A 57,671-nucleotide genomic window follows, 5' to 3' on the forward strand; every position below is an offset into this window, starting at 1 on the left:
AGTCATAAGCTTGCAGCTGTCAGTTTTTGAATAGTTAAACGTGAGCGACTTGACGCGCATAAGCGCGACCTACACAGTTGGCCCAAAGCCCGAAACCCGAAGCCCAAAGCCCGAAGACAGAAGCCCGAAGCCCATGAGTATTTTTCACATCACTACACTTGCATGCTATGTGTCCTTAAGGCAATGTGGTCGCAGTTAAATTATAAATCAAAGAACAGGAGTGAGGATGTCTCAGTTTGATAATGTAAGTGTTGTTAAAGCAGCGAACGTATATTTTGACGGTAAAGTATCAAGTCGTACCGTGGTTTTTGCTGATGGCAGCACTAAAACGTTAGGTTTTATGCAACCGGGTGAGTTTGAATTTGCTACGAGCAAAAAAGAATTGATGGAATTAAACGGCGGCCAGTGGGATGTATTACTCCCTGGTGAGACGAAATGGCAAACGATGTCAGCAGGGGAGTCTTTTAACGTTGATGCTAACGTTACCTTTCAAGTAAAAGTGACTGACTTTGCTGATTACTGTTGTTCGTATACTTAATATACAAATCAAGTGACACGCTGAAAGCCCGCCATGCGCGGGCTTTTGCATATTTAATGTGACTAAATTGATCTACATCAGCTGTAATAACAAATAAATTTCATATTTATGCTTTTCTGCCTTGTGTTAATCTAAATAGCCCCCAATACTAGTTATGAGGTAACATAAAAAAGGATACCCTATGAAAATTAATCTTTCTGGTCACCATGTTGACGTTACTGACTCTATTAGAGAGCACATCAACGAAAAATTTTCAAAAATTGCGAGTCATTTTCCATCTCTGATCGCACTAGATATCATTCTTTCAAAAGAGCATCATAAGCTCCAAGCAGAAATCAGTACCATATACGAAGGCGCGCGTTTATCCGTTAAAGGTGAGAACGAAGTTCTTTATCCAGCTATTGCAAACGCGGCTAAAAAACTCGATGCAGCACTAAAGCATCGTAAAGGCCAAATTAAAGCCAATTTACATGAAAAACCGGTGAGCACTACACCTGAAATTGCTCATGAAATTATTCAAGAAATGGACCTACGTTAAATAATAAAGACGCTAGATCTTAGGCAACTAGGATCTAGCGATTTACATCTAAAGGACTAGTCCTCTAAACCTCCGCTTTACTCTTTATTTCTTAATTAAAACGCTGTAACTTGCTTATTATTAACCATAAGTAATAAGTACACAGATGCAGTCAGCAGTATCAATTTGGCAAACTCGTTTAAACGCACTAGGTCCCGGTATTTTAATGGCGACCGCTGCAATTGGTGGCTCACATTTAGTGGCATCAACGCAAGCAGGGGCTATTTTTGGCTGGCAGCTATTTTGGTTAATCCTCGTTGTTAACGTGCTTAAGTATCCATTTTTCCGCTTTGGTATCGAGTACACGCTAGCCACAAAAAAAAGCTTAGTTGAAGGCTATCAAAGTAAAGGCCCATGGTTTTTTTATAGTTTTATTGGCTTAAATATTATTGCTGCGGTGGTCAATACTGCTGGTGTGCTGCTATTAACGGCCAGTTTATTACACTACGCTTTACCTATTGCTATTTCAGTGACTTTACTGTGTTGGTTGATCCTCGCCGTTTGCTTAGTCATTTTATTACTCGGGCACTTTAAAGCACTCGATAACGTCGCAAAGGCTATTATGGGGCTACTTACACTAGCAACAGTCATTGCCCTAGCTATTGCATTTAGTAACGGCCCAATGGCACCTGCTGATTACATTGGCCCATCTCCCTATGAACTTGCTATGCTGGGTTTTATGGTGGCATTGATGGGCTGGATGCCTGCACCGATTGAAATCTCAGCATTAAGCTCATTGTGGCTTAAAGAAAAACAAAGCCAACAAACGGTAACTAGAGCGCAGGGGTTATTTGATTTTAATTTAGGTTATTGGTTAACCGCAGGGCTGGCATTAGTATTCTTTTCACTTGGTGTGCTAGTGCAATACGGGCAAAGCGCGAATATAGAGCTCGGCGGCGTGGCATTTGCTAAACAGCTTATTGATATGTATGCCCTTACCATAGGTGAATGGGCACGACCATTAGTTTCAATTATCGCGTTTTTGTGTATGTTTGGCACAACTTTAACCGTGCTTGATGGCTACGCCCGCACATTAAACGAATCACACAAGTTATTAGGTTTTAAACAAAGTAAGCACAGCTTAAATATCTGGTTGATAGTACAGTCTTTGGCGGGGATGGCGGTGATCTTATTCTTTAAATCAGCCCTTGGCCCTATGCTTACTTTTGCTATGACGCTAGCATTTTTGACCACGCCGATTTTTGCATGGCTGAACTTCAGCTTAGTTCGCTCAGTGCCAAGTATTCAGCATTCCAAAGTAATACAAAGCTTGAGCTGGTTAGGACTGATTTATTTAGTTGGCTTTGCGTTGGTGTTTTTGGTTTGGAAGCTTGGTTAACAGCAAAGTAGTTAATTGGAGTTTGCGCGGGGTAAACCCGCGCCTACGTATTGGTAGCAGCGAGTTTACCTCGCCACGGGCTGCGAGCTTCGAATACTAGAACCTAGCTACTACCTAAAACCTAGCCCCTATTTTTCAATTACTTCAGGCTTACTTGAAAAAATCATCGTCGTTTTTAGCAAGCATAGCTTCAATATCTTCAATCATATCTTGGCTTAAATCATCTGCAGAGGTTATTGGTGCAGAGATTTTATTGTTTTCAAACGACCATTCGCCTAAATCAATTAACTGACAGCGTTTTGAACAAAAAGGGCGGTGCGGACTTTTTTCTGACCATTCGACTTGGGTTTTACACGTTGGGCAGCTTACAACTGTTGGCATAACATCTTCTCATACATATTGTTTACGATTTATAACTCTAAAACCTAGAAAGCTAGGTTTTAGGATCTTAAAAACTAGTTACTCGGTTTATCTCGGCTAATGAAGTCATACCGGCGGCAGCTTTTCTGAGGCCTGATAAACGCAAGTTATTAAAGCCTGACTTTAACGATACTTCAGCAATTTCTAGTGAATTACCGCCACGCATAATGATTTGCGCTATTTCTGGAGTAATCTGCATTACTTCATAAATACCCACACGACCTTTGTAGCCATCAGTGCAGCTATCGCAGCCTTTGGGTGCAAATAAAGTGAGTTCAGTTATTTGTTCAGGGCTAAAACCTTGGCGTTGTAACTCTTCGTCCGGCAAGCTTTCAGGTGCTTTACATTTAGGGCATAAACGTCGAGCTAAGCGCTGTGCGATAATTAAGCTAATCGAGCTGGCAACGTTATAAGCAGGTACACCCATATTAAGTAAACGGGTTAGGGTTTCAGGTGCAGAGTTAGTATGTAAGGTCGATAATACCAAGTGACCAGTTTGCGCCGCTTTAATAGAAATTTCAGCGGTTTCAAGATCTCGGATCTCACCGACCATCACCACATCAGGATCTTGACGTAAAAACGCTTTTAGCGCATTAGCAAAGGTCATCTCTGCGCGCGGGTTAATTTGTACTTGGTTGATACCTTCAAGGTTAATTTCAACCGGATCTTCTGCAGTGCTAATATTACGCTCTGGTTGGTTAAGAATATTCAAACCAGTGTAAAGCGATACTGTTTTACCCGAGCCGGTAGGGCCGGTAACTAAAATCATGCCTTGCGGTTGTTGCAGCGCATCCATATAGAGCTTTTTCTGCTCAGGTTCGTAACCCAGTACATCAATGCCAAGCATGGCACTGGATGAATCAAGGATACGCATTACTATTTTTTCGCCCCACAAAGTCGGCAGCGTACTTACCCGGAAATCGATACTTTTACGTTCGGTGATTTTAAGTTTGATACGGCCATCTTGTGGTTTACGTTTTTCGGCAATATCTAAGCGTGCCATTACTTTTATCCGCGCTGATAAACGCGTAGCTAAGCTGTTCGGCGGGCTGGCCATTTCATGTAAAATGCCATCGATACGAAAACGCACGCGGTATTTATGTTCGTAAGGTTCAAAGTGTAAATCCGAGGCGCCTTTTTTAATTGCATCCATCAAAATTTTATTGATGTATACGATAATTGGGGCATCGTCTTTTTCGTCTTCGCCGTTGTTTTGTATTTCGCGAGGGCTTTCGGTATCTAAATCACTAAATTCTTTAAATTCTTCATCGCTAAGATGCAAGCTGCCCGATGCATCAAGCAGCTGTTCTATTTTTGCTTCAAGCTGGCGATAATCAACGACGACTACCTCACATGCAAGCCCTGTACTGAATTCAAAGTTTTCAAAAGCACCATAATCAGTCGGATCCGACGCGGCAATGTAGAGTTTACGGCCTTTTTTAATTAAAGGCAGAATATGATGATCTTTGATCAGTTTTTCTTTAACAAGCTCTTTGGGGATCAGCTCGACGTCAAACTCACGTATATCAAAATAAGGCACTCGGAATAAGTCGATGCATTGCTCGGCAAGTTCATGACCATCAATACCGCTGCATTTTGCGATCAACTCCGCAGTTGAGCCATACTCACGTTGTTTGAGTTTGACTGTTTCTGCGTCAATACGGCCAAGCGTAATAAACTTTCTAAGTAATGGTGAATTAATATTCATTGCGCACCTTGGTTAGATCCTTTCATAGCCAGCAATTTATCAGAAAAAAGAATGGTATAACATCAGTCTTGTCGATTTAAGGTAATTTGACAACAAAAAGCTAAAAAGTTTTTGTTTATCACAACCGTTATCATCTTTATGAGTTAACTTTAGCCGTTAGTTGTAAGTAGTTTTGATGAAGTTGCATTATATCCTGCTCAACTAAATGCAATGGGCGGTTGTTATCAATCACATCGTCAGCTCGGTGGCGTTTATCCTCGCGTGACATTTGTGCGGCGATAATACTGCGTGCTTGCTGCTCAGAGGTGTTATCGCGGGCGATAGTACGCTTGAGTTGTATTTCTACAGGAACGTCAATCACTAAAGTGCGATCACAATATTGCTCAAGACCATTTTCAAATAACAGTGGTGCGACGAGTACCACATATGCGCTGTTTGCAGAGTGTAAATCAGTAAGAGTTTTTTCACGGATCAGTGGATGCAGTAAATTATTAAGCCAAGTTTTTTGCGCTGTATCAGCAAAAATAATCTCACGTAATTGCGCCCGGTTTAAACTGCCGTCGGGGTTTAGCACTTGGGCACCAAAATGCTCACTAATGGCAGCTAAACCAGGGCTATGCGGTTTGACTACGTGGCGTGCAATAATATCAGCATCAACTACGGTAATAGCGAGTTTTTCAAACATGGCACTAACGGCGCTTTTTCCGCAACCAATACCGCCGGTTAAGCCCAGCACCCAATTTTTCATCGGTTTATGAGTGGATGCATTCATATTAATAACCTAACAAATTAAAATAAAATACTTGGATTTGTGTGCCCCATAACAAAGTAACCCAACCTGCAATGGCTAAATAAGGCCCAAATGGAATTGGCGTGGCTTTATCTTTGCCTTGAATACTCAATAACGCGATACCAATAATAGCGCCCACTACACTCGATAATAAAACAATGGTGAGTAATGATTGCCAGCCAAGCAATGCGCCAAATACCGCCAGTAATTTAAAATCACCATAGCCCATGCCTTCTTTACCGGTGAGCAGTTTAAATAGCCAAAATACGCTCCAGAGGCTTAAGTAACCACATGCTGCACCAATAATGGCATCTGTTGGGGAGATAGTGATGCCCATTACCGCAGCAATTAATGCTAACCAGACTAAAGGTAAGGTGAGTTGGTCAGGCAGTAGCATATGATCAATGTCAATAAAGGTCAGGGCGACGAGCACCCAAGTAATTAAAATATACAGTAGTGCCTGCTCAGTCGCGCCAAAGGTGTAGGCCACTATTAAGCTTAAAACCGCAGTAAGCATTTCAACAATTGGGTAACGTACTGAAATTGGGTTACTGCAACTGGCGCAGCGACCTTTTAACAATAACCAGCTAATAACAGGAATGTTTTGCCAAGGCTTAATTGCCGTTTTGCATTTTGGGCAGGTCGAGTTGGGCTTGATCAGATTAAACTCAGTTTCTGTATTATCAGCTTTTGTAGGTTTTAAATCGTCAGCCAGTAAAACACGGCATTCTGTTTGCCATTCACGTTGCATCATTATCGGCAACCGGTAAATAACTACATTCAAAAAACTGCCAATACACAGGCTCACTAAGCCAACAGTGAGTAAATAAAACCATAATTGGTTTTGCATAACAGTGATTATATCGAGAAAGAAATTTTGCATTCGCTAAAACCTAAAATCTAAAAACTACTAAAAGCCCGCACTTACGTGTATGTAGCAGCGAGTTTATCTCGTGACTGTTTATACATTTACACCGATAAACTTATTTTACCACCGAGGGCACAAAGACGCTGCGCGCTACACAGAGAAACCAAAGTAAAAAATCACTTATTTTTTCTCTGTGTTCTCGGTGGTGAATTAATCACTGACAGAACTTGAATCTATTGCGTAGGGTAAACCCGCGCCTACGCATTGTTAGCTGCGAGTTTACCTCGCGACTGTTTATACATTTACACCGATAAACCTATTTTACCACCGAGGGCACAAAGGCGCTGCGCGCTACACAGAGAAACCAAAGTAAAAAATCACTTATTTCTTCTCTGTGAACTCGGTGGTGAATTAATCACTGACAGAACTTGAATCTATTGCGCGGGGTAAACCCGCACCTACGCATTGGTAGCAGCGAGTTTACCTCGCGACTGTTTATACATTTACACCGATAAACCTATTTTACCATAGAGGGCACAAAGGCGCTGCGCGCTACACAGAGAAACCAAAGTAAAAAATCACTTATTTTTTCTCTGTGTTCTCGGTGGTGAATTAATCACTGACAGAACTTGAATCTATTGCGCGGGGTAACCCCGCGCCTACGTATTGGTAGCAGCGAATTTATCTCGCGACTGTTTATACATTTACACAAACAAACTTATTTTACCACCGAGGGCAGGAGACGCTGCGCGCTATACAGAGAAACCAAAGTAAAAAATCACTTATTTCTTCTCTGTGTTCTCAGTGGTGAATTAATCACTGAAAGAACTTGAATCTATTCGCGGGGTAAACCCGCGCCTACGCATTGGTAGCAGCGAGTTTACCTCGCGACAATGAGATTATTTTCGCGGTGGCAAGCCACTCGCCTACAAGTAATGCCCACAGTCAAAAACCTTTCTGCACAAAGAGTAGAATGAGAGCAAATGAGAAATGCGCCACGGGCTTCGAATACACCCTAGCCACTTCCTAGCACCTATTTTTACAATTACTTCTTTAAAGCGCAGCGTTTCTTAATCTCTGTGGTGAATAAATCACTTAAATAAAAAAGATGTTTCATTGCTTAATATAAATTAGGAACATTTTTGCTTACAGCTTACAGCTTACAGCTTTTATATAACCGACCCAAGTTGGAAAATAGGTAAGTACATAGCAATGATCAAACCACCAACTAACACGCCGAGTACCGCCATAATAAGCGGCTCTAACAAGCTCGATAGGCCATCTACTGCATCATCAACTTCTTGCTCATAAATAGTGGCGACCTTTGCCAGCATGCCATCCAAAGAGCCTGACTCTTCACCTATAGCGACCATTTGTATCACCATATCGGGGAATATTTTTGAGTTGCGCATCGCCCAGTTCATTTGATTACCCGAGCTTACTTCAGCTTTTATATCTAAAATAGCATAACGATAAACCGCGTTACCTGAAGCCCCAGCAGCTGAGTCCAGCGCATCAACTAGAGGTACACCCGCCGCAAAGGTGGTCGAAAGCGTACGGGCATAGCGCGCCACCGCAGCTTTATTTAAAATCATACCAATTACGGGTAATTTTAAAATAGCACGGTCGTTGGCATCGCGTAGTTTTTTGCTTTTTAGTAGCGCTTCCTTATAAGCCCAGCCAAAGCCTACTAAGGCAATGAGCATCATCCACCAATATTCTTGCATAAACTCAGAAATACCTATCACCATTAAAGTAAACGCAGGGAGTTCTGCACCAAAGCCGGCAAAAATATCTTGAAATTGCGGCACTACGAATATAAGTAAAATAGAGGTTACAATTAACGCCACTACCAATACAGCAATAGGGTAGAACATAGCTTTTTTAATTTTTGATTTCAGCGCTTCTGACTTTTCTTTATACAGGGCAACGCGGTCGAATATTTTATCCAGTGCACCAGATTGCTCACCGGAGGCGACTAAATCACAATACAAATCATCAAAATAGCGAGGGTGTTTACGCAGTGCATCAGATAAAGCACCACCTGCTTTTACTTCATCGCCGACGGTTTCCATTAGCTTTGTAACGCTTTTGTTTGTTGACCCGGTGCCTATCATTTCGATTGATTGAATAAGGGGAACACCTGCCATTAACATAGTGGCAATTTGCCGCGTAACTAAAGCAATATCTTTTGGCGTAATAGCCTGCATACGCACGCCGAACAAAGGCTTGGCTTTTCGTTTAACTTTTGAGGGTGTGATACCTTGTTTACGTAATTGGGCCTTGACTAAAGCTATACTTGCGCCTGTCATTTCGCCTTCAAGGCGCTTCCCGCGAGCACTCACGCCTACCCATTCAAAAGTATCAAATCCTTTTTTGTCCGGTTGCTTTGCCATTATTAATCCTCGAAGTAAGTAAGTTTACAATTTTCAAAAGATAATTGTCCGTTAGACCAAAAGCTAGGGCCGTATGGTTTAGGGTCTAAACAGCTGTAGCTAAGTATAACTAATGCCGCGTAAAGTAAAGATATTGTGAATGTAATAATTAGTGCTATTTTTTTATGTGTGTTATTTTTTCTTTCAAATAGATTATAACCTAAATACCCAAGTAAAATCCCAACTAAAACAAATAAAAAAGTCTGCGGAATTGGCATGACTATCACGCCGCTGACTAGTGAGTAAATTAGTAAGCTTACGAATGAAGTAAAACAGGTTAAAAACTCATTGTTACCTTTGTTTTTCTTAATGAATGCTAGTGAGTGAGTGATTAATTTATATATAAACCAAACAGTAATAGATAAAACAATTACCCCCCAGTTATTCAATATTTGAAGGATGCTATTATGGGGGTGGCCAAAATCGAAAGTCTCAGATTTATACCCACCAGGGCCATTACCGATAAGTAGTGTTTTAAAGCTTATATTGTTGATAACTTCTAGCCATAACTCGTATCTTTTTGAACTACCAGTTCTTATTATATATTCGGCTGAGTGGTAAAAACTAAGATAAAAATAATGAAGTAAAAATAATAAAATAGCAGCTAATACATAAAAGAGTATCTCTTTTACCATGCTTTTATTTATGAAATAGCAATAAATTAAAGTTGTTATCAAAATTGCTATTGAAGCCCCTCGCGCGCTACTGAAAAGTAGCAAAAAGAAATTAAAAGTCAGAGTGACTTTGGCAACTCTATGTAACTTAGAGTGTGAAAGAAAATAGATGACAAAGGGTATGCTTAGGACTTGAAATTGATTAAAAAATCGAATGTTATAGAAACCATATAAAACGCCATCAGGAAATGGCGCCTCACTTGATAGAATAAAAAAAGAATAATTAAGTAATGAATAAGATACTAAAAATACGTTAGAGAAAAATATCGTATAAAATAAAATAGAGTTATTATCTTTTATTTTATAACCTAAAAAAACAAGGCTTATTAGCATTGTAGCGTGAAGATAGCTCAAGCTTGAATATAATAAGTTTTCGCTTAAAAGTGTGCTTATTAAACCAATGAATAGAACTGAAACTAAAATCAGCTTCGATTTTTTTTCTAATTTGAATGAATGAAAATAAAGTAAGGCACATAAAATAAGGAGTATAGATTGGAAAAATCTTTTTTCATTAAATAAACCCAAAAAATACTCATCAATAAATGGAATTAGACAAAAAAATAAGAATAAGGAAGGAATGTTTGAGTGAAGTAAATATTTTCTAGTATCCATAATGCAAGCTCTTTCATAGAAAGAGCTTCTTTTACTAATTGTCAATTAGCTTTTGCGACAGTTTTGCGGCACATATTTATTTAATGCACTATCGTCAATTTCGCATTTCCATGTAACTCCACCGTTTGCTGCATTTGGAGTAAAAACTAAAGTAGAGCCATCTAAAGCACCAACATTAGTTCCTTTAACAGTAGTTGTGATTACACCAGAACCACTTACTTCAACGGAGGCAACATAAGTAGATGAAATACCTGTAGTATCTAAACCTACTTTTGCATTGCTATTACAGGCAGTAATATCACCTGTAGTAATTATACATTCACTAACTGCTGTTTTAGCTGAACCAGCAAATGTAACAACTTCACTCATTTTTGCACGAGTCGTATAATCTTGATAAGCAGGCAAGGCTACCGCTGCTAAAATACCGATGATTGCTACTACAATCATTAATTCAATTAGGGTAAAACCCTTTTGACTTTGTTGTGTCATTTTTTCCATGTTCCTCTCCTAAAGGATAGTGTTTTTTGTAAGCTAAATAAATTATGTTAGTAAAGTGTGTAATCACGTTAGCTATTGTAACTGCTTTATCTTACGGTTTTTTTAAAATCGTTAAATTACTAATACCTAACCCAGTGCCTAGCTAAATAATGCTGGATAGGTTTTAGCAACTATTAAAATTACTCTGTTAGATCTACTTTAGCACTAAAACAGCTGATTGAAAGCGGCTTTAACTGCATTTCATCGAATTTTAAAAACTTTCTTCACCCACTACTTGGTATTAATGTTGTTTATTTAACTCACAGCTTTCATCAAAGTAGCCGTGCGGTGTAAAACAATACCCGTAAGTAGTTCTTTAGAATTGGTTGAAAGTTATTTAATTCACCCTTGAGGCTTACATTAGCACTGTTTTGTATTATATGAAGCACTAAAATTAACAATTTGTTACAGTGTAAGCCTTTCGGCGTATTTAATGCTTTTTTAATCAGTTTGTCAACGCATTAGGGAAACATAATATTTGTTATTTAGTTTGATTATTACTCAAAGCGCATTGACAAATCGATTGACTGTAAATTTTTTGTAAGTGCACCGCTGGATATAAAATCAATCCCAGCCTGTGAGTAGGTGCGCAGTGTTTCTAGGGTCATATTACCCGAAACTTCTAATTTAGCGCGCTTATCGGTCAGTACTACTGCTTGTTGAATTTGCTTAACGCTAAAGTTATCCAGCATTATAATATCAGCACCGGCTGTAATGGCTTGATCTAGCTCAATAAGTGATTCGACTTCTACTTCTACTGGTTTAGTTGGATGATTAAGTTTTGCTTGCGCTACGGCTTTATCGATGCCACCACAGGCGGCAATGTGGTTTTCTTTAATTAAAAACGCATCAAATAAGCCAATGCGATGATTTGCGCCACCGCCACATTTGACCGCGTACTTTTGTAATGCACGTAGGCCCGGAATGGTTTTACGGGTATCGAGTAGTTGGGTGTGGGTGCCACTGAGTTCTTTAACATAATGCGCTGTAGTGGTTGCTGTACCTGACAAGGTTTGAACAAAATTAAGTGCGGTACGTTCAGCTGTTAAAATAGCGCGGGCAGAACCTATTGCTGTAAATAAGGTATCGTTAGCTTTAACTGTATCACCATCATTTACCAATACATTAACTGCTACACTCGGATCAACTTGTTTGAATACTTCTAAGATAATGTCTTTACCGCAAAACACGCAATCTTCACGAGTGATCACTTTGGCATTAGCGTGCTGCGCCGCTGGAATTAATTGCGCGGTGATGTCGCCTTGTTCGGCTGTTTGGTAATTTAAATCTTCATCAAGGGCAAGTTTAACCAATTGGCTTAAAAGGCTGTGTGGGATAGACATTATAAAAGCTCATTATAATTAGGAAATTGCACAAATTTTACATGGTTTGAAAGTGAAAGAGAAGGCTGAAGCTATAAGTTTGATTAGGTTCTAGAGAGTGAGGTTCTAGGTTTTAGGAAGTGACTAGATGCTAGGGCATATTCGAAGCTCGTCGCTCGAAGCCCGCGGCATTTGTTCTTATCATTGTGCAAAAGTTTTTTAGTGATTTATTCACCACAGAGATCATCGAGCTCACAGAGGAAAAACCAATAGGTAATAGTGATTAACTTTACTTTTGCCTTCTCGGTGTAGCAAAGCGCCTCGGTGGGTTCGGTGGTGAAATAGTGTGTCTGTATAAATGTAAAAACAGTCGCGAGGTAAACTCGCTGCTACCAATGCGTAGATGCGGGTTTACCCCGCGCAATTAAAATTTATTCACAAAGAGGACAAGAGACGCTGCGCTTTTGAGGAAAATAGGAAAATAGGAAAATAGGAACTAGGTTCTAGGGAAGTGACTAGCTGCTAAGTGAACTTACAGCCGGCAGCTCGTTACCCGTAGCCCGTGGCTTTCTGTTCTCGGTGGTGAAATTGGTTTGTCTATGGAAATGTAGAAACAATCGCGAGGTAAGCTCGCTGCTACTGGCGCAAAACAATGGAAGTGCTTTGCTGTTATTCTACTTGGAAATCTATTAGCATCTGACTACGCATTTATTTACAGGCCATTATGAATATAAACTATGAAAATAAACTCTTTTGGTGTCGTTAGTACCGCTATCCAGCGACCAAGTACGCATTTTGATGAGCGCCCACTAGGTGAGGAAATATCTTTATTAGTGATTCATAATATTTCCTTGCCAGCAGGGCAGTTTGCCACGCCGTTTGTGGATGATTTGTTTATGGGATGTATTGATTGCCAAGCACACCCTAGCTTTGCTGATTTAAAGGGGGTGAGAGTTTCAGCACATTGTTTTATCAAACGCAGCGGTGAAATAGTTCAGTATGTGCCTTTTAGTAAACGTGCTTGGCATGCTGGGCAGTCCGAGTTTTTAGGACGTAGTCAGTGTAATGATTTTAGTATTGGTATTGAGCTTGAAGGTACAGATACAACGGCGTATACCCAAAATCAATATAATGCATTACAATCCTTAACTAAGACATTGATATATAAATACCCAGCTATCACACGCGAGCGTGTTGTTGGCCATTGTCACATTGCACCAGGGCGAAAAACAGACCCTGGAGACAGTTTTGATTGGAATCATTATTTTGCTGCTATATTTTAACTAGCGCCCATTTGGAAAGAGAAAAGTATGATCTTAATTTCTATAATAATAGCTCTGATATTAGAGCGTTTAGGTGCCCGATCTGATTATTGGCAAATAAGCTATTACGCGCAAGGCTATTTAACACGTTCAAAAAAACAGCTTGGCGAGCAAGGTCTATTCAATTCGCCTGCGGGATTTATTATTTGGTTGTGTTTGCCGGTATTATTTGTGGCGGTTATTTTTACCTTGTCTGATTTTGTATTATGGCAGTTAGCTATTAATGTGGCTGTGCTGCTGGTTTGCTTTGGCTGTGCTAAACAACGTGCTTTATATAAGTCCTATTTAAATGCGCTAACCCGTGATGATCAGCAAGCGGCAACCTTATATGCACTGCAAATGGGGCAAAAGAAAACGGAAGAGCAAAAAGGCGGTGAAACCTTTGGACAAACGTTGGCTTGGGTAAACTTTCGTTTTTATTGTGCAGTTATTTTTTGGTTTGTAATATTAGGCGTACCTGGCGCGACCTTGTATGCATTAGTACGTACTTTTGCTGATTTAGTGCAGAACGACCATAAAGTTGTGTATGCCAAACGTTTTAAACTTATTCATTCATTATTATTTTGGCTTGATTGGTTACCAGCCAGAATCGCCAGCTTTGGTTATCTAGTAATAGGTAACTTTAATAAAGGCACCAGTTGCTGGCTGCATTATGCACTCGATTTTACAGTGAGTAACCGTAAAGTGGTTACTAATACCGCGCTTGCCGCAGAGCAAATAGAACAGCAACATTTTGGTTGCGCGTATGAAGCAACTTGTATGATGAAGCTTGTAAAACGAAATGTGTTGTTTTACTTGGTGTTGATTGCCTTGTTTACTTTATTTGGTGGTTTAGCGTAAATAAACAGATGCTAGGTTTTAGGGAAGTAATTGTCGCGAGGTAAACTCGCTGCTACCCGCGCAATTAAAATTTATTCACAAAGAGGTTAAGAGCCGCTGCGCTTTAGAGAAGTAATTATAAAAGTAGTGGCTAGGTGTTTGAGTCTATTCGCAGCTCGAAGCCCGTGGCGTTTTTTTCATTTGCGCTCATTCACTTCTCTTTGTGCAAAAGTCTTTTATTGATTTATTCACCACAGAGAGCACCGAGTTAATAGAGGAAAAACCTGTTAGTAATTAACTTTACTTTTGTATTCTCTGTGTAGCGCGTAGCGCCTCCTGCCCTCAGTGGTGAAATTGGCTGTCTATGTAAATGTAGAAACAGTCGCGAGGTAAACTCGCTGCTACCAATGCGTAGGCGCGGGTTTACCCCGCGCAGTTTAATTTATTATATAGTACACTTCGAGTTCAAAAAAACTCGCCCACTAGTTTTTGATTATCTGGTCAGACCATTGTGTTTTTCTATAAAATTCCTTCCTAAACACTGGCTTTATCTCATACTGTTTGATCTTTGTGCAAAATACGTTAGGGTGTTTTTTAAGGTGCGTCGCAGCGAAATTGACAGCAAACTTGCTTTTTGATAACGTATGGCTCAAATTTGGTATGACCAATTTACCTTTTGGTCTAGTCTCTGGGCACAAACTTGGATTTTTCAGGTTACATTTCCACTACAATGCGGACGTTGATTAATGTCTTTAAAGATTAAAGCAGCAAAACTATCGGATGTTATTTTACAGCAACTTGAGAACATGATTCTTGAGGGCTCATTAGCACCGGGTGAGAAACTGCCGCCAGAGCGTGAATTAGCCAAACAATTTGAAGTGTCTCGCCCTTCATTACGTGAAGCCATTCAAAAGCTAGAGGCAAAAGGCTTAGTAACGCGACGTCAAGGTGGCGGAACGTTTGTAAAAAATCAGCTAGAAGAAGGGCTCACTGATCCGTTATTTGACTTGATCAGTAAACATCCTGAATCACAGTTTGATTTATTAGAGTTTCGTCATGCTCTCGAAGGGATTGCAGCTTATTATGCTGCGCTTCGTGGTACTAGCACTGACTTTGCTAAAGTTAAGCAAAGCTTTGAATGCATTGCATTAGCTAATGATGATTTACTACAAAAAGCCAAAGCAATTAACGCGTTTCACTTTAGTGTGGCAGAAGCCTCGCATAATGTGGTGTTACTGCATTTAGTGCGCGGTATGCGGGCATTGCTTGAGCAAAATGTTTTACAAAATTTAACGGTATTGTTAGAGAAGCCGCATATTAGTTCGCGCTTAGCTGAGCACCGCCGTTTATTGATGGATGCAGTGATTGAAGGGAATCCAGAGCAGGCGCGACTTGCCAGTAATGCTCACTTAGCTTTCATTGAAGAAGCGTTATTGGAAGCAGGTAAAGAGCATTCACGAATTGAGCGTAGTTTAAGACGCACAAAGCAAAATTAAGTAACAAAAAACTAAGTTAAAGATAAATAATTTAAGCAAGTGCTGTATATGGCAACACGATTACCACAGTGCTAATTAAGAACATTCGTATTTTAAACATAAGGAAACCTCCATATGTCTGAAGTCAATAAAATTGACGTAGACGCGCTAGAAACACAAGAGTGGTTACAAGCTCTTGAATCAGTTGTGCGTGAAGAAGGTGTTGAACGTGCTCAGTTTTTACTTGAGCAAGTATTAGAGCAAGCCCGTTTAGACGGTGTTGATATGCCAACAGGTATCAACACAAACTACGTTAATACGATCCCGGTAGATCAAGAACCTGCTTACCCAGGGGACGTAAACCTTGAGCGCCGTATTCGTTCTATTATTCGTTGGAACGCAATCATGATTGTATTGCGTGCTTCGAAAAAAGACCTCGACCTAGGCGGCCATATGGCGTCTTACCAGTCATCAGCGGCGTTTTATGAAGTATGTTTTAACCATTTCTTCAAAGCCCCAAATGATGTAGACGGCGGTGACTTAGTTTATTATCAAGGTCATATTTCTCCGGGTATTTATGCACGTGCATTTGTTGAAGGTCGTTTATCTGCTGCGCAGCTTGATAACTTCCGTCAAGAAGTTGATGGCGAAGGTTTACCATCTTACCCACACCCTAAATTAATGCCTGAATTCTGGCAGTTCCCTACGGTATCTATGGGTCTTGGTCCTATCGCGTCTATTTACCAAGCGCGCTTCTTAAAGTACCTAGATGGTCGTGGCTTAAAAGACACTAAAAACCAACGTGTATACGCGTTTTTAGGCGATGGCGAAATGGATGAGCCAGAATCGCGTGGCGCTATTTCTTTTGCTGCTCGTGAAAAACTAGACAACCTTTGTTACTTAATTAACTGTAACTTACAGCGCCTAGATGGCCCAGTAATGGGTAATGGTAAAATCATTCAAGAGCTTGAAGGTCTATTCAAAGGCGCTGGCTGGAACGTGATCAAGCTAGTGTGGGGCAGCGGCTGGGATATCCTACTAGCTAAAGACACCACAGGTAAGTTATTGCAATTGATGAACGAAACAGTCGATGGCGATTACCAAACTTATAAAGCTAAAAATGGCGCGTACGTACGTGAGCATTTCTTTGGTCGTTACCCTGAAACAGCAGCACTTGTTGCTGATATGACAGATGACGAAATCTTCGCGCTTAAGCGTGGTGGTCATGAGCCATCAAAATTATTCGCTGCATTCAAAAAAGCAGAAGAGACCAAAGGTCGCCCAACAGTTATCCTAGCTAAAACTGTAAAAGGTTACGGCATGGGTGAAGCGGCTGAAGGTAAGAATATTGCTCACCAAGTGAAAAAAATGGACATGTCACACGTTGCCCATTTACGTTCACGTTTAGGTCTTGATGATTTAGTATCTGAACAGCAACTTGCAGAACTTCCTTATTTAACACTTGAAGAAGGTTCGGCTGAGCACAAGTACTTACATGCTCGCCGTGATGCACTTAAAGGTTATACGCCAAAACGTATTCCTAACTTTACTGAAAAGTTAGTACTGCCAGAAGTAGAAGCGTTCAAGCCACTACTTGAAGAGCAAAAGCGTGATATCTCTACCACTATGGGCTTTGTTCGTGCACTTAATATCTTATTGAAAGATAAAGGTATTGGTAAAAACATCGTACCAATTATTGCCGATGAAGCGCGTACCTTTGGTATGGAAGGTTTATTCCGTCAAATCGGTATTTATAACCCGCATGGCCAAAACTATACGCCGCAAGACCGTGATATCGTTTCTTACTACAAAGAAGCAACATCGGGTCAAGTATTGCAAGAAGGTATCAACGAGTTAGGTGCAATGTCATCGTGGGTTGCTGCGGCAACATCATACAGCACTAACGATTTACCAATGATCCCATTCTATATCTACTATTCAATGTTCGGTTTCCAACGTGTTGGCGACATGGCATGGATGGCGGGTGACCAACAAGCACGTGGTTTCTTATTAGGTGCTACTGCTGGTCGTACAACATTAAACGGTGAAGGTCTGCAGCACGAAGATGGTCACAGCCATATTCTTGCTAACACAGTACCTAACTGTATCTCTTACGATCCAACATACGCTTACGAAGTAGCGGTTATTGTTCAAGATGGTATTCGTCGTATGTACGGTGAAAGCCAAGAAAATATTTACTACTACCTAACGCTTATGAACGAAAACTATGCACAACCTGCGATGCCAGAAGGTGCTGAAGAGGGTATTCGTAAAGGTATCTACAAGCTAGAAAGCTACGCAGGCAAAAAAGCCAACGTACAGCTATTAAGCTCAGGTACTATCATGACTGAAGTGCGTAAAGCAGCCGCGATTTTAAGTGATGATTACGGTATTGCATCTGATGTGTATTCAGTAACGTCGTTTAACGAATTAACTCGTGAAGGGCAAGATGTTGAGCGTTTCAATATGCTTAACCCTGAAAGCGAACAGAAGACTGCCTACATCACCAGTGTATTAAATGACTCAGTGACTGTTGCCGCAACGGATTACATGAAAAACTACGCAGAACAAGCGCGTTCATTCATTCCAAGCAGCAACTACAAAGTATTAGGTACCGATGGTTACGGTCGTTCTGATAGCCGTGAAAACCTTCGTCGTCACTTTGAAGTTAACGCCAGCTACGTAGTAGTTGCGACGTTATCTGAACTTGCTAAACGTGGTGAAGTTGAGAAGTCAGTTGTGGTTGAAGCACTTAAAAAGTTCAACATCGACACTAACAAACTTAATCCACTGTACGCATAAGAGGTTTGCAATGAGTATTGAAATTAAAGTACCAGATATCGGTGGCGATGAAGTCGAAGTAACCGAAATTCTAGTGAGCGTTGGTGACAAAGTTGACGTTGACCAATCATTACTAACTGTTGAGGGTGATAAAGCCTCAATGGAAGTACCTGCGGCACAAGCCGGTACTGTAAAAGAAATCAAAGTAAACGTGGGCGACACGGTTACTACGGGTTCTTTAGTATTCTTGTTTGAAGGTGAAGAGCAAGCATCTAGCGAAGCGCCTGCAGAACCAGCAAAATCTGAAGATGCAGCACCTGCTGCGTCTTCAGGTTCAACAACTAAAGAAGTCACCGTACCAGATATCGGCGATGATGAAGTTGAAGTAACGGAAATCATGGTTGCTGTTGGCGACACTGTTGAAGAAGAACAATCTATCTTAAACGTTGAAGGCGACAAAGCGGCAATGGAAGTACCAGCGCCGTTTGCAGGTACTGTTAAAGAAATTAAAGTTGCCGCTGGCGATAAAGTAAAAACAGGCTCTTTAGTGTTTGTTTTTGAAGTGGCTGGTAGTGAGCCTGCAGCTGCGAAAGCAGAAACAGCGCCAGCTCAAGAGTCTGCGCCGGCACAAAGTTCAGCGCCAAGCAGTAAAGAAGTAAACGTGCCTGATATCGGCGGTGATGAGGTTGAAGTCACTGAAGTGATGGTTGCAGTAGGCGATAAGGTTACTGAAGATCAGTCAATCTTAAACGTTGAAGGCGACAAAGCGGCAATGGAAGTACCAGCACCATTTGCCGGTACTGTTAAAGAGATTAAAGTTGCTGCGGGCGATAAAGTATCGACCGGTTCACTTATCTTTGTATTTGAAGTGCAAGGCAGTGCACCTGCAGCTACCGCTGAAAAAACGGCTTCTGAATCTGCACCAGCAGCGAAAGCAGAATCAGCTCCAGCTCCACAAGCAGCGCCTGCAAAAGCGAGCAATGAAAGCTTTGAAAACAATAGTGCGTATGCTCATGCATCGCCAGTTGTTCGCCGCTTAGCACGTGAGTTTGGTATTAACCTTGCGAACGTAAAAGGCTCAGGTCGTAAAAATCGCGTTGTGAAAGAAGACGTGCAAGACTATGTGAAGAGCTTAGTTAAGCAAGTTGAGTCAGGCCAATTAGCAACAGCTTCTGGCAATGCTGGCGGTAGTGAGCTTGGTTTAATTCCATGGCCAAAAGTTGATTTTGCTAAATTTGGTGAAATCGAAGAGAAAAAACTATCTCGTATTCAAAAGCTATCGGGTAAAAATTTACACCGTAACTGGGTGCAAATCCCACATGTTACGCAGTTTGATGAAGCTGATATCACAACTCTTGAAGAGTTCCGTAAAGAGCAAAATGCCCTTAGCGAGAAGAAAAAGCTAGGTGTTAAAATCACCCCACTGGTATTTGTAATGAAAGCAGCAGCGAAAGCACTTGCTGAGTTCCCTACATTTAACTCATCACTATCTAACGACGGTGAAAGCTTAATTCTTAAGAAGTACATCAATATCGGTGTTGCAGTTGATACGCCAAACGGTTTGGTTGTGCCAGTATTTAAAGATGTTGATAAGAAAGGCATCATTGAATTATCGCGTGAATTAATGGAAGTATCTGTTAAAGCGCGTGACGGTAAACTTACCTCGTCTGATATGCAAGGTGGCTGTTTTACAATTTCAAGCCTTGGTGGTATTGGCGGTACAGCCTTTACGCCAATCGTAAATGCCCCAGAAGTTGCTATTTTAGGTGTCTCTAAATCAGAAATTAAACCTAAGTGGAATGGCAAAGAGTTTGAACCAAAACTAATGGTTCCACTTTCTATGTCTTACGACCATAGGGTGATTGACGGTGCACTAGCGGCACGCTTTACTGTAACTTTAGCAAGTTACATGAGCGATATTCGCCAATTAGTAATGTAAGCAATTGCTGCATGTAGCGAAATAAATAGAATCAAATCCCAGCCAGTTGTTTTTTGCTGGGATTTTTACCATTTGCAATGATACAATATTTGTATATTTTGCATAAATTTTTGATCTGCTCTCCCTTTCTGCCTTGCAGAAACATGGCAGTTAAACTTTAGGGCAGTGTCCCGTTCAAACAATTAAGGTAAAAGCATGAGCAACGAATTAAAAACTCAAGTTGTTGTACTAGGCGGTGGTCCTGGTGGTTATTCTGCGGCTTTCCGTGCTGCTGACTTGGGCTTAGAAGTAACAGTAGTAGAATCTCGCGACACATTAGGCGGTGTATGTCTTAATGTTGGTTGTATTCCTTCGAAAGCACTTTTACACGTAGCTAAAGTAATTGATGATGCAGCAGAAATGTCATCTCATGGTGTTACTTTTGGCGCACCACAAATTGATTTAGATAAAATTCGTTCGTGGAAAGAGTCAGTTGTTAGCCAACTTACTGGTGGCCTAGACGGCATGGCTAAAATGCGTAAAGTTAAAGTGGTTTACGGTTACGGTAAATTCACAGGTAGCAACACGCTTGATGTTGAAGGCGCTGACGGTAAAACAACAATTACTTTTGATAACGCTATCATTGCTGCTGGTTCTAAACCTGTAAACTTACCTTTCATTCCTGAAGATGACCGCGTAATTGATTCAACCGGTGCACTAGAGCTTAAAGACATCCCTGAAAAGCTATTAGTATTAGGTGGTGGTATTATCGGTCTTGAAATGGGTACTGTGTATCGCGCACTAGGTTCTGCAATCGACGTAGTTGAATTTGCTGACCAACTAGTACCAGCTGCTGATAAAGACATCATCAAGATTTACCAAAAATACGTAAGTGATAAATTTAACGTTATGCTATCAACTAAAGTTGTTGGCGTAGAAGCGAAAGATGATGGCTTATACGTTACATTTGAAGGTAAAAACGCACCAGCTGAACCAGTACGTTATGACAAAGTATTAGTTGCTGTTGGTCGTACACCAAACGGTAACTTATTAGATGCTGACAAAGCGGGTGTTAATGTTGATGAGCGTGGCTTCATTAATGTTGATAAGCAACTTAAAACTAACGTTGACCACATCTTCGCGATTGGTGACTTAGTTGGCCAACCTATGCTTGCGCACAAAGCGGTTCATGAAGGTCACGTTGCAGCTGAAGTTATCTCAGGTCAAAAACATTACTTTGATCCGAAATGTATTCCTTCAATTGCCTATACTGATCCAGAAATCGCTTGGGTTGGCGTAACTGAGAAAGAAGCAAAAGAGCAAGGCTTAAGCATTGAAACAGCTGTATTCCCATGGGCTGCATCAGGTCGTGCAATTGCATCTTCTCGTACTGAAGGTTCTACTAAACTGATCTTTGATAAAGAAAGTGGCCGTATTATCGGTGGTGCTATGATTGGTATTAACGCAGGTGAAATGCTGGGCGAAATCGGTCTAGGTATCGAAATGGGCGCTGACGGTGAAGATTTAGCATTAACTATTCATGCTCATCCAACATTGAACGAATCAATCGGTCTTGCAGCTGAAATATTTGAAGGTTCAATCACTGATTTACCAAACAAAAAAGCAGTTAAAAAGAAGAAGTAAGTTCTTTTAGTTAATTGTTTAAAAACCCAAGCCACGGCTTGGGTTTTTTGTTTTATAGGCGCGGGTGTGTAATACGTAATACCTTGTAGGCGCGGGTTTACCCCGCGCAATTAGATTAAAGTTCGTTTAGTGATTAATTCACCACCGAGAACACAGAGAAGAAATAAGTGATTTTTTAATTTGGTTTCTCTGTGTAGCGCGAAGCGCCTTTGTGCCCTCAGTGGTAAATAATGGGCTTTATCGCGAGGTAAACTCGCTGCTACCAATACGTAGGCGTGGGTTTACCCTGCGCAAATGTGTTATAATATCCGCCGAACAAATTTAGGTACTATTTTAGGTAATAAACCACGTGAATAAACGCTCTTCTAATTCAGTACTTACTTTGCGTGCCCAGCAAATTAGTGAATCTCGCCGTGAGTTTAATGCTCGTGGCGGTAAAATGGATCGCTGTGAGCGATGCTTAATCGCGAAACATTACTGTATTTGTGACGGTGTGGAGCAGGCTGATAGTCAGGCGGCGGTATGCTTACTTATGTATCACAACGAGAGTTTTAAACCCTCTAATACAGGGCGATTAATTGCTGAAATTATTCCTGATAATCATGCTTTTCGTTGGGACAGGACTGATCCTGACGATAAACTATTAGCCTTATTAAATGACCCGCAATATCAACCTATGGTGATCTTTCCTGCTACAGATGTTGAAGATACTGCACGCGTTATTACTGATGTACAACACCAGCCTAATAAACGTCCCTTGTTTATCTTTTTAGATGGCACATGGCGTGAAGCGAAAAAAATGATCCGCAAAAGCCCTTATCTCGATAATTTACCCGTGCTGTCGATCACCGCTGAAAAACTGTCTGACTATCGCTTACGGGTTGCCCCGCATGCTCACCAACTTGGCACTGCTGAAGTGGCCATTATGGTGTTAGCACTGGCAGGGGAGTCTGATGCAGCAACTAAGCTTGAACAGCATTTTATGAAGTTTCGCGACGCGTATTTGTTAGGAAAGCGCAATAAAGGCAGGCCGACGTAGGTTTTAGTTTATCCCGCGCAAATATATAATTTAGATGCTGGATAAAACTATGTTGCTTCTGTCGCGATGTAAAATCGCTGCTACGACTTTGTGATATCTCGTAGGCGCGGGTTTACCCCGCGCAAATGTGCGACAAAAAATTTAACAACATTCAAGCTATGAGCTATTTTTATACTTTACCTACAAGGATTGGTAGATGTATAAATCACAAAATCTAAGAAAAGGGCGGGTTTCTTTACCACATCACTTTTATGCTATTACCCTCGTTACACATAATCGCAGCAACTACTTTGTAAACTTGGATTTTAATCGTCACATTATAAAACAAATGCAATTATTAGAAGTACAAGAATACCTCAAATCTAATGCGTTTATTATTATGCCAAATCATATCCATTGGCAATTTCAGTTGCTCATTAACAGCCCCTTACCACAAATAATCCGTTGCTTTAAAGGACGAACTGCAGCCGCTTGCTGTGAATTCGGTATTTATAAATTATGGCAAAAAGGGTATTACGATCATTTAATTCGAGATGAAGATGATTTAGTTAAAAATGCGCGTTATATAATCGCGAATCCACTAAGAGCTGGTTTGGTTAAAAATGTTGCTGATTATCCATACTGGGATTGTGTTTATGTATGAGTCTAGCATTTTGGTGATGTAGGCGCGGGTTTACCCTGCGCAATTAGATTAAAGTTCGTTCAGTGATTAATTCACCACCGAGAACACAGAGAAGAAATAAGTGATTTTTTACTTTGGTTTCTCTGTGTAGCGCGAAGCGCCTTTGTGCCCTCAGTGGTAAATAATGGGCTTTATCGCGAGGTAAACTCGCTGCTACGAATGGGCAATATCTCGTAGGCGCGGGTTTACCCCGCGCAAATGCAAAATGTAAATACGGGATAAAATTCAGCCGTGGAACAACCCATGTCGCGATGTAAAATCGCTGCTACGAATGTGCAATATCTCGTAGGCGCGGGTTTACCCCGCGCAAATGAAAAATGTAAGAACGTTATAAAGCTCAGCTGCGGAACAATCCATGTCGCGATATGAAATCGCTGCTACGAATGGGCAATATCTCGTAGGCGCGGGTTTACCCCTCGCAATTAGATTAAAGTTCGTTCAGTGATTAATTCACCACCGAGAACACAGAGAAGAAATAAGTGATTTTTTACTTTGGTTTCTCTGTGTAGCGCGAAGCGCCTCTGTGCCCTCAGTGGTAAATAATGGGCTTTATCGCGAGGTAAACTCGCAGCTACCAATACGTAGGCGTGGGTGGTTTACCCCGCGTAAATGCAAAATGTAAATACGGGATAAAATTCAGCCGCGAAACAACTCCTGTCGCGATATAAAATCGCTGCTACAAATTTGTAATATCTTGTAGGCGCGGGTTTACCCCGCGCAAATGTAAAGTGTAAATACGGGATAAAATTCAGCCTCGAAACAACCTTTGTCGCGATGTAAAATCGCTGCAACGAATAGGCAATATCTTGTTGGCGTGGGTTTTCAGCGTAACATGTAATAAAAAAGCGCGCTGTAACTTAATACACCGCGCTTTTTTAAACTTAAAACTTACCGCTTATAACTTAAAGCTCAGCTCCCAAATCAATGTGATACCACAATTAAGCGAATGGCATCTAACTGCAACTGTGCTTTGCCGATATAACTTGTCAGCTCTGTGCGTTGCTTATCGTAGAAGGTAAGTTCTTCTTCACGGATATTAGGGTTGATCTGTTTCAGCGCCGCTAAACGCGCCTGCTCTTCACTGAGCGATTGTTGCATTTGCTCAAGCGCCGCAGTGCGAATGACTTCTAACTTAGTTTGCGCCATTTCTTGGGCGGTTTTAAGCATTGGGTGAATCGCACTTTGTAATGCGCCAGCTAGTTTACTGGCTGTTTGACGGCCTACCGCAGAAAGCTGCTGATTAAAGCCATCAAAGCCGACGTTATCAGCTAAGTTGTTGCTGGCTTTATCTAGCAAAATACGAATCGGCGTCGGCGGTAAAAAGCGGCCAACTTGCAGCGCTTTTGGTGCCATGGCTGCTGCTACGTAAATTAGCTCAACAAAAAAGGTACCTGGTGGTAATTTTTTGTTTTTAAGTAATGCGACTGACGCAGTACCAAAGTCATCATCACAGATCATGTCTAAGGTGCCTTGCACCATAGGGTGATCCCAGCTGATGAAATGCACATCTTCTTGTGCAAGTGCAGTGTCACGGTCAAATGTGACTGTCATGCCGTCGTCTTTTAAACTTGGGAATGACGGATTTAGCATATGCTCAGTTGGCTTTAAGATAATAGTATTTTCACCTTTGTCTTCTTGGCTAACGCCAAAGGTATCAAACACGTTGATCATATAACTTGGTAGTTCAAATTGGTTGTCTAGTTTTTCAATATCAACAACCAGCGAGTCTGCTGCACCTTGGCCCGATGAGTGTAACTCAAGCAAACGGTCACGGCCGCTTTCCATTTGTTTACGCAGCACTGCGTTTTGACCGGCTACTTGCTCTAGTAATGGCTCTAGCTCGTCTTCATCACAGTTATGGGCGGCAATAAACTCAAGTAGCTCATCTTTAAACTCTTTATACAAAAGTTGTCCGGTGCTTGAGGTGGTTTCAAAGGCATCTAAGCCTTCGTTATACCAACGCAGTAATACTTCTTGTGCGCTGCTTTCAAAGTACGGCACATGAATGTTGATATCTTGAGTTTGACCAATACGGTCGAGGCGACCAATACGCTGCTCAAGTAAGTCAGGGTTCAGTGGTAAATCAAATAACACTAAGTGATGAGCAAACTGGAAGTTACGACCCTCAGAGCCAATCTCAGAGCACAGCAATATTTGTGCGTTGTCGTACTCGTCAGCAAAAAACGCGGCGGCGCGGTCACGCTCAATAATTGTCATGCCTTCGTGGAACACAGAGGCTTTAATCGCTTCGCGTTCACGCAGGATTTGCTCAAGGCTGATTGCTGTTTCGGCTTTAGCACAAATAAGCAGGACTTTTTCGCGTTTAAGGGTTTTTAGGGTGTCGATCAACCATTCTACTCGAGGATCAAATTGTCCCCAGCTAGCGCTTTCGCCTTCAAACTCTTGGAATATTTTTTCAGGGAATAGGGCGCGTTGCGCGCTCAGCTCTGCATTTTTAATGCCGCTCATATTGCCCAATACTGAAATTGCCGTTTTATATTGTTTCGGCATCGCCATCGGGTAGGCGTGTAGTTTGCGACTAGGGTAGCCGTCAATGCCGCTACGGCTATTTCTAAATAAAATACGGCCTGTGCCATGGCGATCTAATAACATCGCCAAAATTTCTTTACGGGCAGCTGCGTCGCCATTTTGTGCTTGTTCAAGCACCGTTGTGATATCGGTTTCTTTTAATAGCTCAATTAGCGTGGCTTTGGCGCTGTCGTCTAGCGCTTGCTGTTGCAGTAACTGATTTGCAGCCTCTGCCACATGCTTATAGTTACTTTCTTCAGCAACAAAGGCATCGTAGTCATAAAAGCGATCAGGATCGAGTAACTGTAGGCGCGCAAAGTGGCTGCGGTGACCAAGTTGATCCGGTGTTGCCGTTAATAGTATTAGCCCTGGAATATCTTGGCTAAGCTCAGCCATACGTTGATATTCAGTGCTTGGTTTACCGTTGGTAATACTTAAATGATGCGCTTCATCAACAATCAGTAAATCCCAATCAGCCATTGTTGCTTGTTCAAACCAGCGTTTTTTCTTGGTTAAAAACTCAAGGCTAGTTAGTACTAACTGTTCAGTGTCGAATACATTTGGTGAGTCGGCAAAGGCTTCATCGCAACGCTCTTCATCAAAAATTGAAAAGTGTAAATTAAAGCGGCGCAGCATTTCAACTAACCACTGATGCTGTAAGTTCTCCGGCACTACGATGAGCACTCGGCTTGCGCGACCACTGATAATTTGTTGATGTAAAATCATCCCCGCTTCAATGGTTTTACCAAGGCCTACTTCATCAGACAATAACACTCGAGGAGCAAATCGTTTACCGACCTCTTGTGCAATATAAAGCTGATGCGGAATTAAGCTTGCGCGCTGGCCAATCAAACCCTTAATAGGTGATTGTTGGCGTTCAAACTGGTGTTGCCATGTTTGATAGCGCAATGTATAGCGATCAAAGCGGTCAACTTGGCCGGCAAATAAGCGATCTTGTGGTTTATTAAATTTGATGAAGTGATCTAAAAACGTTTCTTTTAATTGTGCTTTTTCACCGTTATCAATACGAGTGCCGTGATAACAAAGTAAATCACCGATAGGTTCAATTGACTCGACTTCAAGTTCCCATTCTTCAACGCTTTTGATCACATCACCAGGATTAAATGCCACGCGGGTAACCGGTGCTTCTAACATTGAGTAAACACGGTTTTCGCCACTGGCGGGAAATAAAATGCTGACCTGACGGCCCTCAAGGGCAACCACTGTGCCTAATCCTAAATCTGACTCTGTATCACTGATCCAACGCTGACCTAAGGAAAAATTCATGTATGTCTCGTCTATGAAGAAAAAGGCGGCTATGTTACCTGTTAGCTAACACCACTGCAAGGTGCGAACCAGCTGACTTTTAATTAATTTAATAACTGTGAATTATTCCTATTAAAGTTGCTGCAATAAGGATTAATTCAAAACAAAAAAAGGTTTGTCATAAAACAGACTTTTATGACATCTAAGCTAAACTTAGAATATACCAAGCAATTAAGTTTTTCAGGGTGAACATTCAACCCGTTTTACTTGATTAGTTGGGTATAGCATAAAAATCATAAAACGTAAGGAAAGTGCTATGGAAAAAGCTTCGAACCTTGATAGTAAAATGTATGTGCTAGATACCAATGTATTGCTTCACGAACCCCTCGCGTATTTATCATTCCAAGAACATGATGTTGTAATTCCCATGACAGTTTTAGAGGAACTGGATCATATAAAAGATCGTAAGCATGATGTCAGCCGTGATGCCCGTGTGGCCATTCGTGGTTTGGATGAAGTGCTCAAAGATGCCACACCAGAACAAATGCTCAAAGGCGTCGCTCTACCTAGTAATAAAAAGGCCAAAGCGTCTTCGGCTGGCACACTTATTATTGTTAATGATCATTTATTTGTCGATTCTATCTCAGGTTTACCTGGCAACGAAAATGACCACCGTATTATCAATTGTGCCGTGCACCTACAAAAACAACATCCTAATAGCAAAGTGGTGTTAGTTACCAAAGATATTAATATGCGTTTAAAGGCCAAAGGCGCAGGGCTTAAATTTGTTGAAGATTATCGTACCGATCAGCTGATTGATGATATTGCTTTGCTCTCCAGTGGTTATAAAAAAATTGCTGGCGATTTTTGGCAGCATGTGGGCGAATGTGAAACCGAGCAACATGGTCGTGATGCGTTTCATAAAGTGGCAAAAAGTTTGATCCCCGATGTATTTTGCAATGAATATTTACTTGATGACAGCGGTCAGTTTGCCGCACGAGTCAAATCTTATGATGAGCAGCATATTATGCTCAAAGATATCGGTGTTGAGCGTTTAATGCATCAGTCGGCATGGGGAGTAAAGCCAAAAAATATTTATCAAGGCATGGCAATGGATGCGTTACTCGATACCGGTATTGAATTAGTTATTTTAACAGGTCCTGCAGGATGCGGAAAAACATTACTAGCGCTTGCCTGTGCTTTGGAAATGGTGGTTGAAAAAGGTATTTACGATAAGGTAATTGTCACCCGAAATACTCCTGAAATTGCTGAGTCGATCGGTTTTTTACCAGGTACCGAAGAGGAAAAAATGGCACCATGGTTAGCTGCGATCACCGATACCTTAGAGGTATTACACAAAGGTGACGAAAACCCTATTTCAAGCCGTAACTATATTATGGAAAAGGCCAACATACAGTTTAAATCAGTTAACTTTATGCGTGGTCGCAGCATTCAAAATGCCGTGGTCATTTTAGATGAAAGCCAAAACCTTACTGCCTCACAGCTGAAAACTATTATTACCCGTTGTGGTGAAGGTACTAAGTTAATTTGCTCTGGTAACCTTGCGCAAATAGATAGTAACTACTTAACTCCAGTTACTTCTGGTTTAACTTATATTGTGGAGCGCTTCAAAGATTTTGAAGGCAGCGCCACGGTTAACTTAAATGGTGTGGTGAGAAGCCGTTTAGCATCGTTTGCGGAAGAAAATTTATAACTTGCGCAGTCCCACTTGGCTCGCTAACCTTGTTGACAAATTTAGCGCCAAGCATCGGATTGTAGATTGAATTTTCTACCTTTAAAACATTACTATCGTTCACTGGCTGTGGCACTTATTGTGCCGCTGCTGGTGGCTTTTCTATTATGTTTACACTTATATAATATTAAATTAGATCGCGCCGTAGCTAAACGCGAAGCTGATTTTGCTAATGTAGCGGCGCAAGTTGCGTTTTTAATGAATGCGACAGACGACTTGGTTAGTACTTTATTTGCCCAATATGAACAACCCATTTCTTATCGATTTGATCAACAATGGCTTGAAGATATTAATCAGCAAGACAGTTACTACTACCGGGAAATTCCCAATGGAGGTGGTGAAATTGTCGGCCAGGGTAAATTTTCTTCCTCCCCTAATGCAATTGCACAATGGCAACAAGTCATTGCGATGGGACCTGCCTTTAATACGACATTATCGTTAGTTCAATCTTTGGCTGCGGTCGCTTACGTTAACGAACAGGGTTTTGCTTATATCAAGCGTCGCCATGACTGCGATAGCTTAATGTTAACCCAATTACTTGATGGTCAACTTCGTCCTGTATTTTCAGGTGATTCACTAAGTTCTAGTGCCGTTATCAAAATTGCTGGTAAAAACTACTTATCAATAGGGCGTGCGCGTGAGCAGGGCAGTGAAGATTATATTATTTTGATTTATGACTTATCGGCAGTATCGCAATGGCTAAAAAAAATATCGCCGCGCAGTGGCGAATATATATTTTTAAATAGTGCACAGCACGTCATTATCAGCTCACTTTATGATATTGAAGAAGACACACCATTAGCGGAGTATTGGCCTTCAGCTAAAGCGCCATTAGCTGAATTAGATAATCAGGGTAATCTCACTCTTTTACAAGCGCAAAAGCAGCTACCAATTTATGCGGGTTATTTTGCATCGCATGATGAATTAGCCTCACCGATTGTAACTGATGTATTAATTGAACTTACTTTTTTGAGTATGTTTTTAGTGATTATGTTCAGTACCTTGTTATGGTTAAGCCAGCGTATTTTTGTGAAACCCATGACATATTTAATGGCGTATCTTGAACAAAATGAGGAGCACTATAAAGATTATTCAAATTACCATATACCAGCAAACTGGCAGCCGTGGTTTAGCCGAATTAAGTGGGTGCTTAACAAAAATCAGCAGTTGGTAAACTCATTGCAGCAGGCAAATAGTGAACTTGATGACCAAGTAAAAATAAAGACCCGTGAACTCGCGCGCAGTTATGAGGCTAAAGAACGCCACTTAGCATTATTGAATACTATGCTCAATAGTGTGCCAGATCTTATTTATTTTAAAAACATTGATGGCTCATTCTTAGGATGCAATCGTGCTTATGAACAATACATAGGTCTTGAGCAAGAGCAGTTAGTTGGCTTACAGTTATGTGATATTAGTGATGATAATGGTCAGATCAGCGAATTAGAGCAACAAGTTTTAACAACCAAAACTAAAGCTGAGCAACGTCTTGAAACCCAGCAGCAAACATTTCAATTAACCATCGCGCCATTTTATAACGATCAAAATCAGTTACTAGGTTCAATGGGGATTGGCCGGGATATAACTGCTCAACAACAAGCTCTTTTGGCATTAAAAGCGTCAGAGTCTAAGTTTCGCAGCGCCATAGAGTATGCTGCTAATGGAGTGATTTTACTTTCACTTGAACAGACCGTATTACAACTTAATCGAACTGCGCGAAAGATTTTTAAGATTGATAAAACTGAGCAGGATTTATTATTAGTGGATTTATTTCCACAGCAACAGTGGCAAGAAATAGCAACGCTTTTAGCTTTATTGCTGAGTGAGAAAAAGAAAGTTTACCACCTTACTTTAGGACAAGAAGAGCTAAATTGCTGGTGGCAGCTGAGCGTCTCTTTAGTATGGGATGAGCAACAAGCACCTTACTATTATGTTATTCATATTCAAGATGTCAGTGCATTGACTCAGGCCAAACAAGATGCCGAGCGGGCAACCGAGGCCAAAAGTCGGTTTATTGCTAACTTAAGCCATGAAATACGCACGCCACTGCATGCTGTGACAGGCCTTATTGATATGGTAACTCAGCAAGGCTTAACAGCGCAGCAGCAACAGCATGCAGTTCAAGCAAAAAATGCTGCGCAAAGTTTATTAACCATGCTTAATCGAATGCTTGATTTTGCGCGAATCGAAAATAACCAAGTGCAATTAGACTTAGTTGATTTTGCTGTAGTTGCACTTGTTGACAGCTGCGAGAGTGTATTAATAGGGCTCTGCCAGCAAAAAGATTTGGCTTTTAATATCGATATTGATTCGCTAATTGCTCCGCAGTTAGTCGGCGATTACATTCGCTTACAGCAAGTGCTCGGTAATTTACTCACCAATGCCGTGAAATTTACTGAACATGGCAGTATCACTTTGAAAATAACAGCCGTTGAATTGACGCCAACAAAACAAACCCTGTGTTTTAAAGTGATTGACACCGGGATCGGTATTGATAAAGCTGATCAGAGTCGATTATTTGACGCATTTACGCAAGGCGACGAATCACTCACTCGCACCCATCAAGGTGTTGGTCTAGGGCTCGCTATAGTCAAACACGAATTGGCATTAATGGGAGCTGAAATTAAAGTTGTCAGTAATAAAGGCCAAGGTAGTCAGTTTTTCTTTACTATAACCTTTAATGTTGCCGCTCAAATCGACCCTATCGACTGGCACAATACTTTAGTGATTCATTCTGAGCGGGGAATTAATTTACCTGCCGCATTAGCGCCATTAAAACCGCTAGAATTTTCTGAGTTAGCTGAATTAACAGACCACGCTGTATTAGCAGATTATCAGCGGATCATCATTAATGACGTTGATCTACCGAGAGTTATAACGCGAGACAATATAAAAACAGCATTGATGAGTAATAACACGCAGCTTTATGTTGTTAAAAATGATCCAAATACTCCGCTGCCAACTCTTAAAGGTATGCAAATGTGCAGTGTGAAAAATTCTGCATTAGTGCAACGAATACAGCAAGTTGAGCCGGTATCTAAACGCCCTGATGTAAATCTGACAGCGGCAGAGAGTAAACTCAACGTTGCGGGCTTACTAGTGTTAGTTATTGATGATAATCAGCTTAATTTAGATATTGTTAGTAATATCTTAAGCAAAGCACATATTAATGTAATGACGGCAAATTCGGCGATGGCAGGGATAGATTTGGTTGCACAAGTCATGCCTGATCTGATCTTAATGGATATTCAAATGCCAGAAGTCGATGGGTTGCAAGCAACCGCTTTATTGCGACAACGTTATGATCAACAGCAATTACCTATTTTTGCGCTAACTGCGCATTGTGAAGCAGCTGACGAGCAACGCTCACTTGCAGTGGGTATGAATAAACATTTAACAAAACCAGTAGTTGCAGCGACGTTATTAGCGGCGATAAATGAGCTGAGAATTACTGGCGCTGTTTTTTATAATCATTCTTTTGCATTAGAACAATTCTCGGGCCATAATGATTTACTACAGGTAATGTTGGGTAAACTTGCTAAGTTGTGTGTAAGCCATCTGCAGCAATTAAAAGTGCCGATGCAAACAAAAGCGTTGGAACGATTAGTGCATAGTATTAAAGGTGTGTCAGGAAACCTTGGCTTTAATCGCCTAAGTGCTACCGCTCAGCAATTAGAAAGTAGACTACGTAAGACACCAGACGTAGGGCAAATATCCCTGAGTCAGTTAGAGTTCGAATTAGTACAAGTAAATAGATACATTCAAATACAAGGCTCAGTAAATGTTGAAGAAAGCCAAAATACTGATCGTTGATGACGACCCATTAAATCGATTAGTGTTGGAAAAAACATTAGCGAATGATCACGAAATATTTTTAGTTGAAAGTGGTGAAAAAGCCCTTACATTTGTTAAATCAACGGCGGTTGACTTAATTATCCTCGATATAGTAATGCCCGGCATTAATGGCTATGAGGTGTTAATTCAGTTAAAAGAAAATTCAACTACGCACGCTATTCCAGTTATCTTTATTTCAGCTAATACAAGCCATGATGATGAAGCGAAAGGGTTTGAATTAGGCGCAATGGACTATATTGCTAAGCCATTTAGTCCCGCAATAGTACGTGCACGAGTGCGTAATCAATTATTGATCAAGCAAAAAAATGATTTGTTAGAAATGCTCGCCTCAATTGATGGGCTGACAGAAATACCTAATCGGCGTTATTTAGATGAAAGCTTATCGCGAGAATGGCGTCGCAGCCGTCGAGCTGGTACACCGTTATCGGTGCTATTAATAGATATAGACCACTTTAAGCGTTATAACGATTGTTATGGCCACCGTGCCGGGGATGACTGCCTTAAACGTGTGGCACATGCATTAGTTGCAGCGTGTGAGCGAGGTACTGACTTTGTTGCGCGCTACGGCGGTGAAGAATTTGCTGCAGTATTACCCGACACCAACCAGTACGAGGCATTGGAATTTGCTAATAAACTCAGAGATGCTGTTAATGCGCTTGCTATCCCGCATAAAGCATCACTCAATGCCGCTCACATTACGATAAGTATTGGGGTTGCTACAACTGAGTTTGGTCAAGTTTATGCTGAGCATATATTACTTGAAGAAGCCGATTTAGGTTTATATCAAGCTAAAGATAGTGGCCGCGATAAAATTATCGCTCGAGTTATTGACGCAAGTTAGTAAAGTCAGTTATTACAGCAAATAAAGAGTGAATATGCTCCACTCTTTACTGCTTTAGTTTTGTGTCTAAATGGCGCTAAGTGAATTATAAATACTATCACCCACACCAATCAGTTTCTCGTTTTTAAAGACCAGTGGAGTACATTCATCTTTTGTCATTTTTCCGTCAGAGTGAATACTATGGGTGGCATAAAATAGTACTTGGTATACATCACCGTCTTTTTTTAATAATTCTGTAAAGTCGGGAGTTTTTAATTTATTTAATACATTTTGATAGCTGGTATCTAAAGTGAGCCCCGAGATGCTTTCACGATTAAATTGATGATGTTCTTCCCAGCTTGAACTATTACCAGCCCAATGCGTTTCTGCTTCACCATCGGATACTGCAATTACACAACCAGTAAGAAGAGGGGCTGTAAGCGCGGCAATTAAAAGTACTTTTTTCATTATTTTATCCTGATACTAAATATTGATTTTAATTTGTCTATTAGTTAGCAAAGAACTGGCCAATATTTTATATTATTTAAAATCAATATATTAGGTTTTTTTGTAAGGCGGTAAATTACATTTAACCACCTTGTATAGCGTAACTAACTAAAAGTTAGTTGATTAGACCAGTCTATTTAAGCTTTCACCTTGGCTAAATGCGCTAATATTTAAGCTGACTTGCTTTACTAAGCGAATGATTGACTCTTCACTGGCCCATGCAATATGTGGAGTCAGAATTAAATTATCACCACGATAAGCGGCCAATGGATTATCCTTCGCAGCTGGTTCTTTACTTAATACGTCAAATCCCGCTCCTGCAATTTGGTTATTGCTCAGTGCGTTGGCTAAATCAGCTTCATTAACGATACCACCGCGCGCGGTGTTAATTAAAATGGCATTGGGTTTCATCATAGCAAGTTCAGCAGCACCAATCAGATCACGACTTTCATCGGTTAAAGGGCAGTGTACACTAATAATATCAGCTGTTTTTATTGCTTGGTAAAATTCTGTTCGGCCCTCTCTAGTTACTTGGTTTTTACGCTCACTGATAACTACATTGGCACCAAAAGCACGTGCAACATCCGCAACAGCTTTACCAAGCGAACCATAACCGATAATTGCCAGAGTTTTACCTCCAATATCATTAAAACGGTAATCAAGGCGGCAGAACATCTCACTTTGTTGCCATAACCCTTGTTGGCAATCAGCAATGTAGCGGTGAGTATTACCCAGTAAATTTGTGATCAGTGCAAAGGTATGTTGTACAACCGAAGGTGTTGAATACCCGGCCACATTGGTAACGGCAATGCCAAACTCTTTAGCGGCGACTAAATCAACATTGTTAGTGCCAGTTGCGGCTACACATATGAGCTTTAATTCAGGAAGTTTTGCCAGTGTTTCGCGATTAAGTACCACTTTATTGGTGATCAATACATCAGCGCCTGCACTGTGCGCTAATACTTGTGCTGGACTGGTTAGTGAATAACTAGTGAAATTGCCAAGTGTTTGAAAAGGCTCAAGTGATGTGCCTGCTAATGTGGCAGTATCGAGAAGGGTAATATTCATGCGCTTTCCTTATTAAATAAAATAATTTTAATGCTTGACCTTGGTGTGTACTCTAAGGTTTATACTTGGCATCAGTTGATAATACACTCATTGGAGACACAGATGAAAATAGGTGAATTTGCTAATCAGTTAGGTGTCTCTACAGATACCCTAAGATACTATGAAAAACATAATTTGTTAACGCCATCAAGTCGAACCGGGGCCGGTTATCGCGATTATGGTGAAGCTGCATTAAAGCAAATGAAGTTTATTTTACGTGCTAAAAATGTTGGCTTTAGCTTGGCAGAGATCAAGGAGTTGCTGCAAATTAAATTTAAAAAACATCAGCATTCTTGCCATGAAGTTAAAAACCTAACAATACAAAAGCGTGACTTAGTCGCAGAGCGCATTGCTGAATTAACACGTTTTCATCAATCATTATCCGTGTTAGCTGATAAGTGCTGTGGCGGACAAGAGCCCGCAGATAACTGTTCAATATTAACCACTTTGGAGGACATCGATGGACTTACTCAATAATTTTTGGCAGTTATTTTTATTATCTGCCCCTTGGTTAATGCTTGGTTTACTCATTGCCGGGTTATTAAATGTGTATTTACCGGCAAATTTTTTAAATAAACATTTAGGTAAAGAAGGTTTTTGGACCACTGTTAAAGCTGCTTTAATTGGTGCGCCAATGCCGTTGTGTTCGTGCGGTGTAATACCCGCTGCAATTGGTTTAAGACGTGCAGGCGCTTCAAAAAGTGCTACCACTGCGTTTTTAGTATCGACGCCAGAAACTGGGGTTGATTCGGTGTCGGTATCGTATGTGCTACTCGGTCCTTTTATGGCAATAATTCGTCCAATAGCGGCGATTTGTAGTGCTATTGTCGCAGGTGTCTTAGTGGGGCGTGATGCTGAAAAAACGCAAACTACAGATCACTCTAGTGAAGTTAATAATGAGCAAAAGCGAGCAGCTACAACAAGTTGTTGTTCAACAAAATCAGCAGTGGCTGAAGAGAAGGCAAGTTGCTGCTCAACAAAATCAGCAGTGGTCGAAGAGAAGGCAAGTTGCTGCTCAACGAAATTAGCAGCGGCTGAAGAGAAGGCAAGTTGTTGCTCAACGAAACCAGCAGCGGTCGAAGAGAAGACTAGCTGTTGCGATTCATCAAGCGCAGTACCAGCCAGCCAATGGCAAAAGATGAAACAGGCTGTGAGTTTTAGCTGTAATAAATTACTATCAGACACTATGAAATGGTTAATGATTGGTTTGTTCTTTGCAGCCTTAGTGCAAACTTATGTGCCAGAGTCATTTTTAAGCCAATGGGGCAGTGGTATTTTGGCTATGCTGGTGGTGATCGTGATTAGTATTCCCATGTATATCTGCGCGACCGCATCAACGCCGATTGCAGCTGGTTTGTTATTAAGTGGCGTAGCACCTGGCGCTGTTTTAGTCTTTATGTTGGCAGGTCCTGCCACTAATGTCGCGACGCTTGGCGTGGTTGCCAATGAGCTTGGTAAACGTGCAGTGGTTGCTTATTTAGTTGGTGTAATAGGCGTTGCTTTAATATTTGGCTTTTTAACCGATTATTTAGTGGCAGAATTTGGCTTTGTTGTTACACCATTATTAGGTGAAGAACATCAAGTGCTACCACATTGGCTAACCCTTCTCTGTGGTACTATTTTAGCGCTGTTAATGGTGCGTTTAGTTCTTAAAGGAGCGCTTAGTAAATACCGTAGTACTGGTAAGAGCATTGCATAATTGAATGTTATTAAATAGATTTTTAGCGGTTATAAAATATAAACAATGGACCAAATTAATGACTTAGTTCGCATTTTAGGTTGTCTGAGTTATAATCGCCCATAGAATATAAACGGTGCGCATGAGCGCACCGTTTTTTTAACTTTAAAGATGCAGTAATGAGTGAGCCAGTGGACAAGTACGCAGATATAAGACCTTACAATGATGATGAAGTAGCCGCTTCGGTTGCACGTTTGATTGATGATAATGCGTTTATTGATGTAGTTGCAAAATATAACTTACCGCGTTTTTTATCAGCTGTACCTTTGCTGTCTAGAGCATTGGTAAAGTATCAGTTACGTAAAAAGTGGGGCGCTATCAACAGTGTTGAGCAAGTTCAACAAATCGTTGCTAAGTATTTAGCACAGCTGGTAAAACGCACCACAACTGAGGTGACTTTTTCTGGTTTGGATCAACTTGATCCAAAGCAAGCGTATTTGTTTATCTCAAATCATCGCGATATCGTACTTGATCCTGCGTTAATTAATTGGGGCTTATTCAGCTATAAAATGAAGACGGTCCGTATCGCCATTGGCGATAATTTACTGCAAATTCCTTATATCACCGAACTGATGCGTTTAAATAAAAGCTTTATTGTTAAGCGCTCAGTTAAAGCGCCAAAAGAAATGCTCAGAGCACTATCGCAGTTGTCGGCTTATATTTATGATTCGCTTGCTGGCGGTGATTCAATTTGGATTGCACAAAAAGAAGGTCGTGCTAAAGATGGCTTTGATCAAACAGATCCTGCGCTACTTAAAATGTTGCAGCTTAATGGTCGTAAGCAAAAGAAAGAGTTTGCTGAATATGTACGCGAGCTAAAAATTGTACCAGTATCAATTTCATATCAATATGAACCTTGCGCAACAGCCAAAGCCAAAGAGCTTTATCATAAGCAACATCATGGTAAATATGTTAAGTCAGCGGGTGAAGATATTGCCAGTATTGTTGAAGGTTTTAGTACCGCCAAAGGGCATGTTCATTTAGCATTTGGGCAACCAATTGAAGAAGGGTGTGAATCACCAGAGCAGCTGGCAAAAACCATTGATCAGCAAATTATTGATTCGTTTTTTTTACATCCCGGGAACTACATTGCGGGCGGTTGTAAACAAGCGGTGATTGATAAAGCCGACGCTCAGGCATTTGAGATGCGTCTGGCGCGTGTGCCAGATGAGCTAAAACCACTGGTGTTAGCAATGTACGCTAAGCCATTTCATCGTAAAGTTGAGTTTAAAAGTAGCGAAAGCGGCCAATAACCAATGTAAAATATTTTTAAAAAACCGTAATTAAGTTACGGTTTTTTTTCGTTTAAAAAACGGGCTATACTAAAGTTGTGTATATTGACTGATGTTTGCTATGCAACAAATTGAAATTTTTGAAATTCCAAGTCCTTGCAAAGACATTTGCGAGGTAAATAACCGAGGCTATTGTAAAGGCTGCTACCGAAGTCGGGAGGAGCGCTTTGGTTGGAATTCATTTTCAAACGTAGAAAAAAAGCAAGTCATCAGTTTGTGTCAACAACGTTATAAGCGTTACTTGCAAAAACGCCAAGCACTTGGCGCTAAGCCAGCAGTACCTGAGCAGGGGGATTTTGGTTTTTAATCAAGATGATGTTTAGCCCTGAGTAAACGAATTGTGCCATTTTCATTGAGTTTATGCAGTTGCTCTTCAAGCTTAGGTATTAACGCGCTATGGCGTGAATGCAAAAAGTGAAAGCTTTTTATCGGTGCCAGTACTTCAGTTTGAAATTGCTTAATATTAAACTGAGGGTGTTTAGTCGATAATAAAAAGTCGAGTAAAATTACACCTTGTACTTTACCTTGAGTGAGTAAATTAAGTTGAGCAGTGACGCTTTTCACCTTAATAATGTCACCAATAAAAGGGTGTTCGTTAAGGTAACTCTGCGCTGCAGGATAACCAACTTGAATGGCGATATTGTCTAGCTGCTCAAATGTACATTGCTGGCAGTTTTTTAATAGCACAAGGTTAAACTCAAATAGCGCAAAGTTAACCGGATGCAAGTTTTGATATTGTTGACTGATACTGGCCACTCGCCCTAATTGGCCATCAAGCGTGCCATTGTTTGCTGCAGATAAAGCGCTTTGGTGATTAAAGTCAATAATATGTACATCATAGCCAAGTTCCTTATATGCAAGGGTCATCAGCTCAATAACATAGCGAGCCTGTGGGGTATCGGCTGGGCGATTAAACAGCATATGTTGTGTGTTTGCTATAGTGCTCAGTGGCGTTAGTAAATAACAGAGCACTATGAGAGAAAAAAAGCACTTAATCACAGCGTTTCCATATTAGGACTAAAAACGCCACCAATCTACGTTTAAAAGCTAAAAAGCGCAAGTTTAGCCGTGACTCTTTTAGGCAAATGTTTGTTATACTCTGGGCATTAATATGATTAGTAATAACTGGTAATTTATGTCGTTTAACTTATGCTTACTACCTCGTGAACAAAAATATCAAATTCAATTGGATTACGAGGCATCGTTTTGGGCTTATCAAATAAAGCGTGGTAAGAGTACTCGTGAGCAAATATACAATACAATTCATAGTCGCCCAGTGGCAGAGCAGATGTTTTTGAAGCAGCAATTTGAACAATATTTAGCGACGATGCAAAGTTAATGACGGCATTGCGTTTTGAATGCCTAGAGCCAATTAAAACCCCCTTAGTGAATAAGTTTTACAGCCAATATAAAGCCCGAGGTCGGGCAACCAGACAAGATCAAGTGTGGGTTGTTTATCATGACTTAGTTATTGTCGCGGCATGCAGAATTCAAAATCGCAGTGATTATTTGTTTTTGTCTACCTTGCTGGTTGCACCTGCTTGGCGTGGTCAAGGACTTGCCAAACAGCTACTAATACATACCTTATCTAACCAAAACTCACTCGTTTATACATTTGCTTATACGCATTTAGCTTATTTTTATCAATCAATTGGGTTTAACTTTGTGTTAACATTGCCGTCACCTTTGGATACACTCTTTACTGTCTATCAGCAACGAAATATCGTAGCTATGCAGTGCTAGTTAAAATAATTAGTTAAAACAACTACGTGGAAATTTAAATGGGTCAATGGTTTAAGGCTAGTATATTCTTTTTGTTAGCCGCCTCAGTTGTTGCTAGCCAAGTTGCTATGGCGCAGGTAAAACGTTTATCGCCAAGTGAAGGTTTATCACAAAGCTATGTCAGTACCATGTTGATAGATAAAAGCGGCTATCTTTGGTTAGCGACGGAAGGGGGCTTAAATCGTTACGATGGCTATCAGGTTGTACATATTGCAGGGCCTAATGGTGAACTAGATGAAGCAATTATTGACCTTATATATCAAGACCCTGATGGTTATATTTGGATTGCTTCGTTAGTTGCAGGGCTATTTCGCTATGATCCAAGTACCGATAGTTACCAACAATTTTTATCAAAACCTACCACTGAAGAGCAAGTTTTAAGTCAGTCCGTATTTAGTATGGTTGCCACCGATAATAAGTCATTATGGATTGGTCGCGGTTGGGATTTTGCTCGCCTTGATTTAGCGACGGGCCAAATTGAGACTATTTTTGAATTACCAGAGCGCACTCGTAATACCGTGATCCGCGATTTATTACATTACAAAGGTTATATCTTTATTGCCGCCAGTACTGGCGCATATGTCTATCATATAGCAACTGGGCAATACCGAAAATTAGAGCATTTAAGCACTGAGCCAGACCATGTATATCAAAATTATATAAAGTCGTTTGCAATAGGCGAAAATGAGCAACTGTTAGTGGGGGCCGTACGTGGTTTATATCAAGTTGATATTAGTGATTTACCGAGTATGTTTGAGCGCCCAGATGTGCCTTTTAAAAATAAAACCATATTGAATGATCTTAATATTTGGAAAATAATAAATGACCATGGGGTGCTTGATTTAGGCACCGATAAAGGTTTATTTAGTCTCGATTTGAATACCGGTGAGCTGACTAAAAATAATAGAGTAAAAGAAAGTAAATACTCACTAGCAGATCCAAGTTTTATCGATATTGTCAAAGATAGTAACGGCGCTATGTGGACAGCTACTAAAAGTGATGGGGCATTTTATTTACCTTATGATAATTATCATTTTGAAAATGTTAATGCCAGCATGCTCTCCGGTGATGGTTTATCGCACCCTTCTATTTGGGGCATAACCGAGTATGAAGATAAACTCTGGCTAGCAACTCATAATGGTTTAACTGCGGTTGATTTAAAAACTAATCAAGGACAAGTGTTTTTAAAAGATTATCAAGCTGATTTATTTACCACTGAATTTAATATCTACGCTATTTCTCCTTATAAAGATAAATTGTGGCTGCGTACTAATCGCGGGATTTTTAGTTTTGATCCGCATAGCTATGAAATTTTTCCAGCGACAACAGCCGACCCAAGCCAGCAACACCTGATCACAGGGTGGGTACATGGCTCGGTATTGATGCCAAATGGTGAATTATTTTATGTTCATTCTGATCATGGCATGTTTGTTTATAATATCGACAGCCAAAAGATCACTCCTTTAGGTGGTGAATTTGAAAAATTTGAACCGTTTTTAGCTTATGGTTTCTTACCGCCTTTATCTACCAAATCTGACTCCCCGTTATTTTATAATGCAGGGGTGCTTTATCAGGTTGATCCAAACTCATTTGCTTTAACAAAAATCTATACAGTGCCACAGCAACATGAAAATGTAGCCGTTAATGTAATGTCTTATATTGTTGATAATAATAATGTGCTGTGGATCACGTTATCGAATTTTGGCTTAATTGGTCTTGATGCATCGAATTACAAGCTGTTGTATACCATAGATTTAGATAAAAATAAGCTCGGCACCTTATTGTACGATATGGTGTTAGATGATGCTGGAATGATCTGGATGAGTAGTCATAAAGGAATATGGCGATTAAATCCAGAAAATAAACACTTTCAGCAATTTACAACTTCAGAAGGACTGGTCTCTACCGAGTTTAATAGTGGTGCATTTACGCGTTTAAAAACTGGCCAAATAGTCTATGGTACGTTAAAAGGGTTTAGTTATTTTTACCCAAATGATAATCACCCTAGGCATGGTTTAATTGATCACGTAAATATAACCAGCATTGATTTGATGTCTCGTGAATTATCTACGGATCTTAAGCAACCTATAAAAACAATCACCTTAGAGCACGACGATATCGGTCTCGAAGTGGCTTTTTCGGCAATGGCATTTAATTATCAGGAACGTATTATTTATGAGTATCAGCTCTCTGATGGGCAAAAATCGTATACCCGTAATAATAACCGAGTGCTATTTCCAAAACTTAATCCCGGCAAATACCAACTAAAAATTTGGGCTAAAGATCCGCTTACTGGCGACTACACACAACCGGCAGTGCTGGATATTGTGGTTAAATACCCGCTATGGCGCGCACCTCAGTTTATAGTGCTTTACGCACTGGTATTTTTTGGATTAGTAGCAGCTTGGATAATGCGTCGTAATCGAATCCAGCAATTATTATTAGCAGCTCACAGAGAAAGCCAAGAAAGTGAAGCGCGCTTAAAGTTAGCATTGGAGGGCAGTCGTTCAGGGGTGTGGGATTGGCAATCTGCAAGTCCAATAATTTATCAACCACGGCTTAAAAATGAGTTAGGTTATGATGTTGAATCGGTTAATTTAGATGATTATTTAGCAAAAATTCATCCTAAAGATAAACAAAATTTTCGCATTGAGTGGTTAGAATTTTTATCCACCGAAAAAGGCTATTTTAACTGCACCTATCGTTTACGCCATAAATTAGGCTATTGGCGCTGGTATAAAGACTTTGGCAAAGTGGTTGCCTGGCAAGGAAGTACACCCGAGAAAGTGGCTGGAACTTACACTAATATGACTCGTGAATTAGTGTTTGAAGAACATGCCCGTTTATTTGGCGCAGCATTTGAGCAAACCCGCGATTGGGTCTTTATTCTAGATAAAAGTTTACGTATTTTAGCTACCAACAAAGCACTGCAGAGCGCATTTAACTTTCCTGTTGATTATCGTTCTAGCTGCTCATTACACTTAGGATTAAGTCGTGCTGTAAGAGTTAACTATTTACGTGTAATGAAAGAGTTGCAAGCTGGCGAGCACTTTTCTGCAGAAGATACTGTTTGCTTGGCGAATGGCGAGCAGCGTCATGTGCTTATTAAAATTAGTGCGGTTGCTGATACGGAGCAACGCTTAGAAAGCTATGTGGTTATTCTGACTGATATTAATGCCCAAAAGTTAGCTGAGAATGAATTATTCTTATTAGCAAATTACGACAGTTTAACGGGGTTACCAAATCGTACTTTATTTAATGATCGAGTTGAACATGTACTTGAACAGGCTAAAGGCCAAAACCTAAAAGTTGCGTTACTCAATATTAATATCAAACGCTTTAAGTATTTTAATGACTCACTAGGGCATGAAGCTGCCGATGAGATAATAAAGGCGGTGGCACTGCGGATCAAATCGCGTGTACAGGCGAAAGACAGTGTAGCCCGCTTTAGTGGTGATGAGTTTATGCTGTTAGTCGAGGGTATTCAACAAATCGAAGAAGTTGTTTTACTGTGCGTTAAGTTGATGGCTAGCTTGAATGACAACATCATTATTAACAATCAAGCGATTAGTGTCAGTTTAAGTATTGGCGTGGCGATTTCGCCTGATGATGCACTCTGTGCGAAAAGTTTAATTAAAGCGGCTGATATTGCACTGTATCATTCGAAAAAGAGCTTGGAAGGTTGTTATCAATTTTACAAACAAGAAATGAATCAGCATGTACAACGCTCATTGCATTTAGAATCACAATTAACTCAAGCCTATCAAAATCATGCGTTTTGTAATCATTACCAAGTGATTGTTAATGCTAAAACTCATCAGGCCGAAGGGCTGGAAGTATTGCTGCGCTGGCCAGAAAATAACAGCTATGAAACACAAGAGTTTGCGCTTGCTGCTGAGAGTATTGGTTTGATCACAAAAATTATGTTGCAAACCCTAGCTAGAGCGTTGATTGAACTTAAACAATGGCAGTTACAAAAGCCTGACTTGTATGTGTCTATTAACCTGTCTGCACTGGATTTTGAGTATAAAAATTTAGTCGATGAAATTCGCAGTGCGCTAATTAATGCTGATGTATCAGCCAGCTCTGTGGTGTTTGAAATTACAGAATCAGTGCTGATGCATGATTCACCGCAAGCGTTAAATAGCATGTCAAAGTTGAAGCAACTAGGTTGTCGCTTATATATGGATGACTTTGGTACAGGTTATGCTTCACTCACTTATTTAAAGCGCTTTCCGATCGATGTACTGAAAATTGATCGCAGTTTTGTAACTGATATTGGTATAGATAGTGACGATGAAGCGATTATTCAGTCAACGCTTGCATTGGCGAAAAGCTTAGGTAAAGAATGCGTCGCAGAAGGCGTTGAAACTAAGCAGCAGCTTACCTTTTTGCGCAACTTAGGCTGTAATTTATTTCAGGGCTATTTATTCAGTAAACCAATCCCAGGTGATGATGTAAGCGCATTATTAAATAAAGACTGGCAGTCGTTGTTGAATGAAGACTAGTCTTGGCGTTCACCGCAGTGACGGCAATAAAGGTTTTTAGTGCGTGCACTAAGTTGAGACTTAATTGCTTTGTTTGCTTCTTGCTTACTTAAACCAAGTTTACAGCGCAAATTCTCTAGATGCTCCAGTTGCGCATCATCTAGTTTACCATCTAGCTCGCCATCATGCAGACATTCATGCACCGCATCACTAAACATGATCCTACGCTTACGTAGCTGTTCAGAGAAACTCGAAGCTAATAAGCCGGTGGGTATTGCTACCATTCCCATACTCAGTAACGTGATCACGCCGCCAAAAAAACGCCCTAGCGGTGTTACTGGCACAACGTCACCATAACCTACAGTGGTCAGCGTTGCCATTGCCCACCACATTGCCGCAGGAATGGAGCCAAATTTATCCGGTTGTATATCGTGTTCAATTAAGTAAATTCCGCAGGAAGCTAAAATTAGCACCACTGCCATTATAAAGAATGCGGCCAAAAGCGAACTGCTTTCATCACGAAATGATTGTAAAAGTAGCTGCATTGCTCGTGAGTAGCGAGTGAGCTTAAAAACACGTAGGAGTCTGAGCACTCTTAAAAAACGTAAATCAAAGGTGATAAACATCATTAAGATCGTGGGCAGGATTGCCACTAGATCAATTAAGGCTAAAGGGGACAGTAAATATTTTAAACGACGTTGAAAATTACCACAGTTTAGACTTTTGTACTCGGCACGTTCTACGCATGACCAAAGGCGAAGCAAATACTCGATAGCAAATATAATTACTGAGCCTAACTCTAACATTAAAAATTCATGCTTATATTGATGAGCTAAACTCGCAATTGATTCAAGCACAATCGCAACGACATTAATCATTATCAGCGATATTAGAAATATATCGATATAATGACCCGTCTTACGGTACTCCCCATTACCTTCAAAAAATAGCGCTGTGCGTTTACGTAAATTATTCAAGCTATTATCCGTGTGTGTTATTGGGAGTTAAAGCAAGTACCATATTAATGCTGCCTTCTTCAAAGTCGCGGCTGATCTTAAAGCCTAGTTTTCGGGCTAATTCAATCATTCCGGTATTTTCCGGCAGGGTGATACCCTCAATGAATTGTACGCCTTGGCTTTGACAATACTCAATAGCGGCGCGCATTAATAAGCCACCTAAGCCAAGGCCTTGGCAGTTTGAGCGCACTACTATAGCAAATTCGGCATGCACTTTATCAGGGTCCATTAACACCCGAGAGACGCCAAGCGTGGCGTTGTCTTGAGTGATAATAAACGCCATTTCACGATCGTAGTCAATTTGTGTCATTTTAGCGAGTTGATCGTGGTTAAACTGCGGCAGCTCGCCAAAAAAGCGTTTGTAGCGATCTTCTTTGCTGAGAGATAGATCAAACTCTTGGTGCGCTTGCTCATCTTCTGGCTTTATTGGTCTGAGTGTCGCAAGGGTATTATTTTTCAGCGTCACTTGTTTAACCAGCTCAATTGGGTAAGGGCGAATAGATAAGCGTTTACGATGTGATTGTACTTGGTAGTGACTCAGGGTCATGGTGGCATCAAGCACCAAAAACTGGCCATTACTGGCTAAAATAGGATTTAACTCAAGCGAAGTTATATCGGGTTGATCAATAACTAACTGAGAAATACGGGTCAGTAGTGCACAGAGGCGATACTTATCAACTTTCTCAGGCAAAATACGCTCTTTAAGCACGCCTTTGTCATGCGCCGCAGCAATTAAATACTTTGCTAAGTTCATATTCAAAGGTGGTAAAGCAACCGCTGCTTGAGCAAACTCTAGACCCGTGCCGGCTTCTCCTAGAAGTATTACAGGACCAAAATTCGGTTCTGTTTTTATCGCAATACGTAGTTCATTGGCGCCAGCTCTGGGTGCCATTTTTTGCAGTGAAAAGCCTTCAATAATCGCATCAGGGTAGGTGTTTTTTATTCTCAATAGCATGGCAAAGGCGGTTTGTTCAACCTCTTGTGCATCGTTTAAGTTAAGTACCACGCCACCGACTTCTGATTTAGATGGAATGCTAGGGCTGATCAGTTTCAGTGCAACCGGGAAGCCTAGCTCTATGGCTTGTTCTTTTGCTTCTGTTGGTGTGTATGCGACCTCGGTTTGAATACATTCAACGCCATAGTGAGCGAGTATTTGGCTGGCTTGATGGGTGGATAGATAGCTTTGCTGCTCTGCTAAAAATTCATTCACGAGCGCTTTTGCTGCGTGTTTATTGATTTTAGCGTCATCTGTGTTTGACTCTGGAGTTTGGGTTAAATGTTTTTGATTACGGCGATAACTTACTAAGTGCATAAAGGCGCGTACTGCGCCCTCAGGGGTGCGATAAGTAGGAATGCCGTAGTTGCTACATACGCGACGGGCGGCATAGGCGGCATCTTCGCCCATAAAATTTGTGATCACATAAGGACGCGCCATTTTCGGTAGTTTATTCAACGTTTCAGCGATAATTAATGCATAGTCTTCACTTGGCGCAAGGGCCGATGGCGTGTGAATGATCAGTAGATTTTTTACTTCCTTAGCATGCAATAAAATTTCCAGTGCTTGTTGGTAGCGTGCCGGAACTGAGTCACCAAAAATGTCCACCGGATTAGAGGTCATATCCGACTGTGGGATCACTTTATTGAGCGCCGCACGGGTTTCTTCACTCAATTGTGTCAGCTTACCAGAACTTTGTAATAAGCTATCAACGGCCATTACGCCGGGGCCGCCGCCATTAGTTAAAATGGTGAGTTGTTCCACCTTTAATAATTTAGGATGCATGGCCAGTGTTTGTGTAGCAGCAAACAGTTCAGTTAAATCATTTACCCGTAACATACCTGCGCGTTGGAAGAGGGCGTCATACACCGCATCTGAACTTTGCTTGCCGCCAGTGTGAATTTCGGCAGCAAGTGCTCCAGCCGCTGTTTTACCGGTTTTAATGGCGATCACCGGTTTACTAAACGCAGCGGCACGAGCAGCTGAAATAAAGCTGCGGATATTCTCAATGTTATCGATGTACAGCAAAATAGCCTTCGTTTTTGCATCGCGACCTAAAAAGTCGAGTAGTTCAGCAAAGTCGATATCTAAACAATCTCCCACAGAGACAAAGTATGAAAAGCCAATTTCTTTATGTTTTGCCCAATCTAAAATAGTGGAGCACACAGCAGCTGACTGTGAAATAAACGCTAATTTACCAGGGCTTGCGATAGTGTGAGAAAAACTCGCATTGAGGCCAATATGAGGGATCAACAAACCCAAACAATTAGGGCCAAGTAACGATACTTTGGCTTGTTTAGCGGCTTCTTGCAGTGCTGTTTTTTGTTCATGATTGAGTCCGGCTGCGATCACAATCGCATTTTTACAGCCAAACTCTCCAAGCTCTGCAATGATATTAAGTAGGGTGTGTTTGTTCGTACAAATAACCGCAAGGTCCGGTATTTTCGGTAGCGCCGCAATTGACGGGTAGGCCAACACGCCATGTACGGCGCTATTAGTCGGGCTTACTGGCATGATAGGGCCGTTAAATCCGCCTTGTAATAAGTTGCGCATTACTACAAATCCTGCTCGGGAAACGTTATTCGATGCACCAATCACGGCAACCGAAGTCGGGTTGAAAAACTGACTAATGCGTTTTACACTCATGGTCTTTCCTTGCGGGTTATTTGTTTTCTAGCGAGGTGATGCATATAATCTTTTTGCTAACGACGCTCGCATCTTGAGGTGGTTTGAGTATATGCTCAATGTAACCTGTTTAGGTTGATTTTTCGAGCATCATAACCACATATAATTGATTATTATCAAAGGATCATTAAATGAATAAACCAAATGGATATTATCAGTTGCTTGGCGCAGCTGTATTGAGTGTCGCTATACTTGGCTGCGGATGGATTTTAAAATCAGCAGCGCTTGATGTAAAAAATATGGAACGCACGGTTGAGGTTAAAGGATTAGCAGAGCGTGAAGTAACTGCTGATACAGTGATCTGGCCGGTACAATTTAGTGATGCAGATAATGACCTCGAAAAGTTAGTTGAACGGGTTGAGCAGAAAAATGCCGCAGTGATCGCTTTTTTAAAACTGCATGGCTTTGATGAACAAGAGATCAGCCAAGGTAGGCAATCAATTGTTGATAAACAAGCGCGCGAATACGGCGCTGATAATCAACAGTTTCGCTATATTGCCCGCGCAAATATTACCGTGTATTCGCAGCAGCCTGATAAAGTGCAAAACGCCTTAACTAAGGTGGGCCAGCTAGCCAAACAAGGTATTGCGATTGTGCAAGATAACTATGAAACCCGCATTGAATATTTGTTCTCTGGGCTAAACGATATAAAACCAGCAATGGTGCAAGAAGCCACCGAAAAAGCTCGCGAAGTGGCATTAAAATTTGCCAAGGACTCACAGTCAAAACTAGGTAAAATTCGCACCGCAAGACAAGGGCAGTTTAGTATAATCGACCGCGATTCAAACACTCCGCAGATCAAAAAAGTGCGAGTTGTAACCAGCGTTGAATATTATTTATCTGATTAATATTATTTATGTTGTACAAGGTAGCGCTCAACTTGTTCTGTTTTACAGCGTAAGTAAGCGCCACTGAGCAGTATTTTATAGTCACTGAGTGGCTTGTCTGGGCTTGTTTGAGATAACGTGAGTAAGGCTTTTAAGAATGCGGCAGTGTTTATATTGCCCTGATTTTGTTTAAACTCAACTTCCATTAATGCCAGCAAGGCCGAAAATTCATGCTTTGGTAAGCTGTGTTGGGCTGGATTGTTTGCAATGTAACTTGCAACTGGGGTCAGCCCGATATCATTAACTTGCGCTAAAGCTTGCAACAAGTTTTCGTTACTTTCAAATAGCATCAGTGAACGTACATAATTAAACGGTAATTTAGCCTCACTACACTCGCTAAATAAGCGGTGCAATACATTTTGCTGCTGTTGGTTTTGTTGTGTAAAACCATGATTGAACTTTAGACCAGGGGTAAAAAAACTTAATTGGTCGGTATTATTTAGCTGACTGATGATGGCTGTTGGTAGCGAGTGTTGAGTTAATATGCGTGTGGCGATATTTTGCAGATAAGTATATTTTACACTCATGCGTTGCGCACTGCTATATAAGTGCTGTAACTGCATGGCTTGTTGTATTGCAGATAAACTGGCAAAGCTATCAACAATGGCTTGCAACTGATGCTGCTGCATCTGTTGGTTTAGTTGACTGATACATGTATCCATTGTTAATCCTATACGTTACGTGTATATCAAGTGCTTTATCCTAGCGTAAAGCACTTGTTGGTCAAGTGTTTATCTATCTTTCAGGCAATAAAAAAGGCCGTAGATACGGCCTTTGTATATGTTATAAAGTAAGGATGCTTAAGCTGCTAGTTTGCTTGCAACCCACTCATCAACAAAGTTCTCTAGTACGTTTAGTGGCACTGCGCCATTTTTAAGTACCACATCATGGAATTCACGGATATCAAACTTATCACCTAGTTTAACCTTGGCAGCTTCACGAAGTTCTAGAATCTTCAGCATACCTACTTTGTAAGCCGTTGCTTGCGAAGGCATTACAATGTGGCGTTCAACCATTTTAACGCCGTCAGACGTCGCGTTTGGCGTGTTATTTACGTAGTAATCAATACCCTGTTGGCGAGTCCACTTCATTTCGTGGATACCAGTATCAACCACTAAGCGACATGCTCGCCATAGTTCCATCGATAGACGGCCAAAGTCAGAATAAGGGTCTGCATACATGCCCATTTCTTTTGGTAATAACTCTGAGTACAAGCCCCAACCTTCGATATAGGCTGTGTAGCCACCGAATTTACGGAACTTAGGCACGCCTTCAAGCTCTTGCGAAATTGCAATTTGCATGTGGTGACCTGGAATACCCTCGTGATAAGCCAGCGCTTCCATTTGATACGTTGGCATTGCTTCCATGTCGTAAAGGTTAGCGTAGTAAACACCCGGGCGTGAACCATCTGGTGCAGGCTGTTGGTAGAATGCTTTACCAGCCGCTTTTTCACGGAAGGCTTCAACACGCTTAACAATCATGTCGGCTTTAGGCTTAACAATGAATAGCTCATCCAAGCGTGATTTCATGGTGTTAATAAGTGCCGTGGCTTCGTCAAGGTATTGCTGCTTACCTGCTTCAGTATTAGGTAAGTAAAATTGCTTATCGGTTTTCATAAACTGCATAAAGGCTTTTAAATCGCCTTTAAAGCCAACTTTTTCTTTGATTTGGCGCATTTCGTCATGAATACGAGATACTTCAGCTAAACCGATGGTGTGGATTTCTTTAGCCGTTAAATCAGTGGTAGTCGTGCGCGCTAATGCGTTGTTGTAAAACGCTTCGCCATCAGGAAATTTCCAAGCACCATCACGATCATCAGCACGTTTTTCAAGCTGTGCTAAATAATTAATCAACTTAGAGTAAGAAGGTTTTACAGCCGCTTTAAGGGCTTTCTCAGCATCGCTGATTAACGCGTCTTTATCAGCTTGAGCAATTTCAAGCTTCGCAACTTTACGTTTAAAGTCGGCAAGTAAGGTGGAATCATCACCTTGTTCAAATGGCGCACCGTGAATGATATTTTTGCTTGAATCAATCACATGTGGGAATACAAATTTAGGAGCGATAATGCCTTTATCAGCACGTACTTCTAAATCAGTGATCAGTTGATCAATAACCGTGGTTACGCCATTCAAACGCGAGATGTAGGCTTTGGCATCGGCAACATCAGAAATCTGGTGTTGGTTGATTAAAAAGGCCGGGATCATCGAGTGAGTACCAAACATTTGGTTCACTGGGTAGTTATGATAGCGCCATTTAAAATCAGCAATGCTGTTTTCAAGGTCTTGCTTTTTAAGGTCATAACTAACTTTTGTGGTGTCATCTAGGAGTTCGCGGTTAATAGCGTTTAATGCCACTAAATCATCTTTTGTTTGTTGATGATCTTTCAGTACGCGCGCTTCGCTACCGTCATCCCATTTGTCGTAGTCTTGTTTGATACCCATGTATGTTTGATAAACAGGGCTGCTCATCACATCACGGTTAAAAGTATCTTCGAAAAACGCATTCGCTTTGTCTATTTCGCTTTGTACCGGTTGTGCTTGTACAGTTGGCGTGCTTTGTTGCTCTGGTGTTTGCTGGCAACCACCTAGCAGTGCAATACTCACTGCGGCGGCGATAAAGGTTAGTTTACGCATGTTTTCCCTTTTGTTGTTAGAAACCATTGAAGGTTATTAATTATTATTAGTGTGTATTTGTTAGTAAAGTTTGGGTCGTTATTACACAAACAATTCTAGCAGGTCATTTAAAAAACGATGACCTTTTTGGCTTACCTGCCAGTGACTATCCGTTTGCTTAAGCAAACCCTTGGCAATGGCTTGTTGCAGCGCATCTGCTTGGCTTTGCAGCGGTAACTGAGTTAAGGCTGTAAAGTCACTAATTGGGCAGGCTTCAAATAACCGTAAGCGATTCATAAAGAATTCAAACGGTAAGTCGTGCTGTTCAACTGGCCACTGTTTAAATAAATACGGCTTAGCTAAATCCATATAACCGCGAGGATGTTTTACTTTCTCAGTGCGGGTAATGATGCCTGTTTTAGCATCGGTTACCTTACCATGGGCACCACAACCAATGCCTAAATAATCGCCAAAGCGCCAATAATTCAAGTTATGTTGGCATTGAAAACCCGGTTTTGCATAGCCGGAAATTTCATATTGCTGATAACCTGCCTCAGTAAGTAAGGCTTGGCCTTGCTCTTGAATATCCCATAAGGTGTCATCGGCCGGTAACGTTGGCGGTTTAGAGGCAAATTGGGTATTGGCCTCAATCGTTAACTGATACCACGAAATATGTGGCGGATTAAGGGCGATGACTTTTTTCAAGTCGCTCAGCGCATCAGCAACAGATTGCCCCGGTAAGCCGTGCATTAAATCAAGATTAAAGCTATTTAAACCTGCTTCATGAGCTTGCTCTGCGGCATATATGGCTTCATCGGCACCGTGAATACGCCCCAACGCTTTGAGTTTGTCGTCTTGCATGCTTTGCACGCCAATCGAAATACGATTAATGCCAGCTGCCACATAGTCTTTAAAACGTCCTGTTTCAACCGTACCGGGGTTAGCTTCTAAGGTGATCTCGCTGTTTTCACTTAGGCCAATTAATGAATCCACCGCCGTTAATAAATTAACGTAGGCCTCACCGGTTAATAAGCTAGGCGTGCCACCACCGATAAAGATTGAATGAATTTTACGTCCTTGCACTAAGTGCAGATCGGTTTTTAAATCATCAATTAAATGCTGCACATATTCCTTTTCAGGGATCTCACCTTTTTGACCGTGACTATTAAAATCACAATACGGGCATTTTTGCACACACCAAGGGACGTGCACATATAAACTTAATGGTGGTAAATTCACAGGCCGCCTTTGAGCTTAAGCTCAGACAATAAACGTTGTAATGCCTGACCACGATGGCTTACTGCATTTTTTTGCTGCTTAGTTAATTGCGCACTGGTGCATTCAAGTTCTGGCACATAAAAAATAGGGTCGTAACCAAAACCACCTTGGCCATCTTGGCTTTGCGTAATTTGTCCTTCCCAGCTCGCACTGCAAATCAGTGGAGTAGGGTCATCAGCATGACGTATTAATACCAGCACACACCAAAAGCGCGCACTGCGGTTAGGGTTGTTAGCAAGTTCGCTTAATAATTTATCAATATTATCTTGATCGCTAGCGCCTTCTCCGGCATAGCGAGCTGAGTAAACGCCAGGGGCGCCGTTAAGGCCATCAACCTCTAACCCTGAGTCGTCAGCAATAGCTGGTAGCCCCGTTATTTTTGCAGCATGGCGAGCTTTGATAATAGCGTTTTCAACAAAGGTGGTGCCTGTTTCTGCTACTTCTGGCACATTAAAATCGCTTTGTGGCACAACGTTTATTTCAAGCGGGTTTAGCATCTGCGCTAATTCGTTGACTTTACCCGGATTGCCAGTGGCTAACACTAAAGTTTTTTTCATGAATTAATCTACGTAAAATTTTTGCTGGAACTGCAGCTTTTGAAATTGATTACCTTGTTGTATTTCAATTTCAAAGCGCAGAATTTCTTCGTTAGTAAAATCAACTTGCGCGAGGTAATAAATTGCATCGCCTTCGATGACTTCTTTGAAGTCCAAGGTTTGCTTATTACCAAGTAGGTTTTTAGCAGTGCCTTTAAGAATGGCCGTTTGCGCTGTGGCATCGGTATCTTTTTTAAGGATTGAAATATTGACAATGCCCTTATAACCACTACGTTCTAGGCCATAGGTTTTGGCTATTTGTGGTTGAATAAAGGTTGACGGAAATGCAATGTAATGTACTTGCCATGGGCCGAGTTCTTTGTATTGTGCGCCTTGCATTTGTTCACTGTGGGCACTAAAGGTAATACCTGCTAATGCAAAGAATAAAATACTTGCGAGCTTTTTCATAAATGACTCTTAAAAAAAGAGGCCTAGTAGGCCTCTGTGTTAATGATAAGGTTAGCCGACTAAATCAATAAACAAAAACTGGGCAAATTGCAGCGCGATAATTAACACTAAAATTGATAGATCTAAGCCGCCCAGTGGCGGTAACACTTTACGAATAGGTCTTAACATTGGTTCAGTTAGCTGCTGAAATACCGCTTCTACTGGATTGTTGCCTTGGCTTACCCAGCTTAATAACGCGCGAATAATTAATACCCAAAACAGTAAGTTTAAGCCTTCTTTAATCACCGTTACTAGCGCATTTAAAAGTACAAATCCAACTTCCCATGTCGCGCCTACTAAAAATATCAGCGCAGTAATTTTTGCAGCAGCGACAATGAACGCCAGTAATAACGAAGCTAAGTCTAGGCCACCTAACCCTGGAATAATTTTACGCAGTGGATTAACAGCAAATGAAGTAGCTTTGACCACAAACTGACTCAACGGATTGTAAAAATCAGCCTTGGCGGCTTGTAGCCAAAAGCGCATTAATACGACCATTAAAAATAGATCGAATAGTGTGCTTATTAAAAATTGCATGGCGTTCATAACGTACCTTAATTAAAAACCTTAAACATAAATAGGGCTAAAAGCAGCAAAGTGCTTTTAAAGTTCTTGTTCCATTTGTTCCGCGCGAGCAATACAGGCATCCATTGCATCGGCGACAGTGTTAGTCAGACCGTGTGCTTTTAAATGTTCAACAGCTGCATGCGTGGTGCCACCTTTTGATGTCACATTAGCACGCAATTGTGAAATACTAATATCAGGTTGTGATACCGCCATTTCAGCTGCACCTAATGCTGTTTGCTGTACTAAGCGACGCGCGTCTTCATCGCTAAAGCCAAGTGCTTTGGCTTTTTCTTCTATGGCTTCCATAAATAAGAAAAAGTAAGCCGGTGATGACCCCGTAACAGCAATAACATCGTTAATTTGTGACTCTTGCTCAACCCATACCGCAATACCTGTACATTCAAATACTTGTTGCACAAAAGTATGTTCTTGCTCGGTTTCGCCGGCACCAAATAAACCTGATACACCGCGCCCTAATAAAGACGGGGTATTTGGCATACAACGTACCATCTTAACGTCTTGTCCGAGCATTTCACGTAACCGCTTAACCGTTAAGCCTGCGGCGACAGAAATAAATAGCTTATCGCTAAAGTCGATACCCGAATCTTGAAATGATTGACATAAATCACCCATCATTTGCGGCTTTACAGACAACACAATAACATCGGCATCGCGCAGTGCTTCGTTGTTATCTGCGGTGGTTTTAACCCCGAAATCCGCTGCTACCTTAGCGAGTTTTTCTTGGTTACGATTTGTTGCAATAATACTCGATGCAGCAAATCCTTTTTTTACCATGCCGCCAATAATGGCGTAGCTCATATTACCTGTGCCTATGAATGCAATTGTTTTATCTGACATATCTTAGTTATCACCTTAGCTTCGTTGGCCAAAAATATCCGTGCCGATGCGTACCATGGTTGAGCCTGCTGCAATCGCAGCTTCGACATCACCACTCATCCCCATCGACAGGGTGTCTATTTGAGGATATTGGGCTTTAAGTCTATCAAAGCAAGCACGTAATTGCTCAAAATATTGTATTTGTTGCTGTGGATCGTCAGTTTTTGCTGGGATTGCCATGACACCACGCAATTCTAAATGCGGGCAATGGTGAATAAATTCAGCGAGGCTTGCAAGTTTATCGGGGTGGCAGCCTGATTTTGAGTCCTCTAAGCTGATATTTACTTGGATCAGTACTTTTAAAGGGGCTTTATCTGCGGGCCTTTGATCGTTTAAACGTTGCGCTATTTTTTCACGTTCAATACTTTGCACCCAATCAAAGTGGCTGGCAACAAGGGCGGTTTTATTTGATTGAATAGGGCCAATGAAATGCCAAACAATATCGCTATAATTTGCTAATTGGGTTATTTTATCAACAGCTTCTTGAACGTATGATTCACCAAATTCTCGGTGACCTTGTTGATAAGCCGCTAGAATGAAATCAGCAGGTTTGGTTTTTGATACTGCCAACAAGCAGACATCGTGTTCATTACGATGATGTTTTTTTGCCGCTAGGGCAATTCTAGCATAGGCGGACTTAAGTCGTTCTGCTATTGTAACCATATAATTATCAGTTAGTTGTGGAGTCATAAATGGATATTACCGAATTATTGGCCTTTAGTGTGCAGCACAAAGCATCAGATTTACACTTATCATCAGGGGTTGCGCCAATGATCCGTGTTGATGGTGATGTGCGACGTATTAATATACCAGCGCTGGAAAACAAAGATGTTAACAGCCTAGTTTACGATATTATGAACGATAATCAACGCAAGGACTATGAACAAAACCTTGAAGTGGATTTTTCGTTTGAAGTGCCGAACTTAGCACGTTTTCGTGTTAATGCCTTCAACTCAAATCGAGGCCCCGCAGCTGTATTTCGTACCATTCCCAGTGAAGTGCTGACGCTTGATGATTTAGGTGCGCCAGATATATTTAAAACAATCTCAGATACGCCGCGTGGTTTAGTGTTGGTAACAGGACCCACAGGCTCTGGTAAGTCGACCACCTTGGCTGCGATGGTGGATCATATAAATCAACACAAGCATCATCATATTTTAACCATCGAAGATCCCATCGAGTTTGTGCACGACAATAAACTATCGTTAATTAATCAACGTGAAGTGCATCGCGATACGCATAGTTTTTCTAATGCACTGCGCAGTGCTTTACGTGAAGATCCAGACGTGATTTTGGTTGGTGAGCTACGTGATTTAGAAACTATTCGCCTTGCCATGACTGCTGCTGAAACCGGCCATTTAGTATTTGGTACATTGCATACTACGTCAGCCCCGAAAACCATTGACCGTATTATCGATGTGTTTCCTGGTGAAGAAAAAAGTATGATCCGCTCAATGCTTTCAGAGTCATTACGCGCAGTTATTTCACAAACCCTGTTGAAAAAAATTGGTGGCGGGCGAGTCGCAGCACATGAAATCATGATTGCAGTGCCTGCGATCCGTAACCTTATCCGCGAAGATAAAATTGCGCAAATGTATTCGTCGATTCAAACTGGCGCATCGCATGGTATGCAAACCATGGATCAGTGTTTAATCAATTTAGTGAATCACGGTGTTGTTACCAATGCTGAAGCGCGTGCTAAAGCACAAGATAAAAATAATTTCGGCGGCTAGGCCCGAGTAAGGAGCAGTAATGACACATTCTCTTGATTACTTTTTACATTTGATGATTGAAAAGCAAGGTTCGGATTTATTCGTATCGAGCCAATTGCCAGTCAGCGCAAAGATTAATGGCGAACTAATTGCACTTGGCGACGAAAAAATATCAGACGAAGAGTCGCTGCAATTAGTTGAATCAGCGATGAGTGAAAAACAAAAAGCAGAGTTTCATAGTACTAAAGAGTGCAACTTTGCCATAGCTACCGATGAAGGGCGCTTTAGGATCTCGGCATTTTGGCAACGAGATTGCGCGGGTATGGTTATTCGCCGTATTGTT

General features: G+C 41.0%; 46 protein-coding genes (1 of these 46 running past the window's edge). 24 read left to right on the forward strand and 22 right to left on the reverse strand.

What is annotated here, in order from left to right; genetic code table 11:
* The first annotated feature begins 226 nt into the window (after window positions 1–226).
* The 3 genes from H5186_RS14775 (at window position 227) to H5186_RS14785 (ending at window position 2,454) form a co-directional block, all read left to right on the forward strand.
* Window positions 227–538 carry a pyrimidine/purine nucleoside phosphorylase gene (locus tag H5186_RS14775; RefSeq protein ID WP_182740889.1) on the forward strand — a complete coding sequence of 104 codons (312 nt, stop codon included), beginning with the start codon at window positions 227–229 and terminating at the stop codon, window positions 536–538.
* Window positions 539–719: 181 nt separating this feature from the next.
* Window positions 720–1,076 carry a ribosome hibernation-promoting factor, HPF/YfiA family gene (gene hpf, locus H5186_RS14780; RefSeq protein ID WP_145235189.1) on the forward strand — a complete coding sequence of 119 codons (357 nt, stop codon included), beginning with the start codon at window positions 720–722 and terminating at the stop codon, window positions 1,074–1,076.
* 205 nt (window positions 1,077–1,281) lie between these two features.
* Entirely contained in the window at window positions 1,282–2,454 is a 1,173-nt protein-coding gene (locus H5186_RS14785) for an NRAMP family divalent metal transporter (protein ID WP_182794635.1), read from the forward strand.
* A gap of 150 nt (window positions 2,455–2,604) precedes the next feature.
* On the opposite strand, the gene yacG is transcribed toward H5186_RS14785, so the two are convergent.
* The 8 genes from yacG to nadC all read right to left on the reverse strand — a co-directional run bounded on the left by yacG (window position 2,605) and on the right by nadC (window position 11,841).
* On the reverse strand, window positions 2,605–2,835 hold the full coding sequence (gene yacG, locus H5186_RS14790; RefSeq protein WP_149981349.1) for a DNA gyrase inhibitor YacG: 231 nt from the start codon (window positions 2,833–2,835) through the stop codon (window positions 2,605–2,607).
* A gap of 67 nt (window positions 2,836–2,902) precedes the next feature.
* Window positions 2,903–4,582 (reverse strand): type IV-A pilus assembly ATPase PilB, encoded by a 1,680-nt coding sequence (gene pilB / locus H5186_RS14795; protein WP_182768270.1) that lies wholly within the window; start codon window positions 4,580–4,582, stop codon window positions 2,903–2,905.
* Between the two features lie 136 nt (window positions 4,583–4,718).
* Window positions 4,719–5,354, reverse strand: coding sequence for a dephospho-CoA kinase (gene coaE, locus H5186_RS14800; RefSeq protein WP_182794620.1), 636 nt, complete (start codon window positions 5,352–5,354; stop codon window positions 4,719–4,721).
* A gap of 1 nt (window position 5,355) precedes the next feature.
* Window positions 5,356–6,255: an A24 family peptidase gene (locus H5186_RS14805; RefSeq protein WP_310737088.1), complete on the reverse strand. Its 900-nt coding sequence runs from the start codon at window positions 6,253–6,255 to the stop codon at window positions 5,356–5,358.
* Between the two features lie 1,154 nt (window positions 6,256–7,409).
* Window positions 7,410–8,636, reverse strand: a complete 1,227-nt coding sequence (locus H5186_RS14810; RefSeq protein ID WP_145235200.1) for a type II secretion system F family protein — start codon at window positions 8,634–8,636, stop codon at window positions 7,410–7,412.
* A gap of 2 nt (window positions 8,637–8,638) precedes the next feature.
* Window positions 8,639–9,961 carry an O-antigen ligase gene (locus H5186_RS14815; protein ID WP_169020158.1) on the reverse strand — a complete coding sequence of 441 codons (1,323 nt, stop codon included), beginning with the start codon at window positions 9,959–9,961 and terminating at the stop codon, window positions 8,639–8,641.
* A 45-nt stretch (window positions 9,962–10,006) separates the two neighbouring features.
* Window positions 10,007–10,459 (reverse strand): pilin, encoded by a 453-nt coding sequence (locus tag H5186_RS14820; protein ID WP_169020157.1) that lies wholly within the window; start codon window positions 10,457–10,459, stop codon window positions 10,007–10,009.
* Between the two features lie 536 nt (window positions 10,460–10,995).
* Window positions 10,996–11,841: a carboxylating nicotinate-nucleotide diphosphorylase gene (gene nadC, locus H5186_RS14825; RefSeq protein ID WP_182740911.1), complete on the reverse strand. Its 846-nt coding sequence runs from the start codon at window positions 11,839–11,841 to the stop codon at window positions 10,996–10,998.
* Window positions 11,842–12,557: 716 nt separating this feature from the next.
* On the opposite strand from nadC, the gene ampD reads away from it, so the two are divergent.
* The 8 genes from ampD to H5186_RS14865 all read left to right on the forward strand — a co-directional run bounded on the left by ampD (window position 12,558) and on the right by H5186_RS14865 (window position 23,461).
* Complete coding sequence (ampD, locus tag H5186_RS14830) at window positions 12,558–13,103, forward strand: 1,6-anhydro-N-acetylmuramyl-L-alanine amidase AmpD (RefSeq protein WP_182794621.1); 546 nt, start codon at window positions 12,558–12,560, stop codon at window positions 13,101–13,103.
* A gap of 27 nt (window positions 13,104–13,130) precedes the next feature.
* Window positions 13,131–13,982 (forward strand): beta-lactamase regulator AmpE, encoded by an 852-nt coding sequence (gene ampE / locus H5186_RS14835; protein ID WP_182739958.1) that lies wholly within the window; start codon window positions 13,131–13,133, stop codon window positions 13,980–13,982.
* 725 nt (window positions 13,983–14,707) lie between these two features.
* Complete coding sequence (gene pdhR / locus H5186_RS14840) at window positions 14,708–15,457, forward strand: pyruvate dehydrogenase complex transcriptional repressor PdhR (protein WP_182718482.1); 750 nt, start codon at window positions 14,708–14,710, stop codon at window positions 15,455–15,457.
* 114 nt (window positions 15,458–15,571) lie between these two features.
* Window positions 15,572–18,238, forward strand: coding sequence for a pyruvate dehydrogenase (acetyl-transferring), homodimeric type (gene aceE / locus H5186_RS14845; RefSeq protein WP_182767846.1), 2,667 nt, complete (start codon window positions 15,572–15,574; stop codon window positions 18,236–18,238).
* Between the two features lie 10 nt (window positions 18,239–18,248).
* On the forward strand, window positions 18,249–20,156 hold the full coding sequence (gene aceF, locus H5186_RS14850; protein WP_182767845.1) for a pyruvate dehydrogenase complex dihydrolipoyllysine-residue acetyltransferase: 1,908 nt from the start codon (window positions 18,249–18,251) through the stop codon (window positions 20,154–20,156).
* 195 nt (window positions 20,157–20,351) lie between these two features.
* Window positions 20,352–21,779, forward strand: a complete 1,428-nt coding sequence (lpdA, locus tag H5186_RS14855) for a dihydrolipoyl dehydrogenase (protein ID WP_145235220.1) — start codon at window positions 20,352–20,354, stop codon at window positions 21,777–21,779.
* Window positions 21,780–22,128: 349 nt separating this feature from the next.
* Window positions 22,129–22,818: a tRNA-uridine aminocarboxypropyltransferase gene (locus H5186_RS14860; protein ID WP_182718479.1), complete on the forward strand. Its 690-nt coding sequence runs from the start codon at window positions 22,129–22,131 to the stop codon at window positions 22,816–22,818.
* A 196-nt stretch (window positions 22,819–23,014) separates the two neighbouring features.
* Window positions 23,015–23,461 carry an REP-associated tyrosine transposase gene (locus tag H5186_RS14865; RefSeq protein WP_182794622.1) on the forward strand — a complete coding sequence of 149 codons (447 nt, stop codon included), beginning with the start codon at window positions 23,015–23,017 and terminating at the stop codon, window positions 23,459–23,461.
* A gap of 960 nt (window positions 23,462–24,421) precedes the next feature.
* On the opposite strand, the gene rapA is transcribed toward H5186_RS14865, so the two are convergent.
* On the reverse strand, window positions 24,422–27,316 hold the full coding sequence (gene rapA / locus H5186_RS14870; protein WP_182739959.1) for an RNA polymerase-associated protein RapA: 2,895 nt from the start codon (window positions 27,314–27,316) through the stop codon (window positions 24,422–24,424).
* Between the two features lie 295 nt (window positions 27,317–27,611).
* On the opposite strand from rapA, the gene H5186_RS14875 reads away from it, so the two are divergent.
* The 3 genes from H5186_RS14875 (at window position 27,612) to H5186_RS14885 (ending at window position 33,744) form a co-directional block, all read left to right on the forward strand.
* The gene (locus H5186_RS14875; RefSeq protein ID WP_182718476.1) at window positions 27,612–29,009 is read left to right on the forward strand and encodes a PhoH family protein; all 1,398 of its coding nucleotides are present in this window, start codon (window positions 27,612–27,614) and stop codon (window positions 29,007–29,009) included.
* Between the two features lie 66 nt (window positions 29,010–29,075).
* Window positions 29,076–32,861, forward strand: coding sequence for a PAS domain-containing hybrid sensor histidine kinase/response regulator (locus tag H5186_RS14880; RefSeq protein ID WP_182794623.1), 3,786 nt, complete (start codon window positions 29,076–29,078; stop codon window positions 32,859–32,861).
* Entirely contained in the window at window positions 32,830–33,744 is a 915-nt protein-coding gene (locus tag H5186_RS14885; protein ID WP_182718474.1) for a diguanylate cyclase, read from the forward strand. The genes H5186_RS14880 and H5186_RS14885 overlap by 32 nt, the downstream gene beginning before the upstream one ends.
* Window positions 33,745–33,810: 66 nt before the next feature.
* Here the strand turns inward: H5186_RS14885 and H5186_RS14890 are convergent, their stop codons facing one another.
* Complete coding sequence (locus H5186_RS14890; protein ID WP_149981291.1) at window positions 33,811–34,191, reverse strand: DUF3192 domain-containing protein; 381 nt, start codon at window positions 34,189–34,191, stop codon at window positions 33,811–33,813.
* A 162-nt stretch (window positions 34,192–34,353) separates the two neighbouring features.
* A complete protein-coding gene (locus H5186_RS14895; RefSeq protein WP_182794624.1) occupies window positions 34,354–35,298 on the reverse strand; it encodes a D-2-hydroxyacid dehydrogenase in 945 nt (314 codons plus the stop codon).
* A gap of 102 nt (window positions 35,299–35,400) precedes the next feature.
* Between H5186_RS14895 and zntR the strand changes: the two genes are divergently transcribed.
* The 4 genes from zntR (at window position 35,401) to H5186_RS14915 (ending at window position 38,674) form a co-directional block, all read left to right on the forward strand.
* Window positions 35,401–35,814: a Zn(2+)-responsive transcriptional regulator gene (zntR, locus tag H5186_RS14900; protein WP_149981289.1), complete on the forward strand. Its 414-nt coding sequence runs from the start codon at window positions 35,401–35,403 to the stop codon at window positions 35,812–35,814.
* A complete protein-coding gene (locus H5186_RS14905) occupies window positions 35,798–37,036 on the forward strand; it encodes an SO_0444 family Cu/Zn efflux transporter (protein WP_182794625.1) in 1,239 nt (412 codons plus the stop codon). Before zntR ends, H5186_RS14905 begins: the two co-directional genes overlap by 17 nt.
* Before the next feature lie 158 nt (window positions 37,037–37,194).
* Window positions 37,195–38,328 (forward strand): 1-acyl-sn-glycerol-3-phosphate acyltransferase, encoded by a 1,134-nt coding sequence (locus H5186_RS14910; RefSeq protein ID WP_182718471.1) that lies wholly within the window; start codon window positions 37,195–37,197, stop codon window positions 38,326–38,328.
* 100 nt (window positions 38,329–38,428) lie between these two features.
* Window positions 38,429–38,674, forward strand: coding sequence for a DUF1289 domain-containing protein (locus tag H5186_RS14915; protein WP_149981286.1), 246 nt, complete (start codon window positions 38,429–38,431; stop codon window positions 38,672–38,674).
* Here H5186_RS14915 and H5186_RS14920 read toward each other — a convergent pair.
* The gene (locus H5186_RS14920; RefSeq protein ID WP_149981285.1) at window positions 38,671–39,288 is read right to left on the reverse strand and encodes a transporter substrate-binding domain-containing protein; all 618 of its coding nucleotides are present in this window, start codon (window positions 39,286–39,288) and stop codon (window positions 38,671–38,673) included. The genes H5186_RS14915 and H5186_RS14920 overlap by 4 nt on opposite strands.
* A 214-nt stretch (window positions 39,289–39,502) precedes the next feature.
* Here H5186_RS14920 and H5186_RS14925 point away from each other — a divergent pair, with 214 nt between their 5' ends.
* Genes H5186_RS14925 through H5186_RS14935 form a run of 3 tightly spaced genes read left to right on the forward strand, consistent with a single transcriptional unit; the run spans window position 39,503 to window position 44,657 of the window.
* Entirely contained in the window at window positions 39,503–39,706 is a 204-nt protein-coding gene (locus tag H5186_RS14925) for a DUF3283 family protein (protein WP_064667173.1), read from the forward strand.
* A complete protein-coding gene (locus H5186_RS14930) occupies window positions 39,706–40,110 on the forward strand; it encodes a GNAT family N-acetyltransferase (RefSeq protein ID WP_182718470.1) in 405 nt (134 codons plus the stop codon). The genes H5186_RS14925 and H5186_RS14930 overlap by 1 nt, the downstream gene beginning before the upstream one ends.
* Before the next feature lie 38 nt (window positions 40,111–40,148).
* Window positions 40,149–44,657 (forward strand): EAL domain-containing protein, encoded by a 4,509-nt coding sequence (locus H5186_RS14935; protein ID WP_182794626.1) that lies wholly within the window; start codon window positions 40,149–40,151, stop codon window positions 44,655–44,657.
* On the opposite strand, the gene H5186_RS14940 is transcribed toward H5186_RS14935, so the two are convergent.
* Together H5186_RS14940 and H5186_RS14945 are read right to left on the reverse strand one after the other, a co-directional pair.
* The gene (locus tag H5186_RS14940; protein ID WP_182718468.1) at window positions 44,654–45,613 is read right to left on the reverse strand and encodes an ion transporter; all 960 of its coding nucleotides are present in this window, start codon (window positions 45,611–45,613) and stop codon (window positions 44,654–44,656) included. The genes H5186_RS14935 and H5186_RS14940 overlap by 4 nt on opposite strands.
* 4 nt (window positions 45,614–45,617) lie before the next feature.
* Window positions 45,618–48,293 (reverse strand): bifunctional acetate--CoA ligase family protein/GNAT family N-acetyltransferase, encoded by a 2,676-nt coding sequence (locus H5186_RS14945; RefSeq protein WP_182739964.1) that lies wholly within the window; start codon window positions 48,291–48,293, stop codon window positions 45,618–45,620.
* A 170-nt stretch (window positions 48,294–48,463) separates the two neighbouring features.
* Here H5186_RS14945 and H5186_RS14950 point away from each other — a divergent pair, with 170 nt between their 5' ends.
* Window positions 48,464–49,180, forward strand: coding sequence for an SIMPL domain-containing protein (locus tag H5186_RS14950; protein WP_182718466.1), 717 nt, complete (start codon window positions 48,464–48,466; stop codon window positions 49,178–49,180).
* A 2-nt stretch (window positions 49,181–49,182) separates the two neighbouring features.
* Here H5186_RS14950 and H5186_RS14955 read toward each other — a convergent pair whose 3' ends face one another.
* The 8 genes from H5186_RS14955 to H5186_RS14990 all read right to left on the reverse strand — a co-directional run bounded on the left by H5186_RS14955 (window position 49,183) and on the right by H5186_RS14990 (window position 56,306).
* On the reverse strand, window positions 49,183–49,881 hold the full coding sequence (locus tag H5186_RS14955) for a hypothetical protein (RefSeq protein WP_182718465.1): 699 nt from the start codon (window positions 49,879–49,881) through the stop codon (window positions 49,183–49,185).
* A 138-nt stretch (window positions 49,882–50,019) separates the two neighbouring features.
* Window positions 50,020–51,852, reverse strand: coding sequence for a DUF885 family protein (locus H5186_RS14960; protein WP_182718464.1), 1,833 nt, complete (start codon window positions 51,850–51,852; stop codon window positions 50,020–50,022).
* 81 nt (window positions 51,853–51,933) lie between these two features.
* Complete coding sequence (gene hemW / locus H5186_RS14965) at window positions 51,934–53,070, reverse strand: radical SAM family heme chaperone HemW (protein ID WP_182794627.1); 1,137 nt, start codon at window positions 53,068–53,070, stop codon at window positions 51,934–51,936.
* The gene (locus tag H5186_RS14970) at window positions 53,067–53,666 is read right to left on the reverse strand and encodes an XTP/dITP diphosphatase (protein ID WP_182794628.1); all 600 of its coding nucleotides are present in this window, start codon (window positions 53,664–53,666) and stop codon (window positions 53,067–53,069) included. The genes hemW and H5186_RS14970 overlap by 4 nt, the downstream gene beginning before the upstream one ends.
* Window positions 53,667–53,669: 3 nt before the next feature.
* Complete coding sequence (locus tag H5186_RS14975; RefSeq protein ID WP_145234922.1) at window positions 53,670–54,113, reverse strand: DUF4426 domain-containing protein; 444 nt, start codon at window positions 54,111–54,113, stop codon at window positions 53,670–53,672.
* Between the two features lie 51 nt (window positions 54,114–54,164).
* Window positions 54,165–54,698: a YggT family protein gene (locus H5186_RS14980; protein ID WP_182718461.1), complete on the reverse strand. Its 534-nt coding sequence runs from the start codon at window positions 54,696–54,698 to the stop codon at window positions 54,165–54,167.
* A 57-nt stretch (window positions 54,699–54,755) separates the two neighbouring features.
* On the reverse strand, window positions 54,756–55,577 hold the full coding sequence (gene proC / locus H5186_RS14985) for a pyrroline-5-carboxylate reductase (RefSeq protein WP_182718460.1): 822 nt from the start codon (window positions 55,575–55,577) through the stop codon (window positions 54,756–54,758).
* A 15-nt stretch (window positions 55,578–55,592) separates the two neighbouring features.
* The gene (locus H5186_RS14990; RefSeq protein WP_310736240.1) at window positions 55,593–56,306 is read right to left on the reverse strand and encodes a YggS family pyridoxal phosphate-dependent enzyme; all 714 of its coding nucleotides are present in this window, start codon (window positions 56,304–56,306) and stop codon (window positions 55,593–55,595) included.
* Window positions 56,307–56,308: 2 nt separating this feature from the next.
* On the opposite strand from H5186_RS14990, the gene H5186_RS14995 reads away from it, so the two are divergent.
* Together H5186_RS14995 and H5186_RS15000 are read left to right on the forward strand one after the other, a co-directional pair.
* Window positions 56,309–57,349, forward strand: a complete 1,041-nt coding sequence (locus H5186_RS14995) for a type IV pilus twitching motility protein PilT (protein ID WP_145234931.1) — start codon at window positions 56,309–56,311, stop codon at window positions 57,347–57,349.
* A 19-nt stretch (window positions 57,350–57,368) separates the two neighbouring features.
* Window positions 57,369–57,671 carry the beginning of a PilT/PilU family type 4a pilus ATPase gene (locus tag H5186_RS15000; RefSeq protein WP_182718458.1) on the forward strand. Its footprint extends 828 nt past the window's final position, so only the first 303 of its 1,131 coding nucleotides appear in the window; the start codon lies at window positions 57,369–57,371; its stop codon lies off the right edge, out of view.

It is taken from the genome of Pseudoalteromonas sp. SG41-2 (assembly GCF_014164535.1).
Taxonomy (GTDB): domain Bacteria; phylum Pseudomonadota; class Gammaproteobacteria; order Enterobacterales; family Alteromonadaceae; genus Pseudoalteromonas; species Pseudoalteromonas rhizosphaerae.

What these genes read in the sequence shown, in the direction of transcription:
- H5186_RS14775 (WP_182740889.1), top strand. Translation starts at nt 227, where the DNA reads ATGTCTCAGTTTGATAATGTAAGTGTTGTTAAAGCAGCGAACGTATAT.
- hpf (WP_145235189.1), top strand. Translation starts at nt 720, where the DNA reads ATGAAAATTAATCTTTCTGGTCACCATGTTGACGTTACTGACTCTATT.
- H5186_RS14785 (WP_182794635.1), top strand. Translation starts at nt 1,282, where the DNA reads ATGGCGACCGCTGCAATTGGTGGCTCACATTTAGTGGCATCAACGCAA.
- yacG (WP_149981349.1), bottom strand. Translation starts at nt 2,835, where the DNA reads ATGCCAACAGTTGTAAGCTGCCCAACGTGTAAAACCCAAGTCGAATGG.
- pilB (WP_182768270.1), bottom strand. Translation starts at nt 4,582, where the DNA reads ATGAATATTAATTCACCATTACTTAGAAAGTTTATTACGCTTGGCCGT.
- coaE (WP_182794620.1), bottom strand. Translation starts at nt 5,354, where the DNA reads ATGAATGCATCCACTCATAAACCGATGAAAAATTGGGTGCTGGGCTTA.
- H5186_RS14805 (WP_310737088.1), bottom strand. Translation starts at nt 6,255, where the DNA reads ATGCAAAATTTCTTTCTCGATATAATCACTGTTATGCAAAACCAATTA.
- H5186_RS14810 (WP_145235200.1), bottom strand. Translation starts at nt 8,636, where the DNA reads ATGGCAAAGCAACCGGACAAAAAAGGATTTGATACTTTTGAATGGGTA.
- H5186_RS14815 (WP_169020158.1), bottom strand. Translation starts at nt 9,961, where the DNA reads ATGGATACTAGAAAATATTTACTTCACTCAAACATTCCTTCCTTATTC.
- H5186_RS14820 (WP_169020157.1), bottom strand. Translation starts at nt 10,459, where the DNA reads ATGGAAAAAATGACACAACAAAGTCAAAAGGGTTTTACCCTAATTGAA.
- nadC (WP_182740911.1), bottom strand. Translation starts at nt 11,841, where the DNA reads ATGTCTATCCCACACAGCCTTTTAAGCCAATTGGTTAAACTTGCCCTT.
- ampD (WP_182794621.1), top strand. Translation starts at nt 12,558, where the DNA reads ATGAAAATAAACTCTTTTGGTGTCGTTAGTACCGCTATCCAGCGACCA.
- ampE (WP_182739958.1), top strand. Translation starts at nt 13,131, where the DNA reads ATGATCTTAATTTCTATAATAATAGCTCTGATATTAGAGCGTTTAGGT.
- pdhR (WP_182718482.1), top strand. Translation starts at nt 14,708, where the DNA reads ATGTCTTTAAAGATTAAAGCAGCAAAACTATCGGATGTTATTTTACAG.
- aceE (WP_182767846.1), top strand. Translation starts at nt 15,572, where the DNA reads ATGTCTGAAGTCAATAAAATTGACGTAGACGCGCTAGAAACACAAGAG.
- aceF (WP_182767845.1), top strand. Translation starts at nt 18,249, where the DNA reads ATGAGTATTGAAATTAAAGTACCAGATATCGGTGGCGATGAAGTCGAA.
- lpdA (WP_145235220.1), top strand. Translation starts at nt 20,352, where the DNA reads ATGAGCAACGAATTAAAAACTCAAGTTGTTGTACTAGGCGGTGGTCCT.
- H5186_RS14865 (WP_182794622.1), top strand. Translation starts at nt 23,015, where the DNA reads ATGTATAAATCACAAAATCTAAGAAAAGGGCGGGTTTCTTTACCACAT.
- rapA (WP_182739959.1), bottom strand. Translation starts at nt 27,316, where the DNA reads ATGAATTTTTCCTTAGGTCAGCGTTGGATCAGTGATACAGAGTCAGAT.
- H5186_RS14875 (WP_182718476.1), top strand. Translation starts at nt 27,612, where the DNA reads ATGGAAAAAGCTTCGAACCTTGATAGTAAAATGTATGTGCTAGATACC.
- H5186_RS14885 (WP_182718474.1), top strand. Translation starts at nt 32,830, where the DNA reads ATGTTGAAGAAAGCCAAAATACTGATCGTTGATGACGACCCATTAAAT.
- H5186_RS14890 (WP_149981291.1), bottom strand. Translation starts at nt 34,191, where the DNA reads ATGAAAAAAGTACTTTTAATTGCCGCGCTTACAGCCCCTCTTCTTACT.
- H5186_RS14895 (WP_182794624.1), bottom strand. Translation starts at nt 35,298, where the DNA reads ATGAATATTACCCTTCTCGATACTGCCACATTAGCAGGCACATCACTT.
- zntR (WP_149981289.1), top strand. Translation starts at nt 35,401, where the DNA reads ATGAAAATAGGTGAATTTGCTAATCAGTTAGGTGTCTCTACAGATACC.
- H5186_RS14905 (WP_182794625.1), top strand. Translation starts at nt 35,798, where the DNA reads ATGGACTTACTCAATAATTTTTGGCAGTTATTTTTATTATCTGCCCCT.
- H5186_RS14910 (WP_182718471.1), top strand. Translation starts at nt 37,195, where the DNA reads ATGAGTGAGCCAGTGGACAAGTACGCAGATATAAGACCTTACAATGAT.
- H5186_RS14915 (WP_149981286.1), top strand. Translation starts at nt 38,429, where the DNA reads ATGCAACAAATTGAAATTTTTGAAATTCCAAGTCCTTGCAAAGACATT.
- H5186_RS14920 (WP_149981285.1), bottom strand. Translation starts at nt 39,288, where the DNA reads ATGCTGTTTAATCGCCCAGCCGATACCCCACAGGCTCGCTATGTTATT.
- H5186_RS14925 (WP_064667173.1), top strand. Translation starts at nt 39,503, where the DNA reads ATGTCGTTTAACTTATGCTTACTACCTCGTGAACAAAAATATCAAATT.
- H5186_RS14930 (WP_182718470.1), top strand. Translation starts at nt 39,706, where the DNA reads ATGACGGCATTGCGTTTTGAATGCCTAGAGCCAATTAAAACCCCCTTA.
- H5186_RS14935 (WP_182794626.1), top strand. Translation starts at nt 40,149, where the DNA reads ATGGGTCAATGGTTTAAGGCTAGTATATTCTTTTTGTTAGCCGCCTCA.
- H5186_RS14945 (WP_182739964.1), bottom strand. Translation starts at nt 48,293, where the DNA reads ATGAGTGTAAAACGCATTAGTCAGTTTTTCAACCCGACTTCGGTTGCC.
- H5186_RS14950 (WP_182718466.1), top strand. Translation starts at nt 48,464, where the DNA reads ATGAATAAACCAAATGGATATTATCAGTTGCTTGGCGCAGCTGTATTG.
- H5186_RS14955 (WP_182718465.1), bottom strand. Translation starts at nt 49,881, where the DNA reads ATGGATACATGTATCAGTCAACTAAACCAACAGATGCAGCAGCATCAG.
- H5186_RS14960 (WP_182718464.1), bottom strand. Translation starts at nt 51,852, where the DNA reads ATGCGTAAACTAACCTTTATCGCCGCCGCAGTGAGTATTGCACTGCTA.
- H5186_RS14970 (WP_182794628.1), bottom strand. Translation starts at nt 53,666, where the DNA reads ATGAAAAAAACTTTAGTGTTAGCCACTGGCAATCCGGGTAAAGTCAAC.
- H5186_RS14975 (WP_145234922.1), bottom strand. Translation starts at nt 54,113, where the DNA reads ATGAAAAAGCTCGCAAGTATTTTATTCTTTGCATTAGCAGGTATTACC.
- H5186_RS14980 (WP_182718461.1), bottom strand. Translation starts at nt 54,698, where the DNA reads ATGAACGCCATGCAATTTTTAATAAGCACACTATTCGATCTATTTTTA.
- proC (WP_182718460.1), bottom strand. Translation starts at nt 55,577, where the DNA reads ATGTCAGATAAAACAATTGCATTCATAGGCACAGGTAATATGAGCTAC.
- H5186_RS14990 (WP_310736240.1), bottom strand. Translation starts at nt 56,306, where the DNA reads ATGACTCCACAACTAACTGATAATTATATGGTTACAATAGCAGAACGA.
- H5186_RS14995 (WP_145234931.1), top strand. Translation starts at nt 56,309, where the DNA reads ATGGATATTACCGAATTATTGGCCTTTAGTGTGCAGCACAAAGCATCA.